Annotated in this window: 53 protein-coding genes and 1 tRNA gene (2 of these 54 running past the window's edge); 33 read left to right on the top strand and 21 right to left on the bottom strand. The window is 59.3% G+C overall.

Going from position 1 to position 56,166, the window contains the following annotated elements:
* The 3 genes from ACWUI2_RS10515 to ygfZ form a co-directional block, all read right to left on the bottom strand.
* Window positions 1–112, bottom strand: the beginning of a protein-coding gene (locus tag ACWUI2_RS10515; RefSeq protein WP_486982810.1) for an HU family DNA-binding protein. 164 nt of this gene lie to the left of the window's left edge; the window shows 112 of its 276 coding nt (coding positions 1–112); it begins with the start codon at window positions 110–112; its stop codon lies beyond the left edge, outside the window.
* Window positions 113–219: 107 nt separating this feature from the next.
* Window positions 220–456: a hypothetical protein gene (locus ACWUI2_RS10520; RefSeq protein WP_486982811.1), complete on the bottom strand. Its 237-nt coding sequence runs from the start codon at window positions 454–456 to the stop codon at window positions 220–222.
* A gap of 11 nt (window positions 457–467) precedes the next feature.
* Window positions 468–1,391: a CAF17-like 4Fe-4S cluster assembly/insertion protein YgfZ gene (gene ygfZ, locus ACWUI2_RS10525; protein WP_486982812.1), complete on the bottom strand. Its 924-nt coding sequence runs from the start codon at window positions 1,389–1,391 to the stop codon at window positions 468–470.
* A gap of 253 nt (window positions 1,392–1,644) precedes the next feature.
* Between ygfZ and ACWUI2_RS10530 the strand changes: the two genes are divergently transcribed.
* Together ACWUI2_RS10530 and ACWUI2_RS10535 are read left to right on the top strand one after the other, a co-directional pair.
* Entirely contained in the window at window positions 1,645–2,706 is a 1,062-nt protein-coding gene (locus tag ACWUI2_RS10530) for a 3-deoxy-7-phosphoheptulonate synthase (RefSeq protein ID WP_486982813.1), read from the top strand.
* 85 nt (window positions 2,707–2,791) lie between these two features.
* Window positions 2,792–3,772: a malate dehydrogenase gene (locus ACWUI2_RS10535; RefSeq protein WP_486982814.1), complete on the top strand. Its 981-nt coding sequence runs from the start codon at window positions 2,792–2,794 to the stop codon at window positions 3,770–3,772.
* A 73-nt stretch (window positions 3,773–3,845) separates the two neighbouring features.
* Here ACWUI2_RS10535 and ACWUI2_RS10540 read toward each other — a convergent pair whose 3' ends face one another.
* From ACWUI2_RS10540 to ACWUI2_RS10555, 4 genes are all read right to left on the bottom strand, one after another.
* Entirely contained in the window at window positions 3,846–5,447 is a 1,602-nt protein-coding gene (locus ACWUI2_RS10540; RefSeq protein WP_486982815.1) for a PKD domain-containing protein, read from the bottom strand.
* Window positions 5,448–5,603: 156 nt separating this feature from the next.
* Window positions 5,604–6,044 (bottom strand): DUF420 domain-containing protein, encoded by a 441-nt coding sequence (locus tag ACWUI2_RS10545; protein WP_486982816.1) that lies wholly within the window; start codon window positions 6,042–6,044, stop codon window positions 5,604–5,606.
* Window positions 6,045–6,051: 7 nt separating this feature from the next.
* Window positions 6,052–6,963 carry a heme o synthase gene (gene cyoE / locus ACWUI2_RS10550; protein ID WP_486982817.1) on the bottom strand — a complete coding sequence of 304 codons (912 nt, stop codon included), beginning with the start codon at window positions 6,961–6,963 and terminating at the stop codon, window positions 6,052–6,054.
* Between the two features lie 11 nt (window positions 6,964–6,974).
* A complete protein-coding gene (locus ACWUI2_RS10555) occupies window positions 6,975–8,036 on the bottom strand; it encodes a COX15/CtaA family protein (protein WP_486982818.1) in 1,062 nt (353 codons plus the stop codon).
* 208 nt (window positions 8,037–8,244) lie between these two features.
* Here ACWUI2_RS10555 and ACWUI2_RS10560 point away from each other — a divergent pair, with 208 nt between their 5' ends.
* Together ACWUI2_RS10560 and ACWUI2_RS10565 are read left to right on the top strand one after the other, a co-directional pair.
* A complete protein-coding gene (locus ACWUI2_RS10560; RefSeq protein WP_486982819.1) occupies window positions 8,245–9,186 on the top strand; it encodes an SCO family protein in 942 nt (313 codons plus the stop codon).
* Window positions 9,173–10,102, top strand: a complete 930-nt coding sequence (locus tag ACWUI2_RS10565; protein WP_486982820.1) for a hypothetical protein — start codon at window positions 9,173–9,175, stop codon at window positions 10,100–10,102. The genes ACWUI2_RS10560 and ACWUI2_RS10565 overlap by 14 nt, the downstream gene beginning before the upstream one ends.
* Before the next feature lie 33 nt (window positions 10,103–10,135).
* Here ACWUI2_RS10565 and ACWUI2_RS10570 read toward each other — a convergent pair whose 3' ends face one another.
* The 9 genes from ACWUI2_RS10570 to ACWUI2_RS10610 all read right to left on the bottom strand — a co-directional run bounded on the left by ACWUI2_RS10570 (window position 10,136) and on the right by ACWUI2_RS10610 (window position 17,991).
* Window positions 10,136–10,912 carry a hypothetical protein gene (locus ACWUI2_RS10570; protein WP_486982821.1) on the bottom strand — a complete coding sequence of 259 codons (777 nt, stop codon included), beginning with the start codon at window positions 10,910–10,912 and terminating at the stop codon, window positions 10,136–10,138.
* Window positions 10,913–11,067: 155 nt separating this feature from the next.
* Window positions 11,068–11,532 carry a hypothetical protein gene (locus ACWUI2_RS10575; protein WP_486982822.1) on the bottom strand — a complete coding sequence of 155 codons (465 nt, stop codon included), beginning with the start codon at window positions 11,530–11,532 and terminating at the stop codon, window positions 11,068–11,070.
* An 18-nt stretch (window positions 11,533–11,550) separates the two neighbouring features.
* Entirely contained in the window at window positions 11,551–11,940 is a 390-nt protein-coding gene (locus ACWUI2_RS10580; RefSeq protein WP_486982823.1) for an RNA-binding S4 domain-containing protein, read from the bottom strand.
* Window positions 11,937–12,302, bottom strand: coding sequence for a hypothetical protein (locus ACWUI2_RS10585; RefSeq protein WP_486982824.1), 366 nt, complete (start codon window positions 12,300–12,302; stop codon window positions 11,937–11,939). The genes ACWUI2_RS10580 and ACWUI2_RS10585 overlap by 4 nt, the downstream gene beginning before the upstream one ends.
* 12 nt (window positions 12,303–12,314) lie before the next feature.
* Entirely contained in the window at window positions 12,315–13,391 is a 1,077-nt protein-coding gene (hemH, locus tag ACWUI2_RS10590; RefSeq protein ID WP_486982825.1) for a ferrochelatase, read from the bottom strand.
* Window positions 13,392–13,469: 78 nt separating this feature from the next.
* The gene (locus tag ACWUI2_RS10595; RefSeq protein WP_486982826.1) at window positions 13,470–14,258 is read right to left on the bottom strand and encodes a hypothetical protein; all 789 of its coding nucleotides are present in this window, start codon (window positions 14,256–14,258) and stop codon (window positions 13,470–13,472) included.
* A 69-nt stretch (window positions 14,259–14,327) separates the two neighbouring features.
* Window positions 14,328–15,017 (bottom strand): hypothetical protein, encoded by a 690-nt coding sequence (locus ACWUI2_RS10600; protein WP_486982827.1) that lies wholly within the window; start codon window positions 15,015–15,017, stop codon window positions 14,328–14,330.
* Window positions 15,018–15,403: 386 nt separating this feature from the next.
* Window positions 15,404–16,711 carry a phosphopyruvate hydratase gene (gene eno / locus ACWUI2_RS10605; protein WP_486982828.1) on the bottom strand — a complete coding sequence of 436 codons (1,308 nt, stop codon included), beginning with the start codon at window positions 16,709–16,711 and terminating at the stop codon, window positions 15,404–15,406.
* Between the two features lie 437 nt (window positions 16,712–17,148).
* Complete coding sequence (locus ACWUI2_RS10610) at window positions 17,149–17,991, bottom strand: TraB/GumN family protein (RefSeq protein WP_486982829.1); 843 nt, start codon at window positions 17,989–17,991, stop codon at window positions 17,149–17,151.
* Window positions 17,992–18,189: 198 nt separating this feature from the next.
* Between ACWUI2_RS10610 and ACWUI2_RS10615 the strand changes: the two genes are divergently transcribed.
* From ACWUI2_RS10615 to ACWUI2_RS10635, 5 genes are all read left to right on the top strand, one after another.
* Window positions 18,190–19,209, top strand: a complete 1,020-nt coding sequence (locus tag ACWUI2_RS10615) for a hypothetical protein (protein ID WP_486982830.1) — start codon at window positions 18,190–18,192, stop codon at window positions 19,207–19,209.
* The gene (locus ACWUI2_RS10620) at window positions 19,206–19,853 is read left to right on the top strand and encodes a hypothetical protein (RefSeq protein ID WP_486982831.1); all 648 of its coding nucleotides are present in this window, start codon (window positions 19,206–19,208) and stop codon (window positions 19,851–19,853) included. The genes ACWUI2_RS10615 and ACWUI2_RS10620 overlap by 4 nt, the downstream gene beginning before the upstream one ends.
* Before the next feature lie 299 nt (window positions 19,854–20,152).
* Complete coding sequence (locus ACWUI2_RS10625; RefSeq protein WP_486982832.1) at window positions 20,153–20,449, top strand: hypothetical protein; 297 nt, start codon at window positions 20,153–20,155, stop codon at window positions 20,447–20,449.
* An 8-nt stretch (window positions 20,450–20,457) separates the two neighbouring features.
* The gene (locus tag ACWUI2_RS10630) at window positions 20,458–20,928 is read left to right on the top strand and encodes a hypothetical protein (protein WP_486982833.1); all 471 of its coding nucleotides are present in this window, start codon (window positions 20,458–20,460) and stop codon (window positions 20,926–20,928) included.
* A gap of 2 nt (window positions 20,929–20,930) precedes the next feature.
* The gene (locus ACWUI2_RS10635; RefSeq protein WP_486982834.1) at window positions 20,931–23,027 is read left to right on the top strand and encodes a secretin N-terminal domain-containing protein; all 2,097 of its coding nucleotides are present in this window, start codon (window positions 20,931–20,933) and stop codon (window positions 23,025–23,027) included.
* 285 nt (window positions 23,028–23,312) lie between these two features.
* Here the strand turns inward: ACWUI2_RS10635 and ACWUI2_RS10640 are convergent, their stop codons facing one another.
* Entirely contained in the window at window positions 23,313–23,924 is a 612-nt protein-coding gene (locus tag ACWUI2_RS10640) for a CPBP family glutamic-type intramembrane protease (RefSeq protein ID WP_486982835.1), read from the bottom strand.
* Between the two features lie 134 nt (window positions 23,925–24,058).
* On the opposite strand from ACWUI2_RS10640, the gene ACWUI2_RS10645 reads away from it, so the two are divergent.
* The 12 genes from ACWUI2_RS10645 (at window position 24,059) to queG (ending at window position 36,628) form a co-directional block, all read left to right on the top strand.
* On the top strand, window positions 24,059–25,084 hold the full coding sequence (locus ACWUI2_RS10645; RefSeq protein WP_486982836.1) for a polyprenyl synthetase family protein: 1,026 nt from the start codon (window positions 24,059–24,061) through the stop codon (window positions 25,082–25,084).
* 69 nt (window positions 25,085–25,153) lie between these two features.
* On the top strand, window positions 25,154–25,798 hold the full coding sequence (locus tag ACWUI2_RS10650) for a sigma-70 family RNA polymerase sigma factor (protein WP_486982837.1): 645 nt from the start codon (window positions 25,154–25,156) through the stop codon (window positions 25,796–25,798).
* Window positions 25,799–25,802: 4 nt separating this feature from the next.
* On the top strand, window positions 25,803–26,396 hold the full coding sequence (locus tag ACWUI2_RS10655; protein ID WP_486982838.1) for a hypothetical protein: 594 nt from the start codon (window positions 25,803–25,805) through the stop codon (window positions 26,394–26,396).
* A gap of 6 nt (window positions 26,397–26,402) precedes the next feature.
* The gene (locus ACWUI2_RS10660; RefSeq protein WP_486982839.1) at window positions 26,403–27,488 is read left to right on the top strand and encodes a S1C family serine protease; all 1,086 of its coding nucleotides are present in this window, start codon (window positions 26,403–26,405) and stop codon (window positions 27,486–27,488) included.
* 151 nt (window positions 27,489–27,639) lie between these two features.
* Entirely contained in the window at window positions 27,640–29,025 is a 1,386-nt protein-coding gene (locus ACWUI2_RS10665; protein ID WP_486982840.1) for a class II fumarate hydratase, read from the top strand.
* An 80-nt stretch (window positions 29,026–29,105) separates the two neighbouring features.
* On the top strand, window positions 29,106–29,525 hold the full coding sequence (locus ACWUI2_RS10670) for a secondary thiamine-phosphate synthase enzyme YjbQ (RefSeq protein WP_486982841.1): 420 nt from the start codon (window positions 29,106–29,108) through the stop codon (window positions 29,523–29,525).
* A 112-nt stretch (window positions 29,526–29,637) separates the two neighbouring features.
* Window positions 29,638–30,597, top strand: a complete 960-nt coding sequence (locus ACWUI2_RS10675; RefSeq protein ID WP_486982842.1) for a phosphoglycerate dehydrogenase — start codon at window positions 29,638–29,640, stop codon at window positions 30,595–30,597.
* Window positions 30,598–30,634: 37 nt separating this feature from the next.
* A complete protein-coding gene (locus ACWUI2_RS10680) occupies window positions 30,635–31,726 on the top strand; it encodes an Ldh family oxidoreductase (RefSeq protein ID WP_486982843.1) in 1,092 nt (363 codons plus the stop codon).
* 51 nt (window positions 31,727–31,777) lie between these two features.
* A complete protein-coding gene (locus ACWUI2_RS10685; protein WP_486982844.1) occupies window positions 31,778–32,878 on the top strand; it encodes a PfkB family carbohydrate kinase in 1,101 nt (366 codons plus the stop codon).
* A 71-nt stretch (window positions 32,879–32,949) separates the two neighbouring features.
* Window positions 32,950–33,735 (top strand): SDR family oxidoreductase, encoded by a 786-nt coding sequence (locus ACWUI2_RS10690; RefSeq protein WP_486982845.1) that lies wholly within the window; start codon window positions 32,950–32,952, stop codon window positions 33,733–33,735.
* A 75-nt stretch (window positions 33,736–33,810) separates the two neighbouring features.
* Window positions 33,811–35,217: a glucuronate isomerase gene (gene uxaC / locus ACWUI2_RS10695; protein WP_486982846.1), complete on the top strand. Its 1,407-nt coding sequence runs from the start codon at window positions 33,811–33,813 to the stop codon at window positions 35,215–35,217.
* 235 nt (window positions 35,218–35,452) lie between these two features.
* Window positions 35,453–36,628 (top strand): tRNA epoxyqueuosine(34) reductase QueG, encoded by a 1,176-nt coding sequence (gene queG / locus ACWUI2_RS10700; RefSeq protein ID WP_486982847.1) that lies wholly within the window; start codon window positions 35,453–35,455, stop codon window positions 36,626–36,628.
* 31 nt (window positions 36,629–36,659) lie between these two features.
* Here the strand turns inward: queG and ACWUI2_RS10705 are convergent.
* Window positions 36,660–36,744, bottom strand: a tRNA-Leu gene (locus ACWUI2_RS10705).
* Window positions 36,745–36,987: 243 nt separating this feature from the next.
* On the opposite strand from ACWUI2_RS10705, the gene serS reads away from it, so the two are divergent.
* The 9 genes from serS to ACWUI2_RS10750 all read left to right on the top strand — a co-directional run bounded on the left by serS (window position 36,988) and on the right by ACWUI2_RS10750 (window position 49,658).
* Window positions 36,988–38,265 (top strand): serine--tRNA ligase, encoded by a 1,278-nt coding sequence (serS, locus tag ACWUI2_RS10710; protein WP_486982848.1) that lies wholly within the window; start codon window positions 36,988–36,990, stop codon window positions 38,263–38,265.
* Window positions 38,266–38,283: 18 nt separating this feature from the next.
* Complete coding sequence (gene tilS / locus ACWUI2_RS10715; RefSeq protein WP_486982849.1) at window positions 38,284–39,741, top strand: tRNA lysidine(34) synthetase TilS; 1,458 nt, start codon at window positions 38,284–38,286, stop codon at window positions 39,739–39,741.
* A 33-nt stretch (window positions 39,742–39,774) separates the two neighbouring features.
* Window positions 39,775–41,778, top strand: coding sequence for an ATP-dependent zinc metalloprotease FtsH (gene ftsH / locus ACWUI2_RS10720; protein WP_486982850.1), 2,004 nt, complete (start codon window positions 39,775–39,777; stop codon window positions 41,776–41,778).
* A gap of 51 nt (window positions 41,779–41,829) precedes the next feature.
* On the top strand, window positions 41,830–43,119 hold the full coding sequence (locus ACWUI2_RS10725) for an aminotransferase-like domain-containing protein (protein ID WP_486982851.1): 1,290 nt from the start codon (window positions 41,830–41,832) through the stop codon (window positions 43,117–43,119).
* Window positions 43,120–43,354: 235 nt separating this feature from the next.
* Window positions 43,355–44,767: a UDP-glucose 6-dehydrogenase gene (locus ACWUI2_RS10730; protein ID WP_486982852.1), complete on the top strand. Its 1,413-nt coding sequence runs from the start codon at window positions 43,355–43,357 to the stop codon at window positions 44,765–44,767.
* Window positions 44,768–44,789: 22 nt separating this feature from the next.
* The gene (menB, locus tag ACWUI2_RS10735) at window positions 44,790–45,617 is read left to right on the top strand and encodes a 1,4-dihydroxy-2-naphthoyl-CoA synthase (protein WP_486985058.1); all 828 of its coding nucleotides are present in this window, start codon (window positions 44,790–44,792) and stop codon (window positions 45,615–45,617) included.
* Window positions 45,618–45,777: 160 nt separating this feature from the next.
* On the top strand, window positions 45,778–47,589 hold the full coding sequence (gene ispH, locus ACWUI2_RS10740) for a 4-hydroxy-3-methylbut-2-enyl diphosphate reductase (RefSeq protein ID WP_486982853.1): 1,812 nt from the start codon (window positions 45,778–45,780) through the stop codon (window positions 47,587–47,589).
* Between the two features lie 36 nt (window positions 47,590–47,625).
* The gene (locus ACWUI2_RS10745) at window positions 47,626–48,057 is read left to right on the top strand and encodes an OsmC family protein (protein ID WP_486982854.1); all 432 of its coding nucleotides are present in this window, start codon (window positions 47,626–47,628) and stop codon (window positions 48,055–48,057) included.
* The gene (locus ACWUI2_RS10750; RefSeq protein ID WP_486982855.1) at window positions 48,054–49,658 is read left to right on the top strand and encodes an ABC transporter substrate-binding protein; all 1,605 of its coding nucleotides are present in this window, start codon (window positions 48,054–48,056) and stop codon (window positions 49,656–49,658) included. The genes ACWUI2_RS10745 and ACWUI2_RS10750 overlap by 4 nt, the downstream gene beginning before the upstream one ends.
* A gap of 6 nt (window positions 49,659–49,664) precedes the next feature.
* Here ACWUI2_RS10750 and ACWUI2_RS10755 read toward each other — a convergent pair whose 3' ends face one another.
* The 3 genes from ACWUI2_RS10755 to ACWUI2_RS10765 all read right to left on the bottom strand — a co-directional run bounded on the left by ACWUI2_RS10755 (window position 49,665) and on the right by ACWUI2_RS10765 (window position 52,213).
* The gene (locus tag ACWUI2_RS10755) at window positions 49,665–50,375 is read right to left on the bottom strand and encodes a hypothetical protein (RefSeq protein ID WP_486982856.1); all 711 of its coding nucleotides are present in this window, start codon (window positions 50,373–50,375) and stop codon (window positions 49,665–49,667) included.
* A gap of 114 nt (window positions 50,376–50,489) precedes the next feature.
* A complete protein-coding gene (locus ACWUI2_RS10760; RefSeq protein WP_486982857.1) occupies window positions 50,490–51,638 on the bottom strand; it encodes an AI-2E family transporter in 1,149 nt (382 codons plus the stop codon).
* A gap of 329 nt (window positions 51,639–51,967) precedes the next feature.
* A complete protein-coding gene (locus tag ACWUI2_RS10765) occupies window positions 51,968–52,213 on the bottom strand; it encodes a helix-turn-helix domain-containing protein (protein WP_486982858.1) in 246 nt (81 codons plus the stop codon).
* Between the two features lie 242 nt (window positions 52,214–52,455).
* Here ACWUI2_RS10765 and ACWUI2_RS10770 point away from each other — a divergent pair, with 242 nt between their 5' ends.
* The 3 genes in view from ACWUI2_RS10770 to ACWUI2_RS10780 are tightly spaced (at most 41 nt apart) and all read left to right on the top strand, a layout consistent with a single transcriptional unit that may run on beyond the window.
* Window positions 52,456–53,208: a hypothetical protein gene (locus ACWUI2_RS10770; protein WP_486982859.1), complete on the top strand. Its 753-nt coding sequence runs from the start codon at window positions 52,456–52,458 to the stop codon at window positions 53,206–53,208.
* A gap of 18 nt (window positions 53,209–53,226) precedes the next feature.
* Complete coding sequence (locus tag ACWUI2_RS10775) at window positions 53,227–53,766, top strand: thrombospondin type 3 repeat-containing protein (RefSeq protein ID WP_486982860.1); 540 nt, start codon at window positions 53,227–53,229, stop codon at window positions 53,764–53,766.
* A 41-nt stretch (window positions 53,767–53,807) separates the two neighbouring features.
* Window positions 53,808–56,166 carry the 5' portion of an RHS repeat-associated core domain-containing protein gene (locus ACWUI2_RS10780; RefSeq protein ID WP_486982861.1) on the top strand. The gene runs 2,909 nt beyond the window's last position, so the window shows 2,359 of its 5,268 coding nt (coding positions 1–2,359); it begins with the start codon at window positions 53,808–53,810; its stop codon lies off the right edge, out of view.

The raw sequence follows: 56,166 nt of genomic DNA on the forward strand, positions 1-56,166 counted from the left end.
CGCCTTTCTTGATGGCTTCGAGGACCGAATCCACGGCGCGTTCGGCAGCGGCCTTCGAGGCATCGCTTCCGAGATTCTTTTGTACTTCTGCAATCAGCTCAGCTTTGTTCATTCAATGACTCCTTATTGGGTTTATCTGCAAAGGTGATGACGAAAGACAGGAAGAAAAGGATATTTAGGTCAATACTAAATGAACGTTTTTACAAAAACTTTTCCCCTTCAATCCCGCATGGTTGTGCCATTGGCGGGCGGGTCTCCTTCAAAAACCCGTCCTTCGCGCCCGGCGATCGCAACTTTCAGCAGGTAATTTAACGTGTCAACGCGGCTCACTGAGCGCTCCTCCGCCATCTGCTCGGCGCGCTTCAGAAGCTGTCTGGCCATGGTCTCCGCGGCGGTTTCATCCGCCCCCAGATTGCGGAAAATCAAGGCGATTTTGTCGGTTTCGGAAGGGTCCATGGGAAAATCGCTCATGTATTCAGAATTTTGATTTCCGCCGGGCCGTCCGGTTTCGAGGCGAGTTGAGCGGCCGTTTCGGGAAGATCGGTCCGGATCAGTGCCAATCCCACGAACGGGGCGGAAAGGGTGGTGGTCCGAAGACTTCCGACTTCTTTGGATCCATGGAAGAGAGGCGTCGGATTGGTCTCTGGTTGCCGGGGGAGGCTGACGGAGGCGAGCGTCCGGCGGACTTGTCCCATGGAACGGATACGAGCCATGACCTCCTGTCCCAGGTAGCATCCTTTATTATAGGAGATCGCGGCGTCATCGAGATTTCCTTCCTGGGGCAGATCGGTGGGGCCGACGTCCCAGGGGACGCTCGGAATCGCCGACTCGATTCGTTCGCGTTCGAGGACTTCGCCGCCGACGAGGTCGCCGCCGGCGTTGAGGACGGCCGACGAAAGGGCTCCGATCGCCTCTTCGTTGTCGGGGCCGACGACGAGAAAGTCGAGATTCGGGAGGCGGGCCGACCGGCGGCCCGGGAGGAGGAACCGGTGGCCGACGCGGAGGAACGATCCGGCGTCGGGGCGTTCGACCCCCAATCCCGCGAGTGCGTCGGGGAGGCCTTCGCCCCAAACCGCTGCCGAGACGGCGTGGGGAGTCATGTCCCGCAGGGCGACGTCGTCGGCGATGATGAACGCCTCCAGGCGTTCGATGATGGAGTCGGCCGGGGAATGGTAACTGAAAAGGTAGAAGCGGTCTTCGGCGTCCTGGAGGACGAAGCTGTCGGCGAGGACCTTGCCCTTGCGGTCGAGCCAGAGGACGTAGGTGGCCGGGCGAGGGGCCGGGCTCCTCAGATCGTTGGTGGATTGGCCCTGGAGAAAGTTGAAACTGTCTTCCCCGGTGACCTCGATCCAGGCGGCCGGACGGCCGATGCTGATGTTCAAACGAGACATGCCGAATACTCTTCCGGAAAAGGAGAAGAAAGACAAAAAATTTCCGAAAAGTTATTGACTGTCGGGGGTGGTTCGGGCTACTCTCAGAGCATAGTCAATTTTCCCCGCATAGCGGGGTTTTGGGGTAACTAAGAAAGAAAGCAGCTGGCGGGTCGTTTAGGGGTAGGCGACCCGCCTTTCTTTTGCCAAAAAGGCTTTACCGGCCGCGCAAGGGGTGCGATATTCGCGCCTCTTTTTATTTAGGGGTCTTACCGTGGAAAAAGTCACTGATATCAATGTTCTCGCGACCAATGCGCTGCCGACGCCGGTCGAATTAAAAACCGCCATATCCAAATCGGAGGCGGAGGCGGATTTCGTCAGCCGCAGCCGGAAGGAGATCAACCGGATCATTTTCGGCGACGACAAGCGCCTTCTATTCGTGGTCGGGCCGTGCTCGATCCATGATGTCGAAGCCGGTCTGGATTACGGACGCCGGCTGGCGAAGTTGTCGAAGGAGGTTTCCGACCGGATCTGCCTGGTGATGCGGGTTTATTTCGAGAAGCCCCGAACCACCATCGGCTGGAAGGGGCTGATCATGGATCCCCGACTCGACAACAGTTGCGACATTGTCGGCGGCTTGAAGTTGGCTCGGACTTTTTTGCGGGATGTGATCGACCTCGGTTTGCCGACCGCGACCGAGTTGCTTGATCCGATCACTCCGCAATACATCGCCGATTTGATCAGCTGGTCGGCGATCGGCGCCCGGACGACGGAGTCGCAGACCCACCGGCAGATGGCTTCCGGCTTGTCGATGCCGCTTGGATTCAAGAACGGGACCGACGGCGACATTTTGACCGCGATCAATGCGATCCGGGCGGCGAGCGGCCCCCAGACTTTTCTCGGGATCAACCACGAAGGCCAGGCCTCGGCGGTGACGACCCGTGGTAACCCGTATTGCCACGTCATCCTCCGCGGGGGACGCGCGGGGTCGAACTACGATCCGGAGTCGGTGCGGGAGGCGGAGGAGCTCCTGGAAAAGGCGAAACTGCCGAGGGCGGTCATGATCGATTGCAGCCATGCCAACAGCGGCAAGGATCCGCAAAACCAGCCGACGGTCGCGGACGATACCCTGCGTCAGATCGAGGCCGGCAACTCCTCGATCATCGGTTTGATGGTGGAAAGCAATTTGAAGGCGGGAAGTCAGCCGTTTCCCCAGCCGAAGGAGTCGCTTCAGTATGGCGTTTCGATCACCGACGGTTGTATCGATTGGGAAACGACGGAAGCCCTCATTCGCAGCGCTTATAAGCGGCTGGAGTGTCGCTTCGTTTCCGCCTGATTCGCCGAATCCGGAACGCAATTTGATTGAAGGGGCGGACCGGCGGTGCTAGAAGTGGGAGTTTGTTAACCTGCAAGTTTGACTCATGAAAAAACCAATACGCGTAGCCGTAACAGGGGCAGCCGGGCAAATCGGCTATTCCCTTCTGTTTAGAATTGCCTCCGGATCGATGTTCGGGGACGACCAGCCGGTCGAATTGCATTTGATCGAGATCCCGCCGGCCCTCGGGGCCCTGGAAGGGGTCGTTATGGAACTGCAGGACTGTGCCTTTCCGCTTCTTAAGAAAGTGGTGCCGACCGCCGACCTCAACGAAGGTTTTAGCGGAGTCAACTGGGCGCTCCTCGTCGGCAGTGTTCCCCGGAAGGCCGGAATGGAGCGGAAGGATCTGCTCAACATCAATGGAAAGATCTTCACCGGCCAGGGTGAGGCGATCGCTAAGAACGCCGCTTCCGACGCCCGGGTCCTGGTGGTTGGGAATCCGTGTAACACCAATTGCCTGATCGCTATGAATAATGGCGGTGACCTCCCGCGCGACCGCTGGTTCGCGATGACCCGTCTCGATGAGAACCGGGCCAAGACCCAGTTGGCGATGAAGGCCGGGGTCGACGTTACCGAAGTTTCGAATCTGGCGATTTGGGGGAATCATTCCTCCACGATGTATCCGGATTTCTACAACACCAGGATCGGCGGAAAACCGGCGACGGAGGTGATCGGCGACGAGAGCTGGTTTGAGGAAAATTTCATCCCGACCGTCCAACAACGTGGTGCGGCAATTATTAAAGCCCGCGGCGCTTCTTCGGCCGCTTCCGCCGCCAACTCCGTGGTCGACACTGTCCGCTCGCTCACCCGGCCGACTCCGAAGGGGGATTGGTTTAGCGTCGCGGTCTGCTCCGACGGCAGCTATGGCATCGAGAAGGATTTGATCACCTCGTTCCCGATCCGCAGCGACGGATCGAAGTGGGAGATCGTCCAGGACGTGCCGTTGAACGACTTCAGCCGGTCGAAGATCGAGGCGACCGTGAACGAACTGAAGGAAGAGAAGGCGATGGTCGCCGATCTTTTGTAAGTTTCCGCGCGCGCCGGATCGGTTCCGGCGACTCTACCAAAAACTCCGCCCGCGGGGAATCCCGGGGCGGAGTTTACTCGGTCCGCACAAGGCGGATGCGCATAAACCGTGCCTGTCCGGCGGCAGGAGTTGTCACCCTCACCGTCTCGGTCATAGTGTTGAGCGAATGAACCTCTTCCGAAACCCCGTCGGACGACCAAGGTCCCGATGGATTGGCCGCCGTCTCGGTAACGTATTCCAGATCGCTCGCGTATGTAACACGCCGGTAGATGAGTTCTATCCGGTCCGGTTCCAAGAGCGAAAACATCAGGGGCGGCAGATTGGCGTCGTGCGGATTCGTGCCGAAGCCATACTCCAGCAAGTTCACGCTTCCGTCTCCATCCGGATCGTCCAGCCGCTCGCCGCCCGCAGTGTCTGCGAAGACCAGCCCGCTCCACGATTCGTAATCTGCGCCCACCTTGATCTGAATGTCCCTCTTGGCGGAGTTCCCGGCACTGTCGCTTACGGTCAGGCGCACCCTATATGAGCCGGGAGTCGGGAAAAATTTCGTGGGGTTTGGGGCGAGCGAACTTCCGCCGTCGTCGAATGTCCAGGCGAATTCGGTGATAGGGCCATTCGCCGACGAGGCTGTCGCGGTGAACTCCACGGCAAGCGGTGAGATTCCGGACGTCGCGCTGGCGGAGAGCGTCACTTGGGGAGGAGAGTTGGTCGGCCGCAAATACCACGGCGCCGCCGTCGGATCCGTTTTGAAAAATGCCGTGAGCTGACGCGCCACTTTCTGCCGGCCCGCCTGCGAAGGATGGAAAAAATCGCCGCCGACATCCGAACAGAGCCAGACCTGCCCATCCGAGCGCGGATTGGTGCCGTCGATCCAGAGATACGGTCCCCAGGTGAGCCATGGTGCCCGCACCTGTCCTTCGGCCGGATTGAAGTTCAAGGCCGGCGAACCGTCCATTTGCCGCTCGAGCAGCCATTTGACGGAGAACCCGGACTCGTAGGCAAACGGTTCCGGGTTCGAGGTCGCGAGGTTTAAGGTGTAGGCGCGTGTCCGGCTGCTGAGGTAAGCGATCCTGACGTTTGGATAGCGGGTTTTGAGCGCCCGCACGATCAGGCCGAGATCGTTGCTTAACACCTCCGCATGCTCAGGAAAGCCTCCGATATCCTGTGGTCGCCGCCGCGCCTGCTTGATCCATGCGACCTGCACCTGGGCCGGTGTGACGCCGCTTTCGGCCAGCCGTTGATCCACCACATTCCAGGTGTTCGCGGTCGGGCTGGTCCAATCCGGCGCCGGCCTGCTCCCCTGCGCTCCGTCGACGATGACGAGGCGTGGGTTTTTCGCGGGGTCGGCGTCGGCCATCTGCTTGAAAACCGAAAACTCCTGCGTGGTGTTGGACATGCCGACCGAGATCAGGACGATCCGGCCATTTGTCGGATCCGAAAAACCACTGCTGTCACGTGGTACAATTTCCTCCGCGATCGCCAGGCCCGCCGCAAGGTGAAGTTGAGGAGGATTATTGGCGCCGTGCGGGTAGAGGCCGGTTCGAAATCCTTGGTAAAATCCGATTCCGCCGTCGTTCACCGGGCGCAGGCCGAGCGTGGTGAGTGAACAGTCCCCGAATGCGGGGGCTTGCTGCAGCAGCATATACCATCCGAGCGAAAGGACCATTCGCCTCATGGAGGTAGACGAGCAGAAAGCCCTGTTACAAGCAATGAGAAAGCATGTTACGGTTGAGGCGATGGCGCACGGGCAGGGACCTGACGAGCCCCCCGGCGATCGACTTGGAATTTAGGCAATGGCAAGCAGACGATGGGTGCGGGCAGAGGCTCGAAGTCAGATCCGCTCGCCGGGGAACCAGTGGTAGAGGAAAAAGTAAACCAGGACGCCGGTGATCGACACGTAATACCAGATCGGGAAGGTCCACCTCGCCCATTTCCGATGGGCCGTGTTCCGGCCTTTGATCGCAAGTCCAACGGTGACCAGAATCAACGGAAGGTTGATCATCGCCAACAAAACGTGGGAGATCAGCATGATGTAATAAAAGTAAGCGATCCCCCCCGTGGCCCCGATGCGGGTGTGGACTCCGTCTTTCAGGAAATGGTAGGTCAGGTAACTGGCGAGGAAAACCGCTGAAGCGGTCAACGCCGCCACCATGAATTTCCGGTGGGTCGTTTGATCGTTGCGGAACCGAATGAAATAATACCCGGCGGTCAGGCAGAGGAACGCCAGCGAATTGAGCGCGGCGTTCACGGGAGGGAAGATATCAAGATTCATCGTTCGATCAGGCAAGCAGCCATCGGTCGATCACCAGGACCGCCAGCAGAGCGGGCAGGTAGGAGATCGAGGTGTGGAAGACCCGCCGGGCGGTCAGATCGCGGTCGGCGCGGGTCCGGAACAGCCAGGTGGTCCAGACAAAATACACCCCGAGGAGGAGTGCGGGAACGAGGTAGAAAAGGGAGTTAAAACCGAGGAAATACGGGAGGATCGAAACCACCAACAGGCCGAGGCAATACCAGAACGCATGGTGGGCGGCCCGGTTTCCGGTGCGGTCGATGACGGTCAGCATCGGGAAATTCACGGCGGCGTAATCGTCACGATAGAGCCAGGCGATCGCCAAAAAGTGGGGGATCTGCCAGAGAAACAGGATGCCGAAGAGAATCCAGCCGAGCGGGGTGATTTGGCCTTCGGCCGCGGCCCACCCGATGAGGGGAGGCAAGGCGCCGGCCACCGCGCCGACTTCCAGGCTGAGTCTGGAATTGCGTTTCATCGGGGTGTAGATCCAGACGTAGATTCCGATGGTCGCGGCGGCCAGCGCGGCGGCTGGAATGTTGACCCAGAAAAGGAGGTGGCCGATCCCGGCGAGCGAAAGCAGGGCGCCCCAAATCGCGGCTTGCCAGGGAGCCACGTGGCCGGATGGGATGGGACGGGTCATGGTCCGGTTCATCCGGGCGTCGGTCTTCCTTTCCCGCCATTGGTTCAGCGCGGCGGCCCCTCCGGCGGCGAGAGCCGTGCCGAGAGCTACATGGAAAATCCCGGCGAAAGCGCCGTCGGGCCGGGCGGCGAGATAGCCGACCAGGGCGGTGATCACGGAAAGCATGCTCAAGCGCGGCTTGGTCAGCTCAAGGTAGGCCCCGGCCGTCGCCTTCCATGGCCTGGTCCCCTCGGAAACGTGCGGAGGGGCGGTCTCTTTCATCTCGGATATTCTCATCGGCTCGGCTGGGTGGCGACGCTTCCGGTTGGTTCCGGATTCGCGGGCGCGTTTTGCCGAACCGTGTCCGCCCCGGGGCCGTCGTTCAACGGCAGTCGGTAGCAGGCAAAGGTCAAAAGCCAGGTGGCGGCCAGCATGAATGCGCCCAATAACATATGTAGAGTTGCTACATACTCATTCTTGGAGGTCAACACCGTCAGTGCGCCGAGGAAAATTTGGAAGGCGAGCATCAGCACCAGCGCGCTCGCGCCCAACGCGTAGCCCCGGCCGGTCGCGGGAGAGCGCCAGAGCTTCCACGCGAAGAAAAGCAGGGCGGCGGTCACGAGGATCGCTCCGACCCGATGAATGAAATGGATCGTGACCGGAAAGCTCCAGGCGAGCGGGAGGAGCGTGTTCAAATGGCTGCTCCAAGGGAAAGTCGGAATGGCCAAGGCCGCGTAGTTGTGGCGGACCAGGGCGCCGACGATCAGCTGGAGGAAAATCGCCACGCAGGCGACTATCCCGGCGAGGCGTACGGAATTTTCCACCGGCGAGCGGAGCCCGGCCTTTCGTTCGATCCAGGGGCGGGAGGCGGCGATGGCGATGGTGCCGAGGAGACAGAAGAAAATCTGGGCGAGGCAGGCGTGGATTACCCGGAAGGTCTGGGCGACCAGGTTGTGGTCGGCCTGGGTGTTGAGTTGGTCGAAAACCACCCGGGCCCCGCCGACCAACCCTTGGACGATCACCAGCAGGAGGGCGGCCGCTCCGAGCCATCGCAGCCACCGGCGGTCTTCCCGGATCAGCAGCCAGACGAAAATCACCGTCACCAGCAGGCCGACTTTGGCCCCGAGCAACCGGTGGCTGTGCTCCGCCCGCATGTCGCGGTCGAACATCCAGCCCTCCGGGTTGACCGACCCGTGGGAAAGGGGCCAATCGAGGAAAACCATTCCCGCATGGATGCTGGTGGTGAAGCCGCCCGCCTTGAGCAAGAGGATGGTCCACAGCAGTGCGAAGGCGCAAAACCAGGCCAAAACCGGCTTGTAACCGGAGGTTCTATGTGGAAATGAAAACGACGCCATCGCGGAAAAGTCGAAAAAGGGCTAATGTCAGGAAACGGTTAGAGTTAAGGCAATTTATTTTTTAGGCAAATACCGGACAAGAATTGCGGACTTTTTATTAATATTGCTCCAGTTACCCGACAGCCGGGCTTCAAAGGAGGTTCCGTTTGGAGCGAAAAGGTCGATTTTGCTTTCGTTCCGGGAGGGGGGTGGGGTAGTTTGGCGAAATATGTCTCCGAACGTCCCCACCAAGATTGCATCGAAGCGGCGGATCCCGATTTCCGCCGTGGGTTTCGTCCTGCTCCTTTCCGTCTTGTTCTTCGGCGGTTGTCCAAATCCAAACGCCAACGACGGTCAACCGGGAGTCGCTTTCGAAGGGGAGATCCTCGAAGTGTTTCCGGAAGGCCGGGTGTTGCTGGTTCGGCACGGGGATATTCCGCGGACTCTGCCGGCCGGAACGACCGAGTTCCGGGTTTCGCCCGGCGACCTGGCCAACGCCGAAGCCGGGACGGTGATCCGCGCGCGGTTGGTCGAGCATTCCGGGGCGCTCCGTTTGGAGCGGATCTGGAAGGTGGATCGGATGGCGGAAGGGATCGTCGACCGGACGGGACGTCAATTGATGGAAGACACGATCATCCGCGGCTCCCGGGCTTTCCGGGAAGTCGGCGAAGTGATGCCCGCATTCGCCCTTTACGACCAGACCGGCAACGTCGTGCAAATCAACCGCTATCGGGGAAAGCGGGTGGTGATTAATTTCATTTACACCCGATGCCCGTCCCCCGCGATGTGTCCGGCGGCCACCCAGCGGATGATCCAACTCCAGCAGTCGGCCCGTGAAGCCGGAATCGAGAATTTCGAACTGATTTCAATTACTCTCGATCCGGATTACGATACCCCCGGAGTCTTGCGGGAATACGCCGAAAATCATGGCATCGACACCTCCAATTTCTCGTTTTTGACCGGTCCCGACACGGCGATCGCCAATTTGATGACGCAGTTTGGGATTCTGATCGATCCCGAAGTCGGGTTCGAGTCGCACACCTTGGGGACGATGTTGGTCGACGAGACCGGAACGATCCGGCATCGGGTTTTCGGATCGAATTGGATGGTCGGTGATTTCCTGGATCGCCTCAAACAGATGGACGCGCGGGAGGAAGATGGAGGAGCCTAAACCAACGACTTACGCCCCGCCGCAGAAGACCCGGGGGCGGGTGATCCGGATAACCGCCCTGATGGCGGCGATCTACCTGTTTTTTCATTTTCTTCCGGATATCGCCCCCGAGCGGCCGGCCGCGTTTTTGCGGGAGGCGACCGGAGACACCTCGCCGGAATTATGCGAGGCGAGCAGCATTGGTTTCATGCAGGTGAGCCAGGGGCGGTCGCCGATCCGGATGCGTTTGGTGGCGAACGGTCCGCTCGAAGCCGGACGGGAAGCGAGGGTGACCGTCGCGCTCGAACGGCCGGGGGGGCGGGCGGTCTCGATTTCGGAGCTGGAGGAAAAACACACCGAAAAGTTCCATCTGCTCATCGTGGACCCGACGCTGGGGGATTATCAGCACAAACATCCACAACCGACGGCGGTTCCGGGAGAATTCGTTTTTTCATTCACCCCGCGCCACGGGGGCAATTACCGCTTTTTTGGCGAAGTGGTGCCGGTGGTGACCGGACGGGCGGTGCAAGCGGTCGAGGATTTGGATGTGACCGGTGGAGTGGGCCCCGGCACCGATTTTCGTTTGGAGGCCACCCTTGAGGATTATCATTTTCGATTGAACCTGCCGGAGGGGGGAGTTCGGGTGCGTCGGCCGACGATCCTGACCTTCGACGTCCGCAACTTGACCGAAGGGAAACCGGCCACTTTGGAGCCGGTGATGGGGGCTTGGACCCACATCGTCGCGTTTGATCCGGAACGGAGCGGATTTGCCCACATGCACCCGCTTCAGGAAGGACTCGAGCAAAAGCTTGATCCGGTCGCGCCGCAAATCCCGTTTATGTTTTACGCGGATAAAGCGGGAACCTACACACTCTGGGCCCAGGTGAAAATCGAAGGCGAAGAATACTTCGCCCCGTTCACCCTCGAAGTTCTCTGAAGAGGCAATCCGCGGTCTGCCGACCGGGCACGATCACAAAACTTCGACCGCCCGGGCGGAACTCCACCAATTGAAATTCGAGCCGCGCAGTTCCTCCTCGGATGGCATCGGATAGTGGACGGCACCGCTTTGGTCCGCGACGAAGAAGCCGCCGGTCATCATCCAGAACGGCAAATCGTGCTCCATTTTGCGCTCCACGATTTTCGCTTTTTTGTCGGGGCGATTTTTCAATTCGCGAAAACAGGAGCGGACTTGGGCTAGATTTCGATACGGAAGGGTATTTACGGCGCTGTCCGGGTCGTCGGCGAGCGGTCCGGATCCGAGTTCTCCGAAAATAATGCGGGGGACGAAGACCGGTTGGTTCGGCCGCGTGATGTAGGCTCCGAAATCGGCGGGACTGAGGCGGGAGGAGACCAGTGGATTGACCGGAACGAATTCCTGGTAGAGATGGAAACGCTCCGGCCCCGGTTCCGGTAGAGCGGCGGCGCGTTTGATTTCGAGGACGGCACCGTTCCGGGTGACCAGGTGGAGAGCGCCGAGGGCGGTGATCGGGACGCGTTCGAGGGCGCGGTAGATGGTCACGTAGCTCGATTTGTGAGGTTGTCCGTCGGAATGCGGCTTGCAGTGTTCGCGCAACACGCCCAAGTCAGGGATTTCGGTCACCGCGGCCGGATCCACCTCGAGGAAGATCGCTTGGCCTTGGGTTCGGCGGTCTGCCCCGAGGGCGAGGTAACGGCCGAAAGCCTGGGGATCGAGCATGGAAAAAACCAGCGACTCGGGGATCAACGACAAATACAAATGAACCTTCATAAACGACGCCTCCTTGGAGTGAATAATTTAACTTGGGCAACTTCGATAGGTTAAAAGCAATCCGGCCGTTGGCAATCCTTACGTGAGCTAAATTGAATGTGAGGGGCAACAAAGTGGCGGGGTCGTCCCGGCTCCGCGCGTCGCCATTCGGAGGTTTATCGTCCGTGCCGACGGGTATCGATCGTCGAATAGATCCGGATTTCGTGACGGTCCAGTGGCTCGGTCGCGGCCGGGTCGTCGAAAATTTCAATTTCGATCCAATAAAATCGCCCGGCTTCCAGGCCTCGCAGCGGAGGCGATTCCAAGCGGAGTTGGTCGGTGCCGGGGTCGAGTTGGAGAAGCTCGCGATGTGGGTTCTGCGGATCCTCGGGGTTCTCGTAGCGGATGTCGAGAAAGCGGGGTTGGTCCAGGGGGGAGGTGACATCGAGGGTAGCTTGATAACGAACGGTCCCCTCGCGGACGCTGATGTGGAAACCGGATTCCACTGTTTCGAAGTCCTCCGCCTCAAGGGGCGGGGGAGGCTCGGACGGTCCGATGGTGGCGCAACCTCCACCGAGAAATAGGAAAAGCGGAACCAGCCAACGGATGAGGGAGGCGAAAGAATGTGGTTCTTTAGTCACGAAAGTTACGAAGGGCCTTTAGTCGAAAAAATCTGTTCCGAGCAAGCGATCGGTTTCGCGGCGTTCCTTTTTGGTCGGTCGACCGGTCCCGCGTTCCCGTTTGGCGATGCTCGCGGTCCGGAACTCCTTTTGCCGCTCGTATTCGGAGGGGGGCGTCAAGTCTTCCAGAAGCCGGTCCACGACTCCGGCGCCGACCCGTTTTACCGCCAAGTCTTTGACCCGCACCGTCTTCACGATATCCGGGCGGCGGATTTCGATCACGTCGCCGGGCCGGATTTGACGGGAAGGTTTGGCGTTGAGGCCGTCGATTTTCACGTGTTCCCCCTGGCAGGCTTCGGTGGCTTGCGGGCGGGTTTTAAAGATCCGGGTCGCCCAGAGCCAACGGTCGATGCGTACGCCTTCGCTCATTTTTTCGACTGGATTAATCCGCGCCAAGGTGACAACCCGGAATTGATGATTACCCAGGAACCGACGACGGTCCCCGCGATCGAGAATGGGAGACCGGCCACGACCCCGGCGCCCAGAGCTTTGAGGAAGCAGGCGCGGCGATTCTCTCCGGCGATTTTCCGCTGGATGAACCAGACCGAAATGAGGGTCGTCCAAAAGGCGAGGGTGGCGGTAATCGGCATCCCGAGACCGGCCGTCATCATCTTGACCCCGAAAAACAGGTTGTCGAGGAGGAGGATGGCGACGCCGCTTGCCGGGTGGAGGCGAAACCAAGGGGCGCGGTCCTTCCGACGGTCTGTCGGTGTTGGATTCGGATCCGCCATGATCGAGGTGGGTCAGGCCGTCGTAGCCGTCTGTTCCGTCTGCGCCTGCGGCAGATCCCCCTTTTCGGCCCGTTCGAGGAACCGCTGGATTCGGGTGCGAAGAAATTTAATCCAAGCCGGATGCTCGTTCAGGCACGGGATTTGGGTGAATTCCTTGCCCCCGGCTTCGAAGAAGGTCTCTTTGCCGGCCATCGCGATCTCCTCGAGCGTTTCGAGGCAGTCGGTGACGAAAGCCGGACAGATCACCAGCAATTTCTTGATCTTTCCTTCCCGGCCGAAACGTTCGAGTTCCTCGTCGGTGTACGGTTGCAGCCACGGTTCCCGGCCGAACCGGGACTGGAAGCAGGTGCTGTATTTCCCCTCGGGAAGGCCGGCTCGCAGGGCGAACTCTTTCACGGTCCGGAGGCACTGGGCCCGGTAACAAACTTCATGAACCGGGCTGCACGAATTGCAGCAGTCGGGGGCGGTCAAGCAATGGGCTTTCGACGGATCCCCTTTCCGGAGATGCCGTTGCGGCACGCCATGGAAACTGAAGAGGATATGGTCGTAATCCTTTTCCAGGTAGGCCTTGGCCGATTCGTGCAACGCCTCGATGTAATCGGACTCCGCGTAAAAAGGGGGCAGGACGTCGAGTTTGATCCCGGGGGCTCGCGCGGCGATCTCTTGCCGGACTTTGACCACGACGGTTTCGTAGCTCGACATGGCGTAGTGGGGATAGAGTGGAACGAGGAATAGTTCCTCGATCCCGTCGGCGCGGAAACGGTCGATCGCCGACCGAATGGAAGGCTCCTGGTAGCGCATGGCGATTTCCACCGGAATGTCGACTTGTTCCTGGAGTTTCGCCTGGAGGTTGCGGCTCGTGACCATCAACGGGGAACCTTCCGGGGTCCAGATCTTCGAGTAGGCTTCGGCCGTTTTTTTGGGACGGAACGGCAGCACCTTGGCGTAGAGAATGTATTCCCGGATTGGGGAAGGAGCGTCGAACACGCGGGTGTCCGACAGGAACTCTTTCAAATAAGCCCTGACGTCCGCGACCTCGGTCGATCGCGGAGATCCCAGATTCACCAACAAAACGGCTCGTTTCGGCATCGTTTCATCGTTTGGCGGATTCGGGAGGTTGTCAAACCCGTGAAATAGCCCTGCGTAATTTCCTGTTCCCGGTGAAACTCAGCGGCCGTAGCGGAAATTCCGGGCGACCAGTTGGGTGGACTCGATTTCCTTAAAGGAGAATAGATTGCGGACTCGGGCGGTGATGGAGGGATGCGCCATTTCGCCGGACAGCAGGGTGGGGCCGAGATCGGTCAGAAAGGTGTCGCGGTCTTCGGTCGAAAGGCGGATCTGTTGCCGGAGTTCGATCAATTGGCATCGGTAGTCGAGCCACCTCGACTTGAACGACTTCGTTTCGGGGCAGGAGCAAAGTTTTTCCAACACCTGGCGTCGCTGACCAGGTTTCAGTTGACCGTCGAGGTCGGCGGAGACCAGTTGGAGGCAGCGACGGGTCTTGCGATGGGTTTGGTTCAAATCGACCTTCAACAGTTTGCACCGGGCTTCGAAAAGGATCTGTTGCAATTCCCTGGGAGCGACCCGCAAGGCGAGACTCAGCCATCGGTAGCTCCAGTTTTCCAAATCGAAGGCGACCAAGGCGAATTTCGCTTCGCTGTCGAGCTCGATCAAGGCTTGGGGGCGGGGTTGGTCGGAGTAGGCTCCGCTAACGTCGACGCCCATTAACCCGCAGGCCAGGAATCGTTCCCAATCGGAGAGTCGCTTGAGATACGGTAGTTGTTTCCATCCTTCCCGGAGGAGCATTTCCGTCTTTTGCAGCGCCTGGTTCCGGTCGAAGTTGCACAAGTAAAGGTGCTCGGAGATCAGGTCGAAATAAAGTCCGGTCAAGGCGTGGTAAGCCTTGGCATCCCCCCGCGCCGCCTTTTTTAGAAGGGCGCGCAGGGGAGCTCGCAATGAGCGGCGGTCCGGACAAGCTTTGATAGGCTTGCAGTAGCTTTCCATACGAAACTGAAGGGAGTGAACTCAGTCGTCGCCGCGAATGCGGCGATCCACTTCTTCCCGGCAATATTGCATGACCCGGAGCCAGATTTCGCGCAAGTCGAAAAGGCGGCAAACGGCTTCTTTGCGATATTGTTCGGTCGTTTCGGATTGGGAAAGCGAAAGACGATCGAGTAATTGGAACGAGCGGTTCAAGTCGGCCAAAGCCCGCTTGAACTGGCAGACGGCCATCGCGTAATCGCCCATGTCGAGGGCATGGATCGCGGCGATCGCATTGCTTTCTCCGATGTAGAGGGAGGCCTGGTAGCCGGCTGCCACCGCCGGGGGCATCGAAAGGTTCCCGGCCCCAAGCAGATCGAGCCAGCGGGCTTGCACGTCGAGATAGAGCGATTTTGTGGCGATGAAAATCGGATGCTTGTGGAGGGTGTAGGGATCGTCGAGATCGTCGTTGTCGTCGAGCGGATTTTCCTCGGTGTCATCGTCCTCGGAGAGGAAGTCGTTTCCAGCCCATTCATCCGTGTCCCAGCCCATCAGCTGGGCGACCCGGTCGAGCCGATCGGATCTTCCCTTCTGTTGGGTGTAAAGTTCGAGGTAACGACGGAAGACTTTGTCCTGGGAACGCAGGTAGCGCTCCCAATCGAACTCGTTCCAAGCCAGGTCGCCCCGGTCCTCCCATTCGCCCTCAGAAAAACCTTCAAAATCAAAGTTGCTCATTTAAGTAACTCCCACGGTTGCGGGTCAGGTAAATCTGCCACTGTCTTCTAAAAAATCAATCAAACGGATCGCTCACAAGCAAAAAGGGGATAGGGGAAAGCAACTCGCTCATGGTCAGGTTGATCGAAATGAAAAGAATCGGTTTCCCCATGGGCTGAGCCTGACGATTTTCATCAGGGAGCCCCTGAGACGGGGCGGGGGGAATTACGCAAGCCGCTGGTGGCGGAGGGGATGGGGAATCCCTCAGGGACAGTGTGCGGGTCCACCGGGGTGGATAAAAAAAAGAACGATTCTCCTAAAAAAAAGAAAACGGACCTTTCGGCCCGTTCGTTGGTGGGCGCAAGAGCGCGCTCCGGCAGGGACCGGAGCGCGCCGCGAGGGAGGAATTACAGTTTTCCGCCGTAGATGGCGTTGCGGCCGAGTTCTTCCTCGATCCGCAGCAATTGGTTGTATTTGCAAACCCGGTCGGTCCGGCAGAGTGAACCGGTCTTGATCTGACCGGCATTGGTCGCCACCGCGATATCGGCGATGGTGGTGTCTTCGGTTTCTCCGGAACGGTGGGAGATAACTGAAGTGTAACGGGCCTCCTTGGCCATTTCGACCGCGTCGAAGGTTTCGGTCAGGGAACCGATTTGGTTCACCTTCACCAGGATCGAGTTGGCGACGCCTTGTTCGATCCCCTTCTTCAGGAAGCTGGTGTTGGTGACGAACAGGTCGTCGCCGACGAGTTGGGTGTCGTGACCCATCGCGTCGGTCATTTCCTTCCAGCCGGTCCAATCGTTTTCGGCGAAGCCGTCCTCGATGGAAATGATCGGGTAGCGCTTCTGCAGATCCTGGTAGAAGGCGATCATTTCCTGGGCGTCCCGCACGGCGCCGTCGGATTTCTTGAAGATGTATTTTTTGGTCTTGGCGTCGTAGAACTCGGAAGAGGCGACGTCGAGGGCGAGGAAGATCTCCTTGCCCAGTTTATAACCGGCCTTTTTGACGGCGAGGGCGATCACTTCGAGGGCTTCCTCGTTGGAGGCGAGTTTCGGCGCGAAGCCGCCTTCGTCGCCGATCGAGGTGGAGAGGCCTTTGCCTTTGAGGACGCTCTTGAGGGCGTGGAAGATTTCGGTTCCCATCCGGAGCGCGTCCCGGAAGGTGTCGGCCCCTTTGGGCATGATCATGAATTCCTGGATGTCGATCGGGGCGTCGGAGTGGGCGCCGCCGTTCATGATGTTCATCATCGGCACCGGCAGAACTTTGGCGTTCGGTCCGCCGAGGTATTTATAGAGGGGGAGACCGACGGAGGCGGCGGCGGCGTGGGCGGTGGCGAGGGAGACGCCGAGGATGGCGTTGGCCCCGAGCTTTTTCTTGGTGCTGGTGCCGTCGAGTTGCAGCATCGTCTGGTCGATAAGCAATTGGTCGGTCGCGTCGAGGCCTTCGAGGGCCGGGGCGATCAGCTTATGGACGTTTTCAACGGCTTTGAGAACCCCTTTGCCGAGGTAGCGTTTTCCGTCGATGCCCCGGCCGCGAAGTTTCGCGGTGAGGGAGCCGTCGCGCAATTCGAGCGCTTCGTGTTCCCCGGTGCTCGCACCGGAGGGGACGGCGGCCCGGCCGACGGTGCCGTCGGCGAGTTGCACGTCGACTTCGACGGTGGGATTGCCCCGCGAATCGAGAATTTCTCTTGCTCGGATGTCTATGATAGAAGTCATACGGCGGAGAGTTTGGCCATTTCCCCGACGGTTTGGCAACCGCTATTTGCGGTATCGGCCGCCTCGGTTCGTCGAAAATGCCGCGAAGGACCGACGACGGAGGATTTTTCTGCAAAAAGGACTTTACAAGGGGTCCGTGGGGCTGCAAATTCAATCCTTTTTCTCACACAGTAAGTCTATATGGGTAATCTCAAGAAGAAACGTCGTCTCAAAATTGCCAAGCACAAGCGCCGCAAACGCTCGAAGGCAAATCGCCATAAGAAGCGCACCTGGTAGCGCGTTCCCGGTGGACGGAATGGCGAAACGCCAGCCGTCCCGGCGGTAGGACGACCGAAACCAATTTGGTTTGACCACAAAGAACCCCTTCGAGGAGGGGTTCTTTTGTTCTGTACAAACGGGGGATTTTCGACGGATTTTGCGTGGCAGTTGCCGGCGCCTCAGAGTTCGATCCGGGAGATGCGGTACCCTTTACGCTCGAGTTGTTCGATGATTCCGGATTCCCCCGGCATGTGGGCGACTCCGACTGCCACGAAGGCTCCCCCTTTTTCGACGAAGGGCAGGAGGCGTTCCACCATCCGGTCGTTGCGCCGGTCGAGCAGTTTTTCGGCGAATTCGGGCAAGCCTGTCCGGCTCAATTCCTCTTGAACGAATGAAAAGAGGGCCTCGATGTCGCCCTCGCGGTAGAGACGGAGGATTTTATCCTGAGAGGGGAATCCTTGTTCGAATTCGTCAAGGGACTCTTCGAGCATGGTCGTGGCGGCTTCCCGGGACAGGGAGCGGAACACTCCCACTTGCTCCTCCACGGTTTCCAGCGCGTGGAAGGCGAGGCCGTGTTCGATCGCCTGCCGGTAGACTTGGATGTCGACGATCCGTTCGAAATCGGCCTCCGGGGGGCTGCTGAACAGCAGCGGCGCGAGTTGGACCGGGACTTGTCGGAGCATTGGCGCCGGAAAACCGAGTCGCCGGGCGTTTCGCAAGGTCCTCTCCCACAGTTTAGGGGAGAGTTCTTCCTGAAGGTTTCTCGTGCCGCTGGCGAAGATCGCAGCGGTCAAAAGTCCGATGTTTTGCGGGGAGAATTCGAGTTCCGGATGGAAGGTCGAGGAGCGTCTCAGGCTGGTGGATACCTCAGGAGGTAAGTCGCTGACGGTGGAGTCCGAGGAGTGGACGGTGCCGTAGAGGAAGCTCGGAGTTTCGGTCTCGATTTTCCAAAGAAAATGGGCCTCGACGGAGGTCGGGAGGGAGGCGAGGAGAGGGAGGATCCAGACGGTATGTTTTAACATTGATTTTACTCCAGAAGCGGGCTGGCGGCTGATTTTTGTCTTGTGGGGGTGAGTTTAAAGTCGTTAGCTTCGCCCCCATCATGAAGGCTCCCCGCGACAAGATTTCGAGAAAGTTCCCCGCGGTCTTCACGTCGCTTTTTTGTCCTCGTCGGGAGGGGAGCCGGAACAGCGGCGGCGTGAGGATCGGCAAAACGAGACATGGCATCGAATAATACAAGTTTTTATCTGGAACGCACGGATTTTTCGGTGCGCCTGGCGAAAGTCGTCAGCGGCGGCGCCGGAGATGTGATCGAAGCGATCCAGGAGGTCCCCCCGGTTCCGGCCGAGGAGTTGAAAGGAATCGTCCAGGAATTTTCCGGGGCAGCGGCTGGTGGGCTGATGCGCGCCCATTGTTCCGTTTACCCGAAGTCGAGGGTGCTCCGGAATTGCGCGTTGACCGATCCTTCCCGGCCGGGGGAGGTGAGCACGTTGGAAAGTGTTTTGGCCAATCAGCTGCGGGTGAGTCCGAGCGATCATGCGTTGCAGGTTTTGTTCGCCGACGATGGCCTGGAGTTCGCGACGGGTGGACGGGTGCAGCGGGAACTCTTTATCTGCGGGGCGCCTCACGAACAGTTCAGGGAAGCGCAGGATTTCCTGGTGGATGCGGGGGTCTATCCTCTGCGGTTGGAGATCGGTTCGGTCGCCACCATCGGCCTCTTGCTTTCGGTGCTGCGGGCACGGAATTTGGAAGAGCCGACTTTGGTCCTTGAGATCGGGGAAGAGGTTTCCCACGTCTTCATTCTAAGCAGTAACCGGGTGGAGTCGGCCCGTCCGTTGCCGCTCGGTTTAAACACGATGGTGGCGGGAGTTCGGCAGGAGCTCGGGCTGAAAGATGAGGCGGCCGCGCGGAAGCTATTCTATTCGGACAGTTTCGACTTCCGGGAGATGGGGCCGCGGCTGATCGACCGGTTGCTGCGTGAGATTCAGTCGATGATCGGCTTTTACGAAGTGCAGACGGGACAATCGATCACCCGGATTCTCTGCACGCTGTTGCCGGCCAAGTTGCTCTGGCTTACCGGGACATTCGCGGCTTCGCTGGGGATGAGCGAACTCGATCTCGATTTGCCGGGCCTCTTGAAACAGTCGGAGCTTTCGTGTGCCGAGACGGAAGCGGCGGTACGTCAAACCCGTCCGCTCGGGTTGCTGGGGATGATGATCAACACGGAGGTCAAGGTATGAGATCTGGGCGCAAAAACAAGCAAGTGATGCCGGCATGGCGGCCGGACTTCCGGGAGGTCGAAAGACTGCCGGACGTCAAAGTCATTCGGACCTCGTTCTTCGTCAACGGGGTAAGTCTTTTGGTGATGATGGTTCTGGGGCTCCTGTTGGCGTTCCAGGAAATTAATCGGCTCAGCCTGCGCAACGAGATCGAAGGGGTCGAGGCCAAGATCGCGATGGAAACCGCCCGCAACCGCCAGGCGATCCAACTCGATCGCTCCTTCGGCACCGCCCGGCGCTTCATCAACGAAGTCGCCGACTATCTGGAACAATCGCTGGAGTTGTCCTCGTTTCTGGTGGCGTTGGGCGAGGGGACCCAACCCGACATCACCCTGACCTCGATCCGTTATCAATCCGGAGACGGTCCCGGCGGGGCGAAGCAGGTGCTCGTCAACGGGTCGATCCGGGCAACTCCGGAGGCGGCGGCGAGCGTAATCACCGATTATCTGAATGTGTTCCACGAACCGTCGTTTCTCGAACGGCAGGTCGTGGAGGCCGTGCCCACTTCGCTGGTTCCGACCCGCGAGGGGAATCGGATGGCGTTCGGGCTGAGGTTGCGAATCACGGACAAGGTGGAAGAAAGCGAAGAGGAGGAAAGTCAATGACCGGTCAGGATATATTAAGATGGGTAAAGGCGTTCCCGATCGCCTTCGCGGCTGGGTTTGTATCAGTTGTTTTGATACTCTGTATTTATTTCAGGGGTACGGCGAACGATGATCTGGAGCATGAGTTGATGGACACGGAGCGCCGCTGGAAGCAGATGGAAGTCAACGTGTTTAAAAACTCTGTAAATTTGGAAACACATCTTGAAAATGCTGAATTGCTTACGCAAGATGTCAGGGAAAGGCTGATACGCCCTGCGGAATTGGCCACGAACTACCGATACTTTTACCGCTTGGAAGCTTTGACAGGAGTCCGAATCACCGCGTTGCAGCAGCAAGCGACGGTGCGTCCCAGGCCGGCGGCGGCCGCCCCCGCCGCGCGAGGTCGCCGGGCGGCGCCCGCTCCCGAGCCCCTCTTTTCCCGGGTGGGGTATTCGATGAATGTGTCCGGCGAATTCCATCAAGTGGCGGAGTTCCTGAACGCCTTGGAGCGGGGCCAGCATTTCTATTCGTTGAAGGAGGTCACGCTCCAGCGGTCCGCGGAGGGCGGGCGAGACATTTCCCTTACCATGAACTTTGAGTTACTCGGAACGCCATGAAACTGAACATGAGAATTTGGGGTTTAGCCGCCGCTGTGCTTGCGGTCGGGCCAACGATGTCCGCGCAGCAGATATCTGAACCGGAGGCCCGGGAGGCCGTCCTGGCCCGGGCGGAACGATTTCAAGTCGTTTCCTTCGAGGAGATCCAGGGGCGATTCGCCGAGGTTCCGGATCCGTTCTTCGGACCGATGCCGGTGCGACGGCCGGCGGTGGACGGCGTTGCCGAGCGCAACGGGGGAGTGCCGTCTTTGTCGGACCGGGAGATCTTGCAACGTCTCGCCGCTCAAATCCGTCCGACCGGCGTCATGCAATTCGGCAGCGAGATCCATTTGCTGTTTGGCGAACGGCGCGTCAAGGGAGGGGATTTTCTGGCAGTCAGGTATCAAGGAAGAAACTACAGGGTGGAAGTCATCAATATTGATTCCCGGGCGTTTTTCCTTCGGCTCAACGAAGAGGTCCTCTCCAAATCAATCCAATAAACATGAAAATACGTCTCCTTATAGCATCCATGTTCACCGTCACGGCCGCCCTCGGGTTGGCGGTGACGTTGCGGCCCTCGGCCACCGCCCAACAGGAACCCGATCAGCGGGTCGAAGAACGGCAGGCTGAAACCGCGCCAGCGACTCCCTACCGCCCTCAAGGCATGCCAGCCGGTCGCGCCGACCAATCCCCTCCTCCAGAGAATGATACCCGGGAGACGGACGAACCGGTCCGGACCAACGGTGAGGAGTTGGCGAGGGAGGAGGAGGTTCCGGAGCAGGAAGCCGAAACTGAGGAGGGTGAACCGGAGCCCGAGACCACCGAACCTGAGGTGGAGGAAGAAGAGCCCGCGATGACTTTCGATCTCGACGGCCCGGCCGCGAGTTCGACCGTCGAATTGGACGCCCAACGGGAAACCATTACCGTCGATTTCCCGAACGAGGAGATCCGCACCATTTTGCGATTGGTGGCGGACGTATTCGAATTGAACCTGGTGGTTCCGGAGACTTTGCAGGGACGGACTTCTATTAAGCTGCGGAATGTGACCTGGAGGCAGGTCTTCGACGTGGTCCTTTCTCCGGTCGGTTTTACTCACATTGAGGATGGCAATATTATCAAGGTGGTGAGTTTGGAGGCGTTGCGCCAGGAACCGCCCCAGACCCGGGTCACCATTCTCAACTACGCCCAGGCCAACGAAATCATCGGCAGTATCGCTCCGATGGTGAACACCGGCGCTGGAGGGCGAATCCAAATTGACCGTCGCAGCAATGCGCTGATCATTACCGAGCGTTTGGCCAATCTGCAACGGATCGAGGCGGTTATCGCGGAGTTGGACCGACCGAATCCGCAGGTAATGATTGAAACGAAATTTGTTGAGACCACCCATCAGAATTTTGAAAACATCGGACTGAATTGGGCGTCGCTGGACGGTTATCAAGTGTCGGCCGGCCCGGTCACTCATGAATACCGGAGGGAGCGGAACATTGGCACTGGTTCCCAGGTGACCGGTGGTTCGGACGCCGGAACCAGCCGGTTGACGACGGCCGTCTTTTCCGCCCAGCAATTCAACCTCCTGTTGAGCGCTTTGCGCGGCAGCGAGGGAATCAAGCTGGTGTCGAATCCGACCGTGGTGACGCTCAACAACAAGCCGGCACGGATTCATATCGGACAGGAATACCCGTTGGTTCTTCCGCGGTTCAATCCTCAGACCGGAGGGTATGAGGCCGGTGAATACCAGACGGTTGATATCGGAATTCGGTTGGAGGTGACTCCGCAGGTCAACAATGCAGGGTTCATCAATCTGGAGGTCGAGCCGGACGTCAGCAGCTTTGGCGGAACCGTGCCATATTTCGGCGCGAGTTATCCGATTCGGGTCACGCGGAACGCGAGAAGTTTCGTCAGCATCCGGGACGGTTACACTGTGGCAATCGGTGGATTGTTGCAGGAAGACGAGGCGGTGAATGAAACCAGAGTGCCCGGCCTTGGTTCAGTTCCTGGAGTCGGGCGTCTCTTCCGGTCGAAGAGCACTGAGTATGAGCAACGGAATCTGATTATCTTTTTGACCGCTCGGACCTTGAGTCCGGAAGGGAGCACCTTTGAAGAAATCGTGGATCCTCGGATGATTCATCGGATGGGCCTTCGCCGGGATGAAATCCCCGGCTACCGTCCGGAAATTGAGATGTTCCCTGGGGAAACTCGTCCGTCCGCCGCTTTGCCTTCAGCGACAGCCGAAGAGACGGTGGCGCCGGACGAAGTCCCCCCGGCGAACGGGGAGGAGCCGGCGCCCGTGAACGGTGTGGCACGGGAACCGGAAGCGGCGCCGGTGGACGAAGCTGACGGAGTGGGCAACGGTGCGGAGCCTGCGGCAGAGGAAGCCGAGGGCGAAACCGTCGAACCGACGGTGGAAACACAACCGGTCCCGGAGAATGGGGTACCGAACGAGGCACCGGCGGCCGAAGAACCTCGGGCGATCGAAGAAAATCGAGATACCGACGCCGCTCCGGAAGTCCAGCCCGCGCCGGAAGTTGAGCCCGCGCCGGAAGTTGAGGGGACGCCGGAACCGGCTCCCCGGCGGTCCCGGGGATGGCTTACTCCATAAGGATGTTTCGGTTAAATTGATTGGAGTTTTTGAAAAGGCGAATCGGTTGGCCGATTCGCCTTTTTTCTGTCCGCCTCCGCGCTACCGCTCTTTATCCTTAACTCCACAGTTGGATAGCCGCAAATAAGCGCAGAATACGCAAAAAAGCATGGGGTAACTCATGAGAGACCGATTACAGCCAGGCACCTGTTGAACGAATCGGCTTTTCCGCTTAAGGCCTTATCTTTGCGCCTCTTGCGCCTTTTCGCGGCTAAATACCTTTGTTTTGAGATTCACTCGGCTGGATCAGAACCATCCGATCAAATGCCCTTGCCAGGCTTTGATCAGAATGACGCCGAGGTTGCTGGAAAAATGGGCCAGGATGCAGGGGAGCAGGGAGTGGCGCGGATTCACCGGGAGAAAGCGGACCGTGTAAAACCAGAGCGAATTAATGAAGACGATGGTCGTGCTGAACCAGGCTTTCTCCGAAAAATCAAACGCGAGACCGCCTTCCTCCCAGTTCCATAGAAACGGGTGGGCCAAGGCGAAGAGGATGGAAAAGAAGAGAATACTGCCTATCAGTAACGGCCGTCCTTTGTTCGGGATGACCAGGAAACCGCGGAAAATGAGTTCCTCTACGAATGCGGCGGCGAGGGTGAACAAGGCGAAAAACAGGGTGATGTTTGATTGTTCGCCGACGATACCGAGGGCGTATTCTCCGCCGGTTTCGGCCGCGAGGATTACCAGCGCGCCCGTGATGGCGATGACGATCGCGATACGGGGAGCGGGAGTCGCGCCGGGAAAGGCGTTCGGGTTGGGCGTTCCGGCCCGGTCCGCTTTGAGGTCGTCGAGCCAAAGTTTAAAGAAATAAGCGGCCGCGAGGAGGCCGATGAGGATGAGCCAAGGATTGTCTGTCATAGGAAGCGAGAGGACGGATTCGGACGCGAAGGATTTTCCCGTCGACGCGAAAAATTGGAAATTGCTATCGGATCATCCCTTCTTCAGGATGGATCGTTTGTAATCTCAGTGAAAATCTTCGATAATCTGACAGCATGCTTGCAAGCAGTAAAGTGGCCCGGGGGGAAGTGCGAAAACGGGATTTGACATCGTTGCGGTCCTTGCTCGGTCCTCATCTCGCGGCTTTGGAGAGGCATCTCGAGGCGGAGACGGAGCAGTTTGAGCCGGAGATCCGGGATCTGGCGAAATATTGCATGGCGGCCGGCGGCAAGCGGATCCGGGCTTCCCTGGTGTTTTTGGGTGGTTGGCAGCAGTCGGGGGAAGTGCGCGAAGATCTGGTGAGGCTGGCCGCCGTGGTGGAGATGGTCCATTTGGCGACTCTCGTTCACGACGATATCCTGGATTCGGCCTCCACCCGGCATAACCGGACCACCGCCGCCCGGAAATTCGGGCCTTCCACAACGGTCCTGCTCGGCGACGCCCTTTTCGCTCAGGCGGTCAATCTTTCGACTCGTTTTCCCGACGCCGAGGTCTGCCGTCAGGTTTCGATCGCGACCCGCCGGGTTTGTGCGGGGGAGATCGCCCAAACCCTCCGGCAAACCGGCGGAGACCTGTCGAAAGAGGATTATTACCGGATCGTCGATTTAAAAACGGCGGAACTGTTTTCCGTTTCCTGTCGATTGGGAGCCCATTTGACCGGGTTGGCGAAATCGTATGTTTCGGCGGTCGCCGAGTTCGGGCGCCGACTCGGGGTTGCTTACCAGATTTACGATGATTTGGTCGATTTTTTCGGGAAAGAGGAGAATGCCGGCAAGACCCTCGGGACAGATTTACAGAGCGGAAAGCGGACCCTGCCGATTATCCTTTTGATGGAGAAACTCGACCCGAAAGGCCGCAAGGCGCTGGAACAGGATTTGCGGAGCGGTTCGGAGGAAACGATCGAGCGGAGGGCGGCCGAAATGCTGGAACTCGGGGTATACGACGAAGTGGTCGAGGCGGCATTGCGTGAGACTGCCGCCGCGGAGACCGCGCTGGCCGAAGTGCCGGAGGAGGCGCCGACCCGTCTATTGTTGCAAATCAACCAGCGGTTGGTGGCGCAGATCGACGACTTGCGCCGCTGATTCTCCGATACACGGTTCCCAGTTTGTGTTTGAAAGAATGGAAAATCGTGTTCATTCTTATCTCGAACAATGGAGCTCTCCCGGCCAGTTTCCAAAGCTATTTCCGCCGATTCGGCGCATCAGGACTCGCTGCATCAGGAAGAAGCCGACTCGGATGCCGTGATCGTCCAACGCGTCCAGGCGGGGGACGTCGACGCGTTCGATCATTTGATCCTGAAATACCGCGAGCGTCTATTCGGCATCATTTATAACCTGACCGCCAATCGGGAGGATGCCGCCGACCTGACCCAGGACACGTTTATCAAGGCATTTCAATCGATTAGCCGGTTCAAGGGGAATTCCTCCTTTTTCACTTGGATTTATCGGATCGGGGTGAATTCCACTTACACCTATCTCCGACGGAACCGGCTGCGGCGTTTTTTCAGCTTCGAGACGATCAACGAGGAGTTGGCGCCCGAAGAGATTTTGGAGGCATTGACCGCCAAGAGCAGTCTTCCCCGGGAGGGAGCGTTGCGGGAACTTCAGGAAAAATTGAACGAAGCGCTGCAAACTTTGTCTATCAAGCATAGGACCGTGGTTGTTTTGTTTGAAATTGAGTCATTAAGTCATCAGGAAATTGCCGAAATCATGAATTGCTCGGTCGGCACCGTGCGATCCCGTCTGCATTACGCGAAGCAGCAGCTTCAATCGAAATTGCAGTCCTACATATCGTAAAACTATGAAGGAAATTCGTCATTCCTCCAGAAAGCAATTGACTGTCGAAGAGTTGCTTCAGCTGAAGCGATTGGAGAGACCGCGCCCGGAATTCTGGGACGGTTTCGAACGGGAGCTGAAACAGAAGCAGTTGCAGGCTTTGATGACCCCTTCCCGCTGGGAACGGGTCCGGGCCTTCTTCACCCTTCCGAAATTCGCCGTATTGGCCCCGATTTCGGCCGCTGCGATCTTCGCGGCGGCGATGATGGTGACTTTTCCGGTCGATCCCGGAATCGAAGGTGGTTTCGATCTGGCTGAGATCAAATCGCCATTGTCGGGATCGGATTTGGCCATCGCGGAAGTAGCCGCTGTCAACGAGCCGGTGGAGGTCGCCGAAGTCGGCGAGTCCGAGGCACCGGCGCCCCGGCGGACCGACGCCCGATTCGTCGAAGATGTGTTGCGACCGGAAGTCGCGCGGGTGGCGCAAGAAAATTTCCGCACGGTGGCGGAAACCGAGACCTTCGTCGGAGCGGCGGATCGCTCGGCTTATTATGTCGTCAACGCGTTCACGGCCTCTCCGGGTAGTCTGGGGCGCGGCGCGGTGACGCTGGAATTTTAACCGCCGATGCCTCTCGTTTTTTTACGCCGGTTCGCCAACCTGCTTATGGTCGGCTGCGCCTTTTGTTTGCTCCTTCCGGCCGCTCCGGTGGCCGCTCAAGATGGTGACTTTCTGAACCTGCAACGCCGGATCACCGAGATCATCTCGAACCAAATCGACGGGGTGGTGCGGGTGAAGGCCTCCGCCGAGGAGGTGGACGGGTCGGGGGAAAAGGTCGTTTCCCTGCGGGTCGGAACCGGTTTCTTCATCAGTCGGGAGGGACATATTTTAACCAATGCCAGCGTCGCGATGAACGCGATCCGGGTCTGGGTGGAATTGAACGGGGTCCAATACGCCGCCGACCATATCGGTAGCGACCCGGAGACCAACATTTCGCTCCTGCAGTTGATGGTTCTTCCGGAAGAGTTTTCCTATTTCCCCGTTTCGGCCCACCACGGCAAGCCCCGTCCCGGCTCGTTGGTTCTGGCCATCACCTGTCCCCTCGAATTCGAACCGTCGCCGAGCCTTGGGATGGTGACCGGGCATGAGAGCAGTTTTTCGCAACGGGTTTTCCCTGTCACTTACTTACGGGTCAACATTCCCGCCCATCCCGGAGAAGGGGGTTCCCCGGTGGTCGATCTCAATGGCCGGTTGGTCGGGATGATGGTCGCTTCCTTGCCGGAGGTTGGATCTTCCTATTTGCTGCCGGCTCGGGCGTTGGTCAGCGTGCGGGACGAGCTTCTGTTTTCCGGCAAGGTGACCCATGGCTGGATCGGGGTCGATCTTCGCGAGGAGGTGACCCGGCAAGAAGGTCGTTTCGTGGTGGTCGACGCAATCCCGAACGGCGCACCGACGGATCGCGAAGGTTTCAAGGCGGGCGATCGGTTGATTCGTGTCGGGGGGGTGGCGATCCGCCGGGTCGACGATGTGCGGAACGCCAGTTTCTTTGAGCGGGTCGGCAACTACGTCGAAGTGGAAATCCAGCGGGGCGACCGGTTGCTTGAATTCCCGGTGCGGATCCTCGAACGTCCAGTGTCGACTCCGGACCCCCGCTCTCAGCCGGATCATATTATCCCGGCGATCGAAGGTCCGCGGGCGCGCGCCGGCCGCTGAATCTTTTTCGGCCCGAACACTCCCGGTGCGATCACCCCGTTGCGGCGGGGTGTCTCTTTTTGCGAACGAAAGCAGGGAATATGCTTTCCAAGCTTTCTCATGATTGATACTTAGGGTTCCGCGAACCTTTGACATTCATATATCGCAAAACATGAGAACGGAAAAAGACTCCATGGGCGAAATGCAAGTGCCGGATTCGGCACTGTATGGCGCCTCCACTCAACGCGCAGTCCTGAATTTCCCGGTCAGCGGCCGCAGAATGCCGGACGGCTTCATCCGCGGACTCGGACTGGTCAAAGCGGCATGTGCGACCGCTAACGAGGAACTCGGCCGACTCGACAAGGCGAAGGCCGACTTGATCCGCCAAGCGGCTCGAGAAGTGGTGGAGGGGAGTCTCTACGACCATTTTCCGGTGGACGTTTTTCAGACCGGTTCCGGGACTTCGTCCAACATGAACATCAACGAGGTGATTTCGAACCGGGCCTCCCAACTGGCGGGAGAACCGGTCGGTTCCAAGAAACCGGTCCATCCCAACGACGACGTCAACATGGGACAGTCGTCGAACGACATCATTCCAACCGTCCTCCACGTGAGCGCCGCCGTCGCCATCCAGGAGAAACTCGTCCCGGCCCTCGACCTGCTGGCCGGGGAATTGGATAAAAAGGCGAAGGCCTGGGAGAAGATCGTGAAGATCGGCCGCACCCACCTGATGGATGCGACTCCATTGACGCTCGGCCAGGAGTTTTCCGGTTACGCCGCCCAGGTCCGCAAGGGGGCCGCCCGTGCCCGCCGCTCGGTGGAATTGTTGGCCGAACTCGCCATCGGGGGAACGGCGGTCGGGACCGGGATCAATTGCCACCCGGAGTTTCCCGGCAAGGTCTGCCGTATTCTGAGCGAGGAAACCGGGATCGCTTTCCGCGAAGCCGACAACCATTTCGAGGCCCAGGGAGGGCGCGACGACTGCGTTGAAGTGGCGGGAGAGTTGACCACCATCGCCGCCAGTCTGACCAAGGTCGCGAACGATATCCGCTTGCTTGGGTCCGGGCCCCGGTCCGGTCTCGGCGAAATCCGTCTCCCGGCCACCCAGCCCGGTTCCTCGATCATGCCGGGCAAAGTGAATCCGGTGATGAGCGAAATGTTGGTTCAAGTCGGAATCTACGTGATGGGCCTTTCCAACACGGTCGCCATGTGCGGCCGCGACGGACATTTCGAGCTCAACGTCACCATCCCGCTGATCGCGCATTCCATCCACGAAGCGGTCACCTGTCTCGCGAACGGAGCGACCGTTTTCGCCAAGCAATGCGTCGCGGGACTGGAAGTCGACGAAGAGCAATGCGAGGCCTTGGTCAAACGCTCGCTTATGCTGGTCACCGCTTTGAATCCGCACATCGGATACGATGCCGCCGCGGCGGTCGCAAAGCAGGCGTTCGCGGAAAACAAAACCTTGCGCGAGGTCGTTTTGGAGAAAAGACTGCTCGACGAGGCTACCCTCGATAAAGCGCTCGATCCGATGGACATGATCCGGCCGAAGGCCTGAGTCGTCCTTCCGGGGTTTTCATTCATCTCGGCGGCGGTCGATGACCGCCGCCGATTTCGCCAAGCGATCCGCACGAATTCATGTCTTTTCATCAAGCCACCATTGAAATCCCGACCCGAGGGAAGGGGACTTACGAAATCACCAGCCGCGTCGCCGAGGAACTCAAGAAATCCGGTTTCACCATTGGCAACGTAACGGTTTTCTGCCGACATACCAGTTGCAGCCTTGTGATCATGGAGAACGCCGATCCGAGCGCCCGGAGCGATCTCGAAAATTGGCTGGAACGTCTCGTTCCCGAGAACGACCCCCATTTCGAGCATACGATGGAAGGCCCCGACGACATGCCGAGCCATATCAAGATGGCGCTGACTCGTACTGCCGAAGTGATTCCATTCAATCAATCGCGGATGGTGCTCGGGACCTGGCAAGGGATCTTTCTCTGGGAACATCGCGCCAGTTCGCATCGCCGGTCGGTCGTCGTCTCGATCCACGGCGAATAATGGCCGTCGAAACCGCCGCTTCTTTCGTCAACGATTGAACGGCCCTTCGTTGAACAGGCTTGCCTTGGCCTCCTTCGCCCCCGTATCTTTTTAGATTTTTCCAACCTTTATTATGGACAGAATCCTCCTCACCACCACTTCGTTTCAAGATACGCCGGGCGACCATCATCGCCTGCTCGAATCGGCCGGCTATGAAATCGTGCGCGAACGCGGTCCGTTGCCGGAATCGCGGATGCTCGAATTGGCGGGGGAGTTCGACGGATTTCTTTGCGGCGACGACGAAATCACCGCGAAGGTGATCGAGAAATCGCTGCCCCGTTTGCGGGTGATCAGCAAATACGGCATCGGCCTCGACAAAATCGATGTCGAGACCGCCACCGCCAAGAAGATCCCGATCGGCTTCTGCCCGGGGGTCAACCACACCACAGTCGCCGAACATACCTTCGGCCTCCTCCTCGCCCTCTACCGCCACATCGTCACCGAGTGCAACTACGTCCGCGGCGGCCAATGGAAACGTCTCACCGGCCATGAACTGGCGGGCAAGAAGATCGGCATCGTCGGTCTCGGACGCATCGGCAAGGAAGTGGCGAAACGGGCCCGCGCCTTCGGCATGACCATCATCGCCTACGATCTTTATTGGGACGAAGCCTTCGCTTCCGAGCATGAAATCGAGCGGGCCGATTCGGCGGAGAAGGTGTTGATCACCGCCGACATCATCAGCCTCCACACCAACTTGACCGAACAAACCCGCCACATGGTCAGCGCCCACAGCATCGCCAAGATGAAAAAGGGAGTGGTGATCCTCAACTGCGCCCGTGGCGAGTTGGTGGATACGGCCGCCATGGTCGATGGCCTTAACAGCGGCCAGGTCGGAGGGTACGGAGCCGACGTGCTCGACACCGAACCGCCTCCGGCCGACCATCCGTTGTTCTCGACGCCGAACACCGTTCTCACCCCGCACATCGGTTCGCGGACCCATGAGAGCGTCGGCCGCCAGGCGACCATGGCCACGCAAAACCTGATCAACTTGCTCAAGGGCGAACCCGCCGTCGCCCAAGCCAACAAGTTCTAGTCTGCCGAAGAAGCCGTCCACTTACCAATCACCGAACATGTCTGACACGTATTTCGTCGTTTCCGAATCGGCCCACAACGAGTTGGTCGAAAAGGCCTACCGCCATCGCGGTTTCACCGCCGATGAAGCGGCCGACGCCGCCCGCTTTTGCGCGGAGGCCGCCCGCCACGGGATCCGCACCCACAACGCGATCAAGGCCCTCCATCTCGACCATCTCTTCGGAAGCGGTTCCCAAGGCTGCGTCCCGGGTGCCGAGATCGAGGAGTTGCCCAGCCGTTTCGGCGCCACCCAAGTGTGGAACGCCAACAAGAAACTCGGACAATCCGTCGCCTACCGGGCGATGGACCGTTGCATCGAGCTCGCCGACAAATACGGGATCGGACAAGTCTCGGTCGACAATGCCTTCCATTATCTCTGGGGCGGTGGTTACGTGATGGATGCCGCCCGCCGCGGATACATCGCCTACACCAATTGCACCGCGGCCCTCGCCGAAGTGGTGCCGTTTCTCGGAAAGAAGGCAACCCTCGGGACCAACCCGCATTCGTGGGGGTTCCCGACCCAGGATGCGGTCGGTTATCCGGTCGTCATCGATTGGGCGACTTCCGTGGTGGCGATGGGCCGGGTCCAACAGTTCAAGCGCGAAGGAAAAGCCCTGCCGCCGAACGCGGCGGTCGACGCCGACGGCAATCCGACGACCGACGCCTCCAAGGCGGTCGCCCTGTTGCCGTTCGGAGCCCACAAGGGTTACGGGTTGTCGTTGATCAACGAGTTGTTCGGCGGCCTGATCGGCGGTTCCCTTCCGACTCTGCGCAGCCGCTGGGCCGAAGACGGGGACAAGCACACTCCCTGTTTCTTCTTCCAGGTGATCCATCCCGAGGCCCTCGCCGGCAGTGATTTCGCCAAGGGGCGGTCCCAAGGGGAGAACTTGAAGGCGGTGTTGGAGGACATTTTCTCCGGCGGCAACGAAAACTGCGTCCTGCCCGGGCAGATCGAAGCCCAAAGCGCCAAGCGCTGTCAGGAAGAGGGCGGACTGCTTTTCTCCCGCGCCGAAATAGAGGCGTTCGGCGAGATCGCATCCGAGTGCGGCGCCGAGCCGTGGAAAATCGACCAACTCAAGCAGGCGAAATAACGGAACGTCCGCCGAAGACAGAAACCATTAAGACCAAAAGATTCATTTATCATGGCCAAACTAGACATCAAACCTGCCGATCAATGTAAGTACGACCTGGTTTCGCTCGGCGAAATCATGCTCCGTCTCGATCCGGGCGAAGGGCGCGTCCGCACCGCCCGGACCTTCCAAGCCTGGGAGGGCGGCGGCGAATACAACGTCGCCCGCGGTCTCCGCCGTTGCTTCGGCCTCCGCACCGGCGTGGTGACCGCGTTCGCCGACAACGACGTCGGCCGGTTGATCGAGGATTTCATCCTGCAAGGCGGGGTCGACACCTCGAACATCAAGTGGGTCCCCTACGACGGCGTCGGCCGCAAGGTCCGCAACGGCCTCAATTTCACCGAGCGCGGCTTCGGCATCCGCGGCGCCGTCGGCATTCCCGACCGCGGCAATACCGCCGTCTCCCAGATGAAGCCTGGCGACGTCGATTGGGATGATCTTTTCGGACGCCAGGGGGTCCGCTGGTTCCACACCGGCGGCATCTTCGCCGCGCTTTCCGAAAGCGCGGCCGCGCTGACCGAAGAAGCGACCGCCGCCGCCAAGAAGCACGGGGTGATCGTCTCCTACGATTTGAACTACCGTCCTTCGCTTTGGAAGGCGATCGGCGGGCAAGCCAAGGCGCAGGAAGTAAATCGCCGGATTGCCAAGAACGTCGACGTCATGATCGGGAACGAAGAAGATTTCACCGCCTGCCTCGGGTTCGAGGTGGAAGGGGTTGACGAGAACATCTCCGCGATCGAAGTCGACAACTTCAAGGCGATGATCCGTCGGGCGACCCAGGAGTTTCCGAATTTCAAGGTGACCGCCACCACTCTCCGCACCGTGAAGACTGCCACGATCAACGATTGGGGCGCCATTTGCTGGGCCGACGGCGAGTTCTACGAAGCGACCCACCGCGAAAACCTCGAGATCCTCGACCGGGTCGGCGGCGGCGACAGCTTCGCTTCGGGGCTGATCTACGGTTTCCTCGAATACGGCGATCCGAAAAAGGCGGTCGAATTCGGCGCGGCCCACGGCGCGTTGGCGATGACCACGCCGGGCGACACCTCGATGGCCAACAAGTCCGAGGTGGAGAAATTGGTCGGCGGCGGGGGAGCCCGCGTCGTCCGCTGATCGCCTGACCAAATCGCACGCACGGCGCCGGCGCAGTAACGGAGTTGGCGCCGTTTTTATCTCTTTTTGTTATGAACGAATCGTTTTTAAAGGAAGTATTTTCTCTCGAAGGAAAAACCGCCGTCGTGATCGGCGGCACCGGCGAACTTTGCGGCACCATGGCCGAAGGTTTGGCCAAGGCGGGCGCCGAAGTGGTGTTGGTCGGCCGTAGCCAGGAAAAAGCCGACGCCCGATTGAAACGGATCGGCGAAGCCGGCGGCAAGGCCTGGTTCCTCGCTTCGGACGTCACTACCCGGGAAAGCCTCGAAGGGCTGTTGAAAACCGTCGTGGAGAAATCGGGTAAGATCGATATCCTGGTGAACGGCGCCGGGGTGAACGCGGCGACGCCGTTTCTCGATATTCCGGAAGACGAATTCGACCGGATTTTCCAAGTGAACTTGAAGTCGGTCGTCCTGGCCTGCCAGGTCTTCGGACGGTATTTTGTCGACCGGGGCGAACCGGCTTCGATCATCAACATTGGTTCGATGTCGGGGGTGATTCCGTTGTCGCGCGTCTTCACCTATTCGATGACCAAGGCGGCGGTCCACAATCTCTCGAAGAATCTGGCCCGCGAATGGGCGACCAGGAAAATCCGGGTCAACACCATCGTCCCCGGCTTTTTCCCGGCCGAACAAAACCGCAAGGTGCTCACTCCGGAGCGGGTCGAATCGATCATGGGGCACACCCCGATGAAACGCTTCGGCGAAGCAAAGGAGTTGATCGGGGCCACCTTGTTGCTGGCCTCGGAAGGGGCCGGTTCCTTCATGACCGGAACGGAGATCGTGGTCGACGGCGGATTCGCCGCGATGACGATCTGATCCGGTCATTCATTCTTTGACGTCGCCCGCGGGTCCGGCTGATTCGCGGGCGCGATCAATCAAACCGAGCATTGTATGAAGACATTTATCACCGACGACTTTCTCCTCCAGACCGACACCGGCCGGGAACTGTTTCATGGATACGCCAGCCAGGAGCCGATTTTCGACTACCACTGCCATTTGCCTCCGGCGGAAGTGGCGGAGAACAAGCAATTCCCGAATCTCTATTCGATCTGGCTCGCCGGCGACCATTACAAATGGCGCGCCATGCGGGCCAACGGCGTCGAGGAGAAGTATTGCACCGGTGACGCGTCCGATTACGACAAGTTCCTCGCTTGGGCCCGGACCGTGCCGCACACCTTGCGGAATCCGCTTTACCACTGGACCCACCTGGAGCTGAAGCGGTTCTTCGGCATCGATGAATTGCTGAACGAAGAAAGCGCGCCACGGATTTGGGAGCAGGCCAACGAGCAACTCGCCACCCCGGAAATGTCGGTCCGCGGGATCTTCGAGACAATGCGGGTGAAGGTCGTCTGCACCACCGACGATCCGATCGACTCCCTGGAGCATCACCAAAAGGTCAACGCCGAGAAGGGGACGCGGATGTATCCGACCTTCCGTCCCGACAAGGCGTTGACGGTCGACCAGCCCGAAGTTTTTAACGCCTGGGTCGACAAACTCGCGGAAGCGAGCGGCGTCGATTGCGGCGAATTGTCCGGCTTTTTGGACGCGTTGGGCAAACGGCATGATTTCTTCCACTCGATCGGTGGACGGCTCTCCGATCACGGCCTGGAACGTTGTTTCGCCGAGGAATGCTCCGACGAAGAAGCCGCGAAGATCTACCGCCGGGCTCGCGGCGGCAGCGGACTTGATAATTTGGCGATTGAGAAATTCCGGACTTATCTGATGGTTTATTCCGGACGTCTCGACGCGAAGAAAGGTTGGACCAAACAGCTTCACCTCGGGGCGATGCGCAACAACAACACCCGGCTGTTCCGCAAGCTCGGACCGGACACCGGCTTCGATTCGATCGGCGACTTTTCCCAAGCCCGGGTCCTTGGCCGTTACCTTGATCTTCTCGACCGCAGCGGCGAGTTGCCGAAAACGATTCTTTATAATCTCAATCCCGCCGACAACTATCTGTTTGCGACGATGATCGGGAACTTCCAGGACGGAAGTATTCCGGGCAAGATGCAATTTGGCAGTGGATGGTGGCATCTCGATCAGAAGGAAGCGATGGAGTGGCAGATGAACGCCCTGTCGAATCTCGGCTTGCTGAGCCGGTTCGTCGGGATGTTGACCGATTCCCGGAGTTTCCTTTCGTATTCGAGGCACGAATACTTCCGGCGTATCCTCTGCAACCTGATCGGGCGCGACGTCGACAACGGCGAATTGCCCCGCGACATCAAGTTGCTCGGCAACATGGTGCGCGACATTTGCTACCGCAACGCCGCGAATTACTTCGGCTTGGAGGTCGAGTAACGGCGCCCTTGTTGGAGTTCCGGCTTTAGCCGGTCTTTCCATGACGTAAAGACCGCATGAATGCGGGACTCCAACGAAGCGGCTCAGACGAATGGGTCGCCTTGGAGAAGCGGTTGCCTGGTTGGAGCTCCGGCTTTAGTCGGTCTTTTCATGATGGGAAGACCGCATGAATGCGGGCTCCAACGATGCGGGCCTTTGAGCTTGCGAAATAGGGCCGGAAGCGTTGGTTGGGGGGATGGCCTTCGATCAGGAACGTTTTCGCGACCGGCTTCTCGAACTCGGGTTCGATGAAGTCCGGTTCGCTGCGGCCGGTCGGGTGCCGGAACCATATCGGGGGCGTTTCCTGGATTGGCTCGAACGGGGCGATCAGGCCGATATGGCTTGGATCGAGCGGGCGAAGGATAAACGGCTCGATCCCGATCTGGTCCTGCCCGGGGTCCGTTCGGTGATCCTGTTGGGCGTCAATTACCTTCCTTCCGACGACGTCGCCCGCAACCAGGAACGATGGGCGAAATACGCGTTGTATGAGGATTATCATGACACCATCAAGAAGGCGCTGGTCGACGCGGGACGGTTGATCGAGGAAGAAACCGGCCATTCGAGCCAGGATTACCGTTATTACGTCGATACCGGCCCGATGATGGAACGCGGCCTGGCCGCGCGAGCGGGCTTGGGATGGCAGGGGAAGAACGGGATGTTGATCTCGCGGACCCATGGCAACTGGCTCTTTCTGTCGGCGATCCTGAGTCGGTATCCGTTTCGTCCCGACAAGCCGCTGGAGAATTTGGGATTCGGGTCACGAAACGATCCCGCGTCGGGCGACGTCGGGCTTTTCTGCGGCGGTTGCACCCGTTGTATGGAAGCCTGTCCGACCGAGGCGATCTCGCGACCGGGGGTGGTCGACGCCCGGCTTTGCATTTCCTATCAGACGATCGAAAACAAGGGAATCATTCCCCGGGAGTTGCGATCGAAAATCGGAACGCGGATTTTCGGATGTGACATCTGCCTCGACGTCTGCCCGTGGAACCGGTTCGCCCGGGAGGGGAAACAATTGTTGTTGCATCAGCGCTCCCATTTGGCGGCGTTGAGCTTGGTGGAAATCCTCGGGATGTCGCGGGAGGATTTCAGCCGGGTTTTCGCCAGGACCCCGATCAAACGGCTGAAGTGGCGCGGATTGCTGCGTAACGCCTGTGTCGTGGCCGGAAATCTGCGCGACCGAACGGCGCCGGTTTCGGAAGAGGAGGTGGCGGAGATCATGACGTTGTTGGTCCGCCTGGCATCGCATGAGGAACCGATGGTGCGGGCGCACGCGGTCTGGGCGGTCCGTCGTTTGGCGGGGGAGCGCGCGGGCGAATGGTTGGGGGAGGTCCGGAATTCGGAAACGGACCAAGCCGTTCTGGCGGAATATTGAGGTTCCCGGAAAGAGTTCCGGGGAAGGGGGATGGTGCTCAGGAGGGGACTCGAACCCCTACACCTTTCGGCATACGCCCCTCAAGCGTACGTGTCTACCAATTCCACCACCTGAGCGTGAAAGGAACTCATAGAATTCGTCTCGCCGGGTAATGCAAACAAAAAGATGAGAAATTATGAAATCGGACCGGAGGTCCCCCAAAGGGGCGGCGCGTCCCGCCTCCGGGCAGAGCCCGGGGACTGCGGTTTCTTCGTATGCCGGGGGACGTTGGCGCCGCACGGAGGCGGGACGCCTCCGCCTCTTTCTGTTCCGTATTTTCCCTTGCTTCGACTTCTGATTTGCGGATTGTGGAACGCTTTATGATCGACACGAAATTGTTGCGGGAACAACCGGAGAAGGTGCGGGAGGCGATTCGCGCGAAGGGGAACGATTGCGATCTCGACGCTGTTTTGGAAACGGACGCGTTGTGGCGCTCCCAGTTGGCGGAAGTGGAGCAACTCCGCTCGCGCCAGAAGGCCGCCAACAAGGAGATGGCCGCCTTGCCGAAGGGTTCTCCGGAGTTCATCGCCAAGGTGCAGGAGATGAAGAAGGTCGCCGCCGCCGTGAAGGAGAAAGAGGCCGGGTTGCGGGAAGTCGAGGAGAAGTGGCGCCGGGCGGTCCTGAGCGTGCCAAACCTACCGCACCCGAGCGTGCCGGTCGCCCCGGATCCGTCGGGCAACGTGGTGCACTCGACTTGGGGCGAACCGGAAGCCGCTTCGGCCCACGCGGTCGCGCACTACGACCTGCCGTGGTTCTCCCAGTGTTTCGATTTCAACCGGGGCAGCAAAGTGACAGGAGCCGGGTTTCCGTTTTACGTGGGAGATGGGGCGCGGTTGGTCCGGTCGTTGATCCAGTTTTTCCTGGAGGAGGCGCGGGCCGCCGGTTACACCGAGATTGCGCCGCCGTTGATGGTCAATGAAGCGAGCGCCACCGCGACCGGGCAGTTGCCCGACAAGGAGGGGCAGATGTATGAAACGGTCACGGAGTCTCTCTATGCGATTCCGACCGCCGAGGTGCCGGTCACCAATTTTTTCCGCGACGAGATCATTCCGGAAGCCGACTTGCCGGTGAAGATTTGCGCGTATTCCCCCTGTTTTCGCCGCGAAGCCGGGAGTCATGGGAAGGACGTCCGCGGGCTGAACCGATTGCACCAGTTTGACAAGGTCGAGGCGGTGAAGTGGGTTCATCCCGACCGGAGCTACGATGAATTGGAAAGCTTGCGGGAGGAGGCGGAGAAGCTGCTGCGGAAGCTGGAGCTCCCGTACCGGGTGTTGTTGATGTGCACCGGGGATCTCGGGTTCACCCAGACCAAGAAATACGATTTGGAAGTGTGGGCGGCCGGTCAGCAACGTTGGCTGGAGGTCTCGAGCTGCAGCAATTTCGAGGCGTTCCAGGCCCGGCGGGCGGGCATTCGTTTCCGCGACGCCGACGGACGCGTGGAGCCGGTGCATACCTTGAACGGATCGGCGCTGGCGGTGCCGCGGGTGTTGGCCGCAATTTTGGAGAACAACGTGCAGCCCGACGGACGGGTGAAGATTCCGGCGGTGTTGCAGCGGTGGTTCGGGGCGGAATTCATGGGGCCGGCGAAGACCGGTTGATACGGCGGAGGAAATGGGGTGAGCGGCGGGGAAGTCCAGTGGTCGGAACGGGCGGTTGAACTCGCCCGACGGTTTCCCATCGATTCGCTCCACGAGACGGTTTTGCACTGGCTGGATTCCCGGCCCGGACCCGAGCGGGCGGGGGTCGCCTGTTCCGGCGGGGCGGATTCACTCACGTTGTTGTTGTTGCTCTGGGCGCATTTGCCGGGGTGGCGCGAACACCTGACCGTGCTTCATTTCGATCACCGGCTCCGGGGGGAACATTCGACGCGGGAGGCGGAGTTCGTCGGGGAGGTGGCTCGGGCGTTGGGGATGGCGTTTCGGACGGGTGCTTGGGAGCGGGACGAGTCGGAAGGTTGTCCGAGCGAAAACGATGCCCGGGAGGCGCGATTTCGGTTTTTCGCAGAGGCTTTCGGTGGAGAGCCCGTTCCGCTTTTTCTCGGGCATCAACGCGACGACATCGCGGAGAGTCAGTTGATGCGGTTGTCGCGCGGGAGCGGCACCGCCGGGCTGGCGGCGCCCCGGCCGGTGCATCGGTTTCCGGACGGGCAGGTTCGGTTGCGGCCGTTGTTGGGGATTTCCGGAACGGAGATCCGGACGGCGATGGAGGAACTCGGCATTCCGTTTTGCCGGGACGCGAGCAATGACGGCCGGGATTACTATCGCAACCGGATCCGCCTCGACGTGTTGCCTGCGTGGCGGCGGCATTCGCCGTCCGATTTGGAAGTTGGGGCGGCGGCCTCGCGGGAGTTGTTGGAGGAAGATGACGAGGCCTTGGAGGTTTGGTGGAGGGAGCTGATGCCGCCGCCGGAGAAAGGGGAGCCCTACGACCTCGGACCACTCGCGGGCAAACCGGTGGCTTTGTTGCGGCGGGCGTTGCGGGCGTGGCTTGTTGCGGAGGGACTGGCGGGCCACCTGGCCAAGGCGGCATTCGACCGTTTGCTGGAGGATGCAGCGGCGGGAAGAAGCTGTCGGATGAGTGCCGGGGACGACCGAACGTTCGTCGAACTCGATGGCGAACGGAAAGTCCGCAAAACCGTCCGGCCCGCTCCGGGCGAGCCTCTGTTCGGGCATCCGTGGCCGTTGCCGACGATCGGCACGATCTGTCTTCCGGGGGGCGGGAGCTTGGAGGCGCGGGTTTTTCCCCTCGACTCTGGCCGGTTTTCCAGTATTTTATCGGGACGGGTGGAGAGCCGCACCACCGCTTACTGTGCGTGGCGCGGGGAGCGGCTTTCGGTTCGTCACTGGCTGGCGGGTGACCGCTATCGGCCACTTGGTTCGCCAGGGTCCCGGAAGCTCCAGGATATTTTTGGAGACCGGAAGATACCTGCGGCGGAACGATGTTCGCTGCCGGTGGTCGTATCCGGCAGTGAAATCCTTTGGGTGCCCGCTTTGCCGCCGGCGGAGAATTCGAAGGTGAAACCCGGCACAAAAGAGGTTGTGCGGTTGACATACAGTTGCGGCAAGGCAGTTTAAGCACCAAACAAGCTCACATTTTTTACTCACCAAATGTCTGAATCTGAACAGCAAAAGCCCAAGCGCCCCCTCAAGCCGACTCCTCCGGAGCGTTACCAGCCGAAAGTGTTTCTCATCTGGCTCGGTATTTTCTCCGTGATCGTCGTCTTGTTCATGATGAGCGCGGGCAGCGAACGCGCCGATCAAACGGTTCGTCTCACCAACGTTCTCGAAGCCGCCGACGACGGCCGCATCGTGGGCGGCGTCATCAAGGCCGAACCGCGCGGCGGGCGTGATTGGACCGTTATCCGTGGCGAAATGCGGCAGGCCGACGGGCAGGTGGTCACCTTTGAAGCGAAAGGGCGTCTCACCGACGAAAATCTTCATCGCCTTCAGCAGACCGGGTTGTTTTTGGAGGAACCGTCCAGCACCATCATGATGGATATCATGATCGGGATTCTGCCGTTCATCCTGATCATCGCCCTGCTTTATTTCCTGTTCGTCCGCCAACTCCGCTCGGCCGGCCGGGGAGCGATGAGCTTCGGCAAAAGCAAGGCAAAGATGCTGACCCGTGACCGGGAGAAGTTGACCTTCGCCGACGTGGCCGGGTGCGACGAAGCGAAACAGGAAGTCAGTGAAATCGTCGATTTTCTGAAAGATCCGAAACGTTTTCAAAAAATCGGCGGCCGGATTCCGAAGGGCATTTTGATGGTTGGGCCTCCGGGCACCGGCAAGACCCTCTTGGCTAAGGCGGTGGCCGGCGAGGCCGATGTTCCCTTTTTCAGCATCAGCGGTTCCGACTTCGTCGAAATGTTCGTCGGGGTGGGCGCCAGCCGGGTGCGTGATATGTTTGAACAGGGCCGCAAGAACGCCCCCTGCATCGTCTTCATTGACGAAATCGACGCGGTCGGCCGCCAGCGTGGCGCCGGAGTCGGGGGCGGCAACGACGAACGCGAGCAGACGTTGAATTCGTTGCTGGTGGAGATGGACGGTTTCGACGGACACGAAGGCGTCATCATCATCGCCGCGACCAACCGGCCCGACGTGCTCGATGCCGCGTTGCTCCGTCCGGGACGTTTCGATCGTCAGGTCATGATCGACCTGCCCGACGTGAACGGCCGGGAACAGGTTTTACGGGTCCATGCCAAGAAGATCGCGCTCGCCGATACCGTGTGCCTCAAGACCATCGCCCGGGCGACGCCGGGGCTTTCGGGGGCCGATTTGGCGAACCTGCTGAATGAAGGCGCCCTGACCGCCGCCCGCTACAAGAAAAAGCGGGTGGAGATGAGCGATATCGAGGAGGCCCGCGAGAAGATTCAGTTCGGGAGGGAACGCCGGCGGATCATGGACGAGGACGACAAGAAACTTGTCGCATACCACGAAGCCGGGCACGCCCTCGTGCAAGCTGTGGTCGACGACGGTTCGCTGCCGTTGCACAAGGTGACGATTATCCCGCGCGGACAAAGCCTCGGCAGCACGATGTTCCTGCCGTCGAAGGACACGTATAATTACTCGAAGCGCCGGATGTTGAACCAGGTTTGCAGCATCATGGGAGGCCGCATCGCCGAGGAGGTGGTGTTGGGCGACGTCAGCAGCGGCGCCAGCGGAGACATCAAGCAGGCGACCAAGATCGCCCGCCACATGGTGTGCGATTGGGGCATGAGCCCGCTCGGGCCGGTGGCTCTCGGCGACAACCAGGACACCGTTTTCCTCGGTCGTGAGATTTCACGCACCCAGAATTACAGTGAAGAAACGGCTCGGTTGATCGACGAGGAGATCAAGAAGATCATCAAGGATCAATACGATCGTGCCACCGAGATCATCGTGGAAAAGCGGACCGCGCTCGACGCGATCGCCGAGGCGTTGCTGACCCACGAGACGATCGAAGGGAAGCATGTGCACGAGCTTCTGGAGTATGGCGAAATCCGGTCGCCGGTCCAGAAAGCCCAGATCGTGGCGCCGGAAGAAAAGCCTCGCGAAAAGACCGAGCAGGAGAAGGAAAAGAAACGGAGGGAAGAGCTCGGGCCCTCCGGCGATCCTGCCGGCGCGGTTGCCTGATCACGCGGGCCGGGATGATCTCCCGGCCTTTTTTCTTTATCGAATCCGATTATGCAGGAAGTCCGGAAACGAGGGCCTGTTTTTTCCAAATGCGGCGAGCGTCTCTCCCCGCCGGCCATCACCCGTTTGATGACCACGGCGCTCGAGTCTCCCGGACTGCTTTCGCTCGCCGCCGGTTTCACTGACACGGCGACTCTGCCGGTCGATCCGGTGGGTGAGGTGGTGCGGGAATTGCTCAGCCGTCCGGGCCCACCCGACTGCCTGCAATACGGCACCAACCAAGGCCGGCCCCGGTTGCGCGAAATGCTCGCCGAGCGGGTGTGCGGTCAGGACCAGCGTAAAGGCGCCGCCCTGGATGCGGCGCGGGTGTTCATCACCAACGGTTCCCAGCAAGGCTTGGCCTTGGCGACCCAGGTTTTGTGCGATCCCGGCGACATCGTCCTGGTGGAAAAGCCGACTTATTTCGTTTACCTCGATGTCTTGCGCGGGCTCGGGGCGGAGGTTCGGAATCTTCCGGTCGACGCAAAAGGGGAACTCGACACCACCGCTTTGGACGAACTACTCGACCGTATGGATCGGGAGGGAAGTTTGAGCCGGTTGAAAGCGGTGTATTTGCAAGGGTACTACGGGAACCCGTCGTCGAGAAGTTTGACCGAAGCGGAGAAGATCGGTGTGGCCGAGGTTTTGCGCAAACGGGATCTTTTTCTCCCGATTCTCGAAGACGCCGCTTACCGGGAACTTTATTTCGAGAAAGCGTGTGCGAGCCGGAGTGTGTTGGCCCTCGAGGCGTTCGACGGTTTTCCGCGACTTTATCTGGGGACCCTGACCAAGCCGTTCGCCACTGGCCTTAAGGTCGGGTTCGGTGTTTGCACGGATACCGATTGGTTGGACCGGATTCTTTTTCTTAAAGGCCAGCACGACTTCGGGACGGCGAATTTTGCGCAAGCGATCATGGAGGAGGTGGTGGCAGGCGGTCATTTTGACCGTTATCTGTCCATGCTCCGGACCCATTATCACGGGAAAATGCAGGCGCTGCACGGAGCGTTATCGGAGGCGGGTTTGTCCGAAGAAGGGTGGCGTTGGACGGTTCCCGGCGGCGGACTTTATCTTTGGCTGGAAGGGCCGCGCGGGATCGATACCGGGATCGATTCGCCGTTCTGCCGAGAGGCGCTCGACCATGGAGTGTTGTACGTTCCGGGCGATCTTTGCTTCGGAGAGAATCCGAAACGGCATTTTGTCCGTTTGAGCTTCGGAGTGTTGTCCGCCGACGATCTGCGCGAAGCCGCCCGGCGCTTCGCGGAAGTGGGAGGGCTGGCGCGGGCGGTTTCACGTCCGACGTAGCGGGGTTGGCTTCGCCGCCCCACAGTGTGTTGTCCGACAACCCGGGAGACCATTGGCTCCGCCTGCGACGCCCAATGTCAAACGTCGACCAGCCTCCCGGCCGCTGCTCGTCGGGCGGCAAAGCCAACCCGACTACGGCGGGAAGCATCGGGATCCAATCTCAAACCAATCCCGCAGTCCTCGTCTTTTCTATCCTTCCATTGGCCGGCTGGTTTTGTTATGGTTTCCGTTATCTATGAACATTTGTTGTATTGGTGCAGGGTATGTGGGGGGACCGACGATGGCGATGATCGCCGCTAAGGCGCCCCATGTGAAGGTGACGGTGGTCGATATCAATTCCCAGCGGATCGACGCCTGGAATTCGGATAATCTTCCGGTTTTCGAACCGGGGCTCGACGAGGTCGTCCGTTCGGCCCGGGGCCGGAATCTTTTCTTTTCGAGCGACGTCGACGCCGGTATTCGCGAAGCCGACATCATTTTCGTCTCGGTCAACACTCCGACCAAGACTTACGGGATCGGGGCGGGACGCGCCTCGGATTTGAAATACGTCGAGAGCTGCGCCCGTCGGATTTGCGAGGTGGCCGATTCACCGAAGATCGTGGTGGAGAAGAGCACGTTGCCGGTGAGGACCGCCGAGTCGATCAAGCGCATCCTCGGGGCCAGCGAATGCGGCGGGGCGCGTTTCCAAGTACTTTCCAATCCGGAATTTCTCGCGGAGGGAACAGCGATCGCCGATTTGGAGAATCCCGACCGGGTCCTGATCGGCGGTGAAACCAGTCCGGAAGGCCACGCCGCGGTCGAAAAACTGGCCTCCATCTACGCGACTTGGGTTCCTGAAGATAAAATCATTAAGACCAATCTTTGGTCGTCGGAGCTTTCGAAACTGACCGCCAACGCCTTCCTCGCCCAACGGATTTCGTCGATCAATTCGATCTCCGCCCTGTGTGAGGCGACCGGAGCCGACGTCGACGAAGTCGCATTCGCCATCGGGCTCGACCAGCGGATCGGACCGCGCTTCCTGAAGGCGTCGGTTGGGTTCGGCGGTTCCTGTTTCCAAAAAGACATTTTGAACCTGGTTTACCTCTGCCATCACTTCGGCCTTCCCGACGTGGCCAATTACTGGGAACAGGTGGTCAAAATGAACGATTACCAGAAGCACCGTTTCTCCGAAAGGATCGTGAAGGCGCTCTTCAACACGGTCTCCGGAAAGAAAATCGCCATCTTTGGCTTCGCTTTCAAAAAGGACACCAACGACACCCGCGAGTCCGCCGCGATTTACGTTTGCAACGATTTGCTGCAGGAGCGGGCCTCCTTGTCGGTGTATGATCCGAAGGTGCCGAAGGAACAGGTGTTCCGAGATTTGAAGCTGGCGGAAACGAATCCGGATGGTTCTCCCAATGCCTCGATCGAAATGGTCGACGATCCGTACAAGGCCGCCGAGGGGGCTCATGCGATCGCGATTCTCACCGAGTGGGACGCATTCAAAACCCTCGATTACGAGCGGATTTTCAAGTCGATGATGAAGCCTGCCTTCATCTTCGACGGCCGGAATATCCTCGATTTGGAGGCTCTGCGTAAAATCGGATTCGAAGCCTTCGGCATCGGCCGTCCGGCGCCGACCGGTTCTCGGAATGGAAACCACGGATAATTCGGTTGCCGGAAAACGGACCATGCGCTGGCAGGAAGTCAAAAAGTACGAGGATATCCTTTATCACAAGGCGGATGGCATCGCCAAAGTGACGATCAATCGTCCGGAGAAGCGGAACGCTTTCCGGCCACGGACGGTGCACGAAATGATCGACGCATTCCTCGACGCCCGGGAGGACCCGCGCGTCGGGGTGGTGCTCCTGACGGGGGCCGGGCCGCACACCGACGGCAAATATGCTTTTTGCTCGGGAGGGGATCAAGGGATCCGCGGCACCGCCGGCTACGTCGACGACCAGGGGGTCCCCCGGCTCAACGTGCTCGATCTCCAGAAGTTGATCCGTTCGATGCCGAAAGTGGTGATCGCCTTGGTCGCCGGTTACGCGATCGGGGGCGGCCACGTTTTGCACGTGATTTGCGACCTCAGCATCGCGGCCGACAACGCAATCTTCGGTCAAACCGGACCGAAGGTCGGCAGTTTCGACGGCGGTTTCGGATCGAGTTATCTCGCCCGGATCGTCGGGCAGAAGAAGGCCCGGGAGATCTGGTATTTGTGTCGTCAATACAACGCCCAGGAAGCCCTGGAGATGGGGCTGGTCAACAAGGTGGTCCCAATCGAATCGCTGGAGGAGGAAGGGGTGACTTGGGCCCGGGAGATTCTGGAGAAGAGTCCGATCGCGATTCGCTGCCTCAAATCCGCATTCAACGCCGATTGCGACGGACAGTCCGGCCTGCAGGAACTCGCCGGCAACGCCACCTTGCTGTATTACATGAGCGAGGAAGGGTCGGAAGGAAAACAAGCCTTTCTCGAAAAGCGGAAACCCGATTTCCGGAAATATCCCTGGCTCCCGTAGGTCGAAGCCGGGGATGGCCTTGCAGGAAGGCTTCGGACTACACGGAGGGAGGTTTCGGGAGAAGTGGTATCCGCCGCTGCGATTGGGCGTCTATGCCGGTCGGTTTTCACCGGGCAATTCTTGTGATTTTCCGGGAAATCGATTCATTCTCTATGCTTTAATGCGTGACGAGATTTCAGAGATGCGGCCGGATACCGGTTCACGGCAGGTGGTTGCGATGCTTTTCAACGAAAGCAACCAAGCTTTGTTGCGGCGATTGGACGGCGTTGGCGGGGTTTGGTCCGCGGCCATGGTCGGAAAGGTCACGGCGGACGAGTCCGCCGAAGAGGCGGTTCGTCGAGAGCTTGGACCGATTTCCCAAGATCCGATCCGGATGTTCGAAGTGGAGGCCGAAACCGGGGGTGGGGTGGGGGTGTCCCTTCCGATAGCGGTGTTTTTCTCTCAAGTCAATTCAGCCGATTTCGACGAATCTTCGACCGCCGCCTTCTTTTCCCTGGAGGAAATCCGGCGGGGACTGGTCGAGAATCCGGGCGGTTTTTCGCGGGAGATTCACCGGATTTTCGATGTTATCGATCCACATGTGGTTCGGATTCCTTATCTGCGAAAGGCGGCGCACGATTACATCTATCGTTTCCGTCCGGAAAAGCAGCGGAACCGGTCGGTTTATGACATCGACCGACGTTCGGCTTCCCTTTACCAGAGCGCCTTATGCCGGGCTATTAAGGAGTTGAAACGGGTGAACGAACGATCGTCCACTTCCCCGGCGTTGCTCGATTTTGGAGCGGTCTCCTATCTTTTGCCCAGTCACTTCGGGTTTTGCCTCGGCGTGCAGAACGCGATCGAGCGGGCGTATGAAAGCATCGCCGAAAATCCGGGGCGGCCGGTTTACATGCTGAGCGAGCTGATTCACAATCCGTTTGTGAACGACGATCTGCGGGCTCGCGGTCTCCGTTATCTGCAGTCGGATAAAGGGAAGCCGCTGGTGGACGAACGGACCGGGGTTCCGCTGTGGGATACGTTGCGCAAGGAAGATGTGGTGATTATTCCGGCTTTCGGCGCGACCGACGAGGATAAGGTGCGGCTGATCGAAAAAGGTATCGCGATCAATCGCTACGACGCAACCTGTATGCTGGTGGAAAAAGTCTGGAAAGCGGCGAATCGTTTCGGGCAGGAAGGTTACACGGTGATCATTCATGGGAAAGCCGAGCACGAAGAGACAAAGGCGACGTTTTCAAACGCCGCGCGGAGCGGCCCTGCTGTGATCGTGCGGAATCGGGAGGAGGCGGAGTGGCTTGGCGAGGTAATCCTGGCGGAGGATCCCGTGACGAAACAACGCCTGTTTGCCCGGTTGGCCGGGCGCCACACCGCCGGATTCGATCCTCGGCGGGATCTGGAGCGGATCGCTGTAGTCAACCAGACCACGCTCTTGAGAAACGAAACCCTCGGCATTATCTCCTATTTTGAAGAGGTCCTCACCCGGAAATTCGGCAACGAAGAGGCGGGGCGGCGGCTGAATGGCAACAGCAAGGGGGATACGCTTTGTTATGCCACCCAGGTCAATCAGGATGCCTTACAGAAGGCTTTGGCGATGGAGCCCGATTTCGCCGTGGTAGCGGGTGGAAAAAACAGTTCCAATACGTATCAGTTGTTCCGATTGTGCCGGGAACAACTCGGGGACCGAACGTTTTACATCCAATCGGAGAGAAATATTCTCTCGCCATCCCGCGTGTCACATTACCATTTCGATCCGGGCGGCAAGAGCGGGGGCGGCGCCGAGGCGATGGAGGAGCGTCCGTTTCTTGCCGGAACCGGCGATCCGGTCCGGATTCTCCTAACCGGCGGAGCTTCGTGCCCAGATGGAATCATCCAACAAATCATCACTCGGGTAAACAGTTTTTTCCCCGCTGACCGAATCCGGTCGGTGGATGAAGTTTTAGCCGATCTCCGTGGCGAGATATCGAACGAACGGTAACGACTCAATAACCTGAATCTACGAGCACGAATACCTATGGTAAGAATGGAGATGATCTACGAAGGCGGCCTGCGGTGCGTGGCCGCGCACGGTCCTTCCGGGGCCAAACTTTCGACCGATGCGCCGGTCGATAATCACGGTCGGGGAGAGTCGTTTTCTCCGACCGATCTGGTCGCCACCGCACTCGGCACATGCATGGCGACCATCATGGGGATTGTTGCCGAACGCCATGGCTGGGACTTGCAAGGCATGCGGGTCGTCGTATCCAAAGAGATGGCACAGGAGACTCCCCGGCGGATTCGACGCCTTTGCACCGAATTCTGGATGCCGATTCCGGAATCGGCCGATCCGAACCGCCTCCTTGAGCGTGCGGCGCTGACATGCCCGGTGCATCACAGCCTGCATCCGGAAATCGAAAAACTGGTCACATTTCACTGGGCGAGGGAGCCGGTCAAGAGTCAGATATGAACGCCACGGGACTCCGGCGGTGGATCGGGACGGTGCTGGCCCTTTTGAGCGCTTCGGTCATTTTTTCGGGATGCGGGCCTCAAGCTGGCACGGAGGAACCGGAGATTTTCATTTTCGCCCGGGGGAGCGATGCCCAGAAACTCGATCCGGCGGATGTTGACGATGGGGAGAGTGTGAACACGCTTTCCCAGATTTGCGAAGGCTTGGTGCGGTTTCGCAGCGGGACCCTGGAGATCGAGCCGGCCCTGGCGGAGTCGTATCAAATTTCCGAGGACGGACTTCGCTACGTTTTTCATTTGCGTGAGGGCGTTCGTTTTCACGATGGGACTCCTCTGGATGCGGAAGCGGCGGCCTTTTCGTTTCACCGGCAGATGGATCCCGACCACCCGGGGCACCTTCCGGGAGCGAATTTCCAGTATTGGAATTATCTATACCAGGAGGTCGAGGCGGTTGAAGCGACTGGTCCAATGACGCTCGAATTCCGGCTCAGTGAGCCGAATGCTTCGCTGCTCTACTCGTTGGCGATTTTCCCCGCTTATTTGTTAAGCCCCGCTTCGTTTGAGCGCTTTGGAGTCGCCGTGGCGCGAAATCCGGTCGGGACCGGGCCTTACCGATTCGTCCGGTGGTCGCCAAATGAATCGATTATCCTGGAGCGGAATCCGGATTATTGGGGGGAGCCGGCCGCCTTTTCGCGATTGATGTTCAAAGTGGTGCCCGACAATACGGTCCGGGTGTTGGAGTTGCGGAACGGACAGGTCCACGGTCTGGATGGGATTCAACCGGCGGAGTTGCCGGGATTAGTGGCCGACGAACGTTTTACGGTTTACCGCGAGCCGGGAATGAACGTCGGGTATTTGACGTTCAGTGGCTTTGCGGATCGGTTGGCGGAGCCGGAAATCCGCCTGGCGATCGCGCAGGCGATCAATCGGAGGGCATTGGCCGAGGTGGCCTTGGATGGCGCGGGGCGAGTGGCCGATTACCCATTGCCTCCGGGATTTTTGGGGCGGCCGGAGGCGATCGAGGAAATTCCGTATGATCCGGAGACGGCGCGGGAGATTTTGGGGAAGTTCGGCGAACGGTGGACGCGGCCCCTGCGCTTGCATGTGATGACGGCGCCGCGCAGTTATTTCCCCGATTCGGTTCGCGCGGCTTCGTTGATCCGCCGGGATTTGGAGCGGGTGGGGATCCCCGTCGAGGTGGTCGCCCGCGATTTCAAGAGCCATTTGGATACGCTTAGGTCCGGGGATTACGAAATGGGGTTGATCGGTTGGATTGGCGACAACGGCGATCCGGATAATTTCCTCAGTATCTTTTTTGGTAGTTGGGCGGCGGAACCCGGATCGGCGTCGAACTTCGCGTTTTACCGAAACCCGGAAATGGACGGGTTGTTGCTGGCCGGACGACGGCAGACCGATCTCCGGGCACGCCAGGAGATTTATGAAGAGGTGTTGGCTCTTTGGCGGAGGGATTTACCGATTTTGCCGCTGGTCCATGGGGAAAACATCGTGGTGCTTCGGTCCGAGGTGGAAGGATTTCAGCTGCAAGCGATCGGGGATCTCCGTTTGGGGCGGAGCGGGTGGAAGAGCGATAGGGAAGAGTGATTGGGATCACCAGGTTTCCGTCTCTCTCAGGCGGGACGGACTGGAGAACTCGGCGACGATTTCGTTGCCGTCCAAGACACGGATCCAAATACCTCCGAGGGAGTCGTCAGTCCTCCGCCGGTTGGTGTTGGTGTAATGCCAGCCTGGCTTCAGGTTTGTGGAAGTGAGGGTGAGCGCTTGGGTGCGGAACTCGTAGGTTTGGCGGGGGGGCAGAAGCGCGATGGCCGTTGAGCCGGCGTGTCTTTCCAGCGGCCGGTTTTGCCCGGTTTGGTTGAGCGATCCCCGGAGGGCGAAAAAGCGGTAGTGGACTTGGAGTCCATCGAGATCGTAGGTGGTATTGTTGGTGATGGTGACAATGTATCCAAAACGTGAATTCGTCGTCCGGGTCGATTCCGTCGAGGCGCTTTCTTGGCCATCGGCGAAGCGGCGGACGGTGAATTCGACGGCATTTTCGGCCTGAAGGGCGCGACTCCGTTCCCAGCTGGAAACGAAGCGGCGGTCGGTTTCGCTAAGGACGGTTCGTTGGATTTGGAATGTTCGGCCGTCGTCCCGTCTAATCCAGACGTGCTCCGGTCCGGCTCGCACCACGACCGCCCGGATTGTTCGTCCCTGATTGTCAGTGAAAGTTCGGTACGATTCGCTGTTGTTCGAAGGCGTCGCAAGCGAAGCGAAGGCAATCAGGCCAGATAAGGCAAGAAGTAGGGTAAGGGGCTTCATGACAAAACCTTATGCGTCGTGCGGCATGACTGTAAACACTATTCTTGGGGAGCGTCGAAAAACAGTCCGTGGGCGGTCCCGCGGGGCCTGATTTCACCACCGGGGGCCTTTCGGTCACGCGATCTCGCGGATGTATTTGAGTTTGGCCAGGCGCCAGGCGGTGACGAAAAAAGCGGTCAGGGGAATGGCGAGGATCATGCCGAGAAGACCGCCGAGAGCCGTCCCCCAAAAGAAGATGGCGATGATGATGACCACCGGATGAAGGCCGGTTTGGTCCCCCATGATCTTTGGGGTGATTAAAAGGCTTTCGGCGGTTTGAACCAGCAGGAAGACGCCCGCGACCAGTCCGGCTAGGAGGATCCCGCCGTCCGGCTGAAGAAGCGCGATGGGGATGGTGATCACTAGGCCGAGAATGAATCCCAGATAAGGGACGATATTGATAAGTCCGAGGATCAAGCCGAGGATTATGCTGAACCGCAAGCCGACGACGGTGAAGCCGATCGCGAGAAGGACGCCGACGATCATGGCGATCAAGAGTTGGCCGCGGAAAAATGCGACGATGATCGCGACGAATTCCCGGGCGAGAAAAACGACGTCGTTGCGGGTTGCCGGTTTCAGAAACGGCAGGGCTTCGTGGAGATTCTCCGTCGGGTCGCGCTGCGATTGGAGGAAGAAGAAAAGGTAGACCGGGATGATGGCCAGGCCGGCGGCGATTCCGACGACGGCCAGCACCATTCCGCCCGCGGCCGCGAGCCCGGGAGCGGCGGTCAACAACCAGCCGCTGAGGTTCTCCATGAGGCGGTCAATGTTGTCCTGGAGGGTGTCATGCCATTCCTGGTGATCGGCGGCGAACGTATTGGCCCAGAGGGGTACGTTGGTTTGCAGGTATTCGATCGCTTCGCCGACCAGTTGGGGAACGAGCACCACTAAATCTCGGGCTTGGGCGACGACGATCGGCAGCAACAAGGCCAGAAAGGTGATGCCGGCGATCCCGCAAACGGCGTAGAGGATCAGAACGGCTACGAGCGGTCCCACCCGCAGGTGCGTTTGCAACAGAAAGACGAGGGGGCGCAACATTAGCGCCAACACGCCGGCGACCGCCAACGGCCACAGGAGTGACGAAAAGGTGGACACCAACTGACCGAGCCGGTCGATGGAAAAGGCGATCAGGCCGATGATCAGAAGGAAGCAAGCGAACGAAATCGTGAAGCCGACTAAGCGGCGCTGGTTGGGGCCAAGGACCGGTATGTGTTCAGGTGTCATGTGGGAAGCTCGGTATCATCAAAATGGCGACAGAGCTTGCCTCAGGCAACAGAAATGTCCCGACCATCCGCAATTGAAGGGGTGGTCGAGATTCTAAATCGTGGTTCGATGTTAACCGTCCAAGGCGGGGAATACGATCATCAGGCCAATCACGAGTGCGAAATAGAGGAAGACGCAGGCCACGCCGATGGCGGTCGCCAAGGTGTAGGTTGCCAGGGAGGGTCCTGATTTTTTTAGCAGAGAAATAGAGGCGCCGTAAGCGAGGTCTCCGCAGGCGCCTCCAATGAGGCCGCCGACCGCTATCAAACCAAGGCGTTATCCGCCTCGAATTATCGGCCGAGATCCCGCAGGAGATCGGACGGTTTGGCCTTCAAAGCCTTCGCTATATTGACCAACGTGTAGACTGTGATGTTTTGCTCGCCGCGTTCGATTGCCCCCAGGTAGGCGCGATGGGTATTGACGCGCCATGCCAGCTCGTCCTGCGGAATGCCTATCGCCTTTCGCCGGACACGGATCGCCTCGCCCAACTCCTTGGCGAGCAATTTCGCGTCTGCTTTTTTTATCCTGACAGCCATCCCGTAGAGGGGGGATCATATTCAAGTGCATGATTTAGGGCGACTGGACATGTCTAGCATTTTGTTGGGTTTAGTGGTTGACAACTCTTCACGCGCTCGGCTTACTCCCGGCACGATCTTCCAACCTGACTCCCTTGATAAATTTCACTCATTGCCCCGTTTTCACATTTTCTTTCGCGTTTTCCGTCTTCGTTAGTTTTGGCACAAGCTCGGTTTCTGCCATTTCTCAGCATGAAGCCGACATGCTAATCGAGACCGAAATGACCGAACGTTCGGAGCGGGAGTTGCGGCGTCGGGAAGCCTTGCTGGAGGTTCCCGCCCTCGGTGAATGGGAGGTCGGGGACGGTTCGGCGAAATTGATCTTCCGGCGGGTGGCGCGACCGGCTTTCATCCCGCCAAGTCCGTCGCTGGATTCGCCTGCGGACCTGCAGGATGCGGTATCGGCGGGGGCTTCTGCAAGCGAGGAGGTTCCGGATTCGCGGGTTAACCGGACGTTAAGTCTGTCTGCGGTGGTGTTTGATCGTTCGATCACGGAAATCATTTGGAGGGACGGGGATGGCCGGACATTCACGGTATTCAGCAACCTCGATTTTAACTATTTGCCCCCGATTGGCTCTTTTTCCGACGAAAACTATATCTGGACGACGCTTTTCCTGGTGCGGAACATCGATTCGACGGAAGAGGCGGCGAGGGCCGAGGAAGCAGCCGGGGCCGGGTTCGTTTACACGCCGAAGGTGGTTTCAGTCGATCTTCCCGTCGACTTTCTGGCGGGGAACGTTCCCGAATATATCCTGTATGTGGATACGGAGGAGGCAGTGCCGGAATCGCTTTACGAGGAAATGGACGCTCTCCACCGCTACTTTTACGTCAACCAAGCCGAGCTTGTTTCCCGCTTCCACCGCGAGGAGAAACTTCGGGAGGCTCGAGAGGCTTGGCACCAGGCCAATCCGCTCCAACCTTCAGAAACTATCCTTAACTTCTGGAAAATCCGTTAACCCCCGTTTTTCTTCCCGATGAACCACCGCGCTCTCTTTTTGCTCCCGTTCCTGTTGGCGGCATGCCTTCTTCCGGCGAGCCCTCCGGTTCCCGGTTTGCTGAATTCCGGTTTGGAGATTACCCACGACCCCGTCGGCGAGACTTTTCTCCTTTCGTGGTGGGGCACCGACTCCACCTTTTATTTCGTCGAGCAATCGTCCGATTTGGTCGGTTGGAATCTCGTTCCCGTTTTCGAGGCGGGCAAGGACGATCCGATCCAATGGGGATTCGCGACAACCGCTGACCGGCTTTTCCTCCGGTTGCGCCATACGGATGACCCCGGGTCGGCGCTCATGAGAAGCGACCTCGACGGTGACGGCCTCAGCGTTTACGAGGAGTATCTGATCGGTTCCGACCCGTTCAATCCCGACACCTCGGGGGATGGGATTTTCGACGGTATCGCCTATAAACTGGGACTTCCGGTCGTCCCGCCAACTCCTCCGGCCCCCGATCCGAGCGACATCACGCCACCAGCCATTTCGTTGACCTCGCCGGCTTCGGCGATCCTTCTTCCCTGAGTCGTTCGGTTTTCGTTTTTTCTTCTAATTCTCTTTCGCTCATGATCCCTCCCCGTCTTTTTCTTTTGGTCGGTGCGCTCGCGACCGTCGCCGCGAGCGCCGTTTGTCATGCGACCGTGCCGGAGTTGCCGTTCAGTCGAACGCTTCCGGAAAATCCGGACACCGCTGAAATCGCCGCTTTCCGCGTGTTTTCCGAGCCGTTGTGGCCGGTGGGAGGCGTTCCCGCCGCCGCTGAAAACGCCGCGTTGGAGTCGGTGCTGCGTGATTTCGCTGCGTTGGAGCCGTTTTCGGAGGGGATCATCGGTTTGCTCGAGGATCTCGAAGGTTATCTCGCGGCCCATCCGAACTCCCCGTGGAATCCGACGTTACGTTTGAATCTCGGTCTGATTTATTACCGCGAAGGATATTTTTCACGGGCTTTGGACGCCTTCGAGACCGCCTGGAGCGCGCTTGAGACGGAGACGCATCCGCGGGCGAAGGGGTTGGCGGACCGCGCCATCGGGGAGTTCCTCCTTCTCAATTCCAAGCTCGGGCGTTTCGAGACCATGGAAGGGTTTTTCGCCCAACTGGAAACGCGGCCGATCGGCGGGGTCGCCACCGAATTGGTCGCCGGAGCCCGGATGGGCTTGCATACGATGCACGTCCGACCCGAAATCGCATTCCGGTGCGGGCCGATGGCGCTCGACCGGATTTACGCGCGGTTCGACCCCCTGAGGCCGAATCGCGAGGTGATCCTCGCGGCGGAATCCACCCAACAGGGGACCTCCCTCTGGCGAAACCAGCAATGGGCGGACGAAGCCGGGATCCCCTTGCGGCCCGCCCAACGTTCGACCGGCGCCGTCATCCCGCTTCCGGCGCTCGTCCACTGGAAAAGCGGTCACTTCGCCGCGATCACGGATTATCGGAACGGTCGCTACCATGTCGAGGACGGCACTTTTCACGACGCCTTGTGGGTCACCCTCGACGCCATCGAAGACGAGGCGAGCGGATATTTCCTGGTTCCGGACGACGGCGGGCCGCTTCCATCCGGATGGAGCCGGCTGGTTCAAGGGACCGCGGAAAACGTCTGGGGGCGCGGCTATGTTTTCGGCTATGAAACGGATGATATCGGGCCGGGCGACCACTCCGTCGGTTGCGGAGGTTCCGGACGCGGGATGGCGGTTTGGAACATCCATTTGCTGGCGGTGAGTCTCAATATCCTGGATACGCCGGTCGCCTACCAGCCGCCGGTCGGTCTGCCGGTCGCTTTCACGGTCCGGTACAACCAGAGGGATCTCAACCAGCCATCCGTGTTCGCTTACCCGAACTTGGGACCAAAATGGACCTTCGACTGGATTTCCGCCATCATCGACAACCCGAGTCAGCCCTATGGCGCGGTCAAACACTACTTGTCCGGCGGCGGTGCGGAACCTTACGAGTATTTTACCTCCACCGGTCCGGAAACCGGCTTCTTCCCCCGCCAGCGGAAATCCCGGAACCTGCTGGAGCGGACCGGGAGCGACTCCTATCGCTTGACCCATCCGGACGGCACGGTTGACCTGTTCGACCATTCCGACGGGGTGACGGCCAGCCAACGACGGATCTTTCTAACCTTGCGGACGGATCCCCAGGGCAACACGCGGGAGTTCGTTTACGACAGCCAATTCCGCCTTCATAAAGTGCGGGATGCGTTGGGTCAGGAAACCGAACTGTTTTACGACCACCCCACCGATTCCTTGAAGATCACCAAGGTCCGTGATCCCTTCGGCCGCGAGGCGTCGATGGAATACGACGCCCAGGGACGGTTGTCGAAGATCACCGACCCGGAAGGGATCGAATCCGTCTTTACCTATGCCGGTACCGGTCCCAACACCGATTTCATCGAGAAGCTGACCACTCCTTATGGCGAGACGCTCTTCGACTACGGGGAAGTCGCTGATGATTTCTGGGGATATGATACCATCCGTTGGCTTGAAGTTGTCGATCCCATGGGACTGAAACGGCGGGTCGAGTACCGGCCTGCGGCACCCGGGATTTCCCCCGATGAGTTCCCTGTTCCCTGGCCCGGCAGTGAGTCCGTTACAAGCTCCCTCGATGGCGTCATCGGTATTCGAGGATACGACACACCCTTGCATACCCGGTATTGGCGGAACACCTTTTATTGGGATCCTCGAGCGATGCGCGAAATGGCGGACCTGTCCGAGCTCGACTACTCCAAAGCCCATATTTATCAATGGCTGCACTCAAGTGACTGGCACCGGTCCGAATCCATTCTGGAATCCGAAAAGCCGCCCTTGGAACACCGGATTTATTACAACTATCAAGGTCAGAGTAATCCGACTGTCGTCGGCCCAACCGCCCTCGTTTCAAAAATAGCAAGGGCGATGGACGACAACGGGCCCTCCCTGGGAATGGGAATCT

It is taken from the genome of Verruconatronum alginivorum, from assembly GCF_056590205.1.

What these genes read in the sequence shown, in the direction of transcription:
- ACWUI2_RS10520 (WP_486982811.1), bottom strand. Translation starts at nt 456, where the DNA reads ATGGACCCTTCCGAAACCGACAAAATCGCCTTGATTTTCCGCAATCTG.
- ygfZ (WP_486982812.1), bottom strand. Translation starts at nt 1,391, where the DNA reads ATGTCTCGTTTGAACATCAGCATCGGCCGTCCGGCCGCCTGGATCGAG.
- ACWUI2_RS10535 (WP_486982814.1), top strand. Translation starts at nt 2,792, where the DNA reads ATGAAAAAACCAATACGCGTAGCCGTAACAGGGGCAGCCGGGCAAATC.
- ACWUI2_RS10540 (WP_486982815.1), bottom strand. Translation starts at nt 5,447, where the DNA reads ATGAGGCGAATGGTCCTTTCGCTCGGATGGTATATGCTGCTGCAGCAA.
- ACWUI2_RS10545 (WP_486982816.1), bottom strand. Translation starts at nt 6,044, where the DNA reads ATGAATCTTGATATCTTCCCTCCCGTGAACGCCGCGCTCAATTCGCTG.
- cyoE (WP_486982817.1), bottom strand. Translation starts at nt 6,963, where the DNA reads ATGAAAGAGACCGCCCCTCCGCACGTTTCCGAGGGGACCAGGCCATGG.
- ACWUI2_RS10555 (WP_486982818.1), bottom strand. Translation starts at nt 8,036, where the DNA reads ATGGCGTCGTTTTCATTTCCACATAGAACCTCCGGTTACAAGCCGGTT.
- ACWUI2_RS10560 (WP_486982819.1), top strand. Translation starts at nt 8,245, where the DNA reads ATGTCTCCGAACGTCCCCACCAAGATTGCATCGAAGCGGCGGATCCCG.
- ACWUI2_RS10565 (WP_486982820.1), top strand. Translation starts at nt 9,173, where the DNA reads ATGGAGGAGCCTAAACCAACGACTTACGCCCCGCCGCAGAAGACCCGG.
- ACWUI2_RS10570 (WP_486982821.1), bottom strand. Translation starts at nt 10,912, where the DNA reads ATGAAGGTTCATTTGTATTTGTCGTTGATCCCCGAGTCGCTGGTTTTT.
- ACWUI2_RS10580 (WP_486982823.1), bottom strand. Translation starts at nt 11,940, where the DNA reads ATGAGCGAAGGCGTACGCATCGACCGTTGGCTCTGGGCGACCCGGATC.
- ACWUI2_RS10585 (WP_486982824.1), bottom strand. Translation starts at nt 12,302, where the DNA reads ATGGCGGATCCGAATCCAACACCGACAGACCGTCGGAAGGACCGCGCC.
- hemH (WP_486982825.1), bottom strand. Translation starts at nt 13,391, where the DNA reads ATGCCGAAACGAGCCGTTTTGTTGGTGAATCTGGGATCTCCGCGATCG.
- ACWUI2_RS10600 (WP_486982827.1), bottom strand. Translation starts at nt 15,017, where the DNA reads ATGAGCAACTTTGATTTTGAAGGTTTTTCTGAGGGCGAATGGGAGGAC.
- eno (WP_486982828.1), bottom strand. Translation starts at nt 16,711, where the DNA reads ATGACTTCTATCATAGACATCCGAGCAAGAGAAATTCTCGATTCGCGG.
- ACWUI2_RS10610 (WP_486982829.1), bottom strand. Translation starts at nt 17,991, where the DNA reads ATGTTAAAACATACCGTCTGGATCCTCCCTCTCCTCGCCTCCCTCCCG.
- ACWUI2_RS10615 (WP_486982830.1), top strand. Translation starts at nt 18,190, where the DNA reads ATGGCATCGAATAATACAAGTTTTTATCTGGAACGCACGGATTTTTCG.
- ACWUI2_RS10620 (WP_486982831.1), top strand. Translation starts at nt 19,206, where the DNA reads ATGAGATCTGGGCGCAAAAACAAGCAAGTGATGCCGGCATGGCGGCCG.
- ACWUI2_RS10630 (WP_486982833.1), top strand. Translation starts at nt 20,458, where the DNA reads ATGAGAATTTGGGGTTTAGCCGCCGCTGTGCTTGCGGTCGGGCCAACG.
- ACWUI2_RS10635 (WP_486982834.1), top strand. Translation starts at nt 20,931, where the DNA reads ATGAAAATACGTCTCCTTATAGCATCCATGTTCACCGTCACGGCCGCC.
- ACWUI2_RS10640 (WP_486982835.1), bottom strand. Translation starts at nt 23,924, where the DNA reads ATGACAGACAATCCTTGGCTCATCCTCATCGGCCTCCTCGCGGCCGCT.
- ACWUI2_RS10645 (WP_486982836.1), top strand. Translation starts at nt 24,059, where the DNA reads ATGCTTGCAAGCAGTAAAGTGGCCCGGGGGGAAGTGCGAAAACGGGAT.
- ACWUI2_RS10650 (WP_486982837.1), top strand. Translation starts at nt 25,154, where the DNA reads ATGGAGCTCTCCCGGCCAGTTTCCAAAGCTATTTCCGCCGATTCGGCG.
- ACWUI2_RS10655 (WP_486982838.1), top strand. Translation starts at nt 25,803, where the DNA reads ATGAAGGAAATTCGTCATTCCTCCAGAAAGCAATTGACTGTCGAAGAG.
- ACWUI2_RS10660 (WP_486982839.1), top strand. Translation starts at nt 26,403, where the DNA reads ATGCCTCTCGTTTTTTTACGCCGGTTCGCCAACCTGCTTATGGTCGGC.
- ACWUI2_RS10665 (WP_486982840.1), top strand. Translation starts at nt 27,640, where the DNA reads ATGAGAACGGAAAAAGACTCCATGGGCGAAATGCAAGTGCCGGATTCG.
- ACWUI2_RS10670 (WP_486982841.1), top strand. Translation starts at nt 29,106, where the DNA reads ATGTCTTTTCATCAAGCCACCATTGAAATCCCGACCCGAGGGAAGGGG.
- ACWUI2_RS10675 (WP_486982842.1), top strand. Translation starts at nt 29,638, where the DNA reads ATGGACAGAATCCTCCTCACCACCACTTCGTTTCAAGATACGCCGGGC.
- ACWUI2_RS10680 (WP_486982843.1), top strand. Translation starts at nt 30,635, where the DNA reads ATGTCTGACACGTATTTCGTCGTTTCCGAATCGGCCCACAACGAGTTG.
- ACWUI2_RS10685 (WP_486982844.1), top strand. Translation starts at nt 31,778, where the DNA reads ATGGCCAAACTAGACATCAAACCTGCCGATCAATGTAAGTACGACCTG.
- ACWUI2_RS10690 (WP_486982845.1), top strand. Translation starts at nt 32,950, where the DNA reads ATGAACGAATCGTTTTTAAAGGAAGTATTTTCTCTCGAAGGAAAAACC.
- uxaC (WP_486982846.1), top strand. Translation starts at nt 33,811, where the DNA reads ATGAAGACATTTATCACCGACGACTTTCTCCTCCAGACCGACACCGGC.
- queG (WP_486982847.1), top strand. Translation starts at nt 35,453, where the DNA reads ATGGCCTTCGATCAGGAACGTTTTCGCGACCGGCTTCTCGAACTCGGG.
- serS (WP_486982848.1), top strand. Translation starts at nt 36,988, where the DNA reads ATGATCGACACGAAATTGTTGCGGGAACAACCGGAGAAGGTGCGGGAG.
- ftsH (WP_486982850.1), top strand. Translation starts at nt 39,775, where the DNA reads ATGTCTGAATCTGAACAGCAAAAGCCCAAGCGCCCCCTCAAGCCGACT.
- ACWUI2_RS10725 (WP_486982851.1), top strand. Translation starts at nt 41,830, where the DNA reads ATGCAGGAAGTCCGGAAACGAGGGCCTGTTTTTTCCAAATGCGGCGAG.
- ACWUI2_RS10730 (WP_486982852.1), top strand. Translation starts at nt 43,355, where the DNA reads ATGAACATTTGTTGTATTGGTGCAGGGTATGTGGGGGGACCGACGATG.
- menB (WP_486985058.1), top strand. Translation starts at nt 44,790, where the DNA reads ATGCGCTGGCAGGAAGTCAAAAAGTACGAGGATATCCTTTATCACAAG.
- ispH (WP_486982853.1), top strand. Translation starts at nt 45,778, where the DNA reads ATGCGTGACGAGATTTCAGAGATGCGGCCGGATACCGGTTCACGGCAG.
- ACWUI2_RS10745 (WP_486982854.1), top strand. Translation starts at nt 47,626, where the DNA reads ATGGTAAGAATGGAGATGATCTACGAAGGCGGCCTGCGGTGCGTGGCC.
- ACWUI2_RS10750 (WP_486982855.1), top strand. Translation starts at nt 48,054, where the DNA reads ATGAACGCCACGGGACTCCGGCGGTGGATCGGGACGGTGCTGGCCCTT.
- ACWUI2_RS10755 (WP_486982856.1), bottom strand. Translation starts at nt 50,375, where the DNA reads ATGAAGCCCCTTACCCTACTTCTTGCCTTATCTGGCCTGATTGCCTTC.
- ACWUI2_RS10760 (WP_486982857.1), bottom strand. Translation starts at nt 51,638, where the DNA reads ATGACACCTGAACACATACCGGTCCTTGGCCCCAACCAGCGCCGCTTA.
- ACWUI2_RS10765 (WP_486982858.1), bottom strand. Translation starts at nt 52,213, where the DNA reads ATGGCTGTCAGGATAAAAAAAGCAGACGCGAAATTGCTCGCCAAGGAG.
- ACWUI2_RS10770 (WP_486982859.1), top strand. Translation starts at nt 52,456, where the DNA reads ATGCTAATCGAGACCGAAATGACCGAACGTTCGGAGCGGGAGTTGCGG.
- ACWUI2_RS10775 (WP_486982860.1), top strand. Translation starts at nt 53,227, where the DNA reads ATGAACCACCGCGCTCTCTTTTTGCTCCCGTTCCTGTTGGCGGCATGC.